The sequence below is a fragment of the Nostoc cycadae WK-1 genome (assembly GCF_002897135.1).
Lineage (GTDB): Bacteria > Cyanobacteriota > Cyanobacteriia > Cyanobacteriales > Nostocaceae > Nostoc_B.
In genome coordinates, this window is the sequence record NZ_DF978450.1 from 1 (window position 1) to 54,627 (window position 54,627).

Sequence of the window (54,627 nt, forward strand, 5' to 3'; positions counted from 1 at the left end):
TTTTTATCATTTTTTTAGTGAAATGGTATGAGCTAAAAAAAAGTCCGCCTAGGCGGACTTTTTTAGTTTCAAACTTCTAAATTGATGGCTAATTTATTTAGGTTTGGATGTGTAATAGACTTTACCACCAGTATCAGGAACAAAATGACAGCTAACACAAGAACGCCATAAAGATTGCCAAATTGGTTCCTCAGACTTGCGATAATACTCACCCATTACAGGTTTGATGGCTTCAGTTGCCTTCAACAAATTGTAGTGAGGGATATTGAGGAAGATGTGATGAGCAACGTGAGTACCAATATCATGATGGATGTGATTGAACAAACCATAATTGCGATCGATACTAGAAATTGCACCTTTAAGAAAAGTCCAATCTTCACCACGATACCAAGGAATATCAGACTCGGTGTGATGCAGAAATGTCACCAAATCCAACCAAATGACAAACACAATATAGGGCATAGCGTAGTATTTCAATAACCACATCCAACCCCATTGATAGGTGAGGAAACCTAACAAACCTACCATACCAATCCAGAGTACAGTACTAGTAATTACGTCCCATTTCTCTGATGGTTTAAACAGTGGGCTATTAGGTGAAAAGTGCGAACCTTCTTTATTGGGAGAACGCTTAAACAAATACACTGGATAAGCCAATAAAAATAAATAATATCGACCTATCTTTTGTGCCAAAGGCATTTCTTTATACTGCGATTCCGTCACAGGATACCAGCTTTCATCGTTATCGATGTTGCCAGTGTTTTTATGATGTGTCCTATGGCTGATGCGCCAACCATGATAAGGAACTAATATTGCTGTATGAGACAGATGCCCAATTAAATCATTGAGCCATTTATGCTTAGAAAATGACTGATGTCCGCAGTCATGCCCAACGACAAATAAAGCCCAAAACATTGTTCCTTGCATTAACCAGAAAATAGGCCAAAAGTACCAAGAATCAAGGTAATGAGCCACTGCATAGAGCGAACCAATAATCAGAACATCACGAAAGAAATACAACAGTGATTTGCTGACATTTGGTTGAAAACATTCTTCTGGGATAGCAGCTTTTAAATCCTGAAGAGTAAAAGGCAGCTTAGTTGTATTCTCAGAAGTTTCACTAGCAGGAGAACTGTCAAAAGGGATGGTAGTTGATTGCACTTGATTCTTTGATGAAATATAAAATCAAAATTTGTTTGAGGTTTGAATTCACCTCTAAGATACCTGCAATGTTTTTAGACACGCAAGGCAAAAATTTCTGGCAATTCACTTAGCAATAATTCATCGAGAATTGCCAGAACCTATTTAATTGGCAGACGAATTATCTAATAGCTCTGTAATTAATATAAGAGCATAGATTTAATCAGAGCAATTTTAGCCTGAACTTAGCTTACTTGTCTGCGTAATATTCGTTAAAAGTTTGATAACCAACATCAGTTATATACAGTTGACATTGGTCTGTAATGTGTTTCATTAAAGGCCAAGAAAACCGCAATTCATCATGCAAATAGTTTCCCCAATTATCTTTAATGCTGCTGTAAGCTAACCGTAAATTATAAGAGGGAATAGCAGTAGAAAGGTGATGAGGTACGTGGACATTAATATCGTGGCAAAGTATCTCTACCCAACGAGGATAATCGCAATGAATAGTGCCAAATAGCTGTGCCATTGCTTCGTTCCACTTGCTGGCTTCCTTAAAAGGAACATCTGGAAATGTGTGATGAACAATGGTGAATGTACTCATCCAGAAATGATATACCAACCAAGGCACAAACCAGAATTTGACAAATCCCCAAATACCAGTTGTAGCGATGAGGGTAGGAAATACAACTGCTGCAAAAATTGCAACTACAGCAACTGAAAGTTTAATACTTCCTTGGTCTTTAACTTTAAAATTGCGCCAGTCGAAATGCACAACAGCCCAATGTCCAATAGAACCTACCCACCAAAGACGCTTTTTCATGAACAATTCAAAAGCAGATTGACGAGTCTTATCCCAACTTACAAAAACTTCTGGTCGGATGGGATGCCAAGCATTATCCTCATCTAACTTGTTGGTATGTTGATGATGATGATTATGCTTAATCCGCCAACTATGAAAAGGGTAGATTAACGGCATCATAAATATATGCCCTACTAAATCATTAACCCACCGTCTTTTGGCAAATGAGCGATGACCGCAGTCATGACCAATAACAAAAAAACCTGTTAAAGCTGTACCTGTAAAAATCCAGGCAATAGGCAATAAAAACCAGGGAGAAATCGTCAAACTATAGTAGCCTAAACCTACCATTAAAACACTGATGAAAACTTGTGTCCAAGCTTTGCGACGATTCTGCTGAAAACATTCTTTTGGCAGAGTTTTGATAATATCTTTGAGCCTCAGTTGGGAATTACTAAGGTCTTGGTTTATTTCTTGCGTCTTGATTATTGATGTAGTCATGAAAACCCGAAAAACGACAAACTCCTCCACCAAGTTGCCCAAAGGTAACTTGCAGCAAAATTTCTTTACATTAACGCTTTGGATTATAGCAACTTTAGCTACCTAAGCATACCCGAAAGTATCTTTTGGGAGTTATTTCTAGAACTGACGAATGGATATTTTGATTACTCAGAAATTCCTCTGTCATTAATCATTGGTAGACCAATGACTAATGACAAATGATAAACGACTTACTGTTTTTTGTCTGCAAGTTTTACATTTGTAGCCAAACCTAAGAATTGCAAAAATTGAATTGTCATCCAAGTTAAGTCGATTTCCCACCATTCCAAACCGTGACGGGCTGAGTATTGAAAAGCATGGTGATTATTGTGCCAGCCTTCACCAAATACTAGTAAAGCTACCCACCAACAGTTAGTTGAGTTATCACCGGATTCATGGCTGCGATAGCCAAATTTATGGGTAGCACTGTTTACTAACCAGGTGCAGTGGTAAACCCAGACAATGCGAACAAAAATTCCCCAAACAACAAACGGCCAGCCACCCAGAAATAACAATAATAAACCCAGTGCAACTTGGATGAGAATGAAATATTTTTCTAAAAACTGATAAACTGGGTCTTCGGCAATATCTTTGGTAAAGCGAGGAACATCAGCATGAGCGGGACATTTGTGAATTAGCCAACCCATGTGGCTCCACCAGAAGCCTTTATTAGAATCATGGGGATCTGGGTCAGTATCGGAATGTAAATGATGAATGCGGTGTGTCCCCACCCACTCGATTGGCCCTCCTTGGCAAGATAGTGTCCCGAACAACACTAAGATATATTCCAACCACTTGGGAGCTTGGAAACTGCGGTGAGTCACAAGGCGATGAAAACCTAAAGTAACGCCTAAACCACCAGTTATCCAGTAAAGTAAGAAACCCACACCAACTGCCGTCCAGCTAAAGTTGCTAGGAACAAGGGCAAATAAAGCGCCGATGTGTAGACCAACGAAAAAGAGGGTATTTACCCAATTGATCTGCGGTTTAGTTGAAGTAGCAATTGTCATGTCAGTAACCTGTATTGAAATTGTTCAGCCTAATCTGCGCGATCGCAAAATCCGCACATTTATAATTTTTTATTAATGAGGAAGTAATGAACAGCTTGGAACAGCTGCGGCAAGCAGAACAGGCACTGATAGAGATTTTTTCTGGAATTGACGCTCAGGTCAAGCATAATCTAAAACGAGTGCTGGATGCCTTTCGCAATCAGCGCGTAGGAGCGCACCACTTTGCTGGTGTGAGTGGCTATGGTCATGATGATTTAGGACGAGAAACTTTAGACAAAGTTTTTGCAGAAGTAATGGGTGCGGAAGCGGCGGCCGTGCGAGTGCAGTTTGTATCGGGAACTCACGCGATCGCTTGCGCCCTATATGGTGTACTTCGTCCTGGTGATGAGATGTTAGCAGTGGTCGGCTCTCCCTACGATACGCTCGAAGAAGTGATTGGTTTGCGGGGTCAAGGACAAGGCTCCCTTATTGAGTTTGGCATAAAATACCGTCAATTGGAGTTAACTGCTGAAGGATCTATCGATTGGGAAGCTTTAAGCCATGCAGTAGATGACAAAACGCGCTTAGTCTTAATTCAGCGTTCCTGCGGCTATTCTTGGCGGCCTAGCTTATCCATTGCTGATATTGAAAAGATTGTGCATCTAGTCAAACAGCAAAATCCCGATACCGTTTGCTTCGTTGATAACTGCTACGGGGAATTTATCGAAACTCAGGAACCCACCCACGTTGGTGCTGATTTAATGGCGGGTTCCTTAATTAAAAACCCTGGGGGTACTATCGTCACGGCTGGCGGTTACGTAGCTGGCCGTGCTGACTTGGTAGAAGCCGCCGCTTGTCGCCTAACAGCACCCGGTATAGGTAGTTATGGTGGTGCTACTTTTGACCAAAATCGCTTGTTATTCCAAGGCTTATTTTTATCGCCGCAGATGGTAGGAGAGGCGATGAAGGGAACTTTTTTGACTGGTTATGTCTTTGACAAGCTTGGTTATCCGGTGAATCCTGCGCCGCTTGCACCGCGTGGTGATGTGATTCAGGCGATTAAGCTGGGTTCTGCGAAAAAGTTAATTGCTTTCTGTAAAGCTGTACAACAGAATTCTCCGGTGGGTTCTTATCTAGACCCTGTGCCTGATGCTATGCCGGGGTATGAGAGTCAAGTTGTGATGGCTGGGGGAACGTTTATTGAGGGGAGTACGTTGGAATTTTCGGCGGATGGGCCTTTGCGTGAGCCTTATATAGTTTATTGCCAAGGGGGGACTCATTGGACTCATGTGGCGATCGCCCTAGAGACGGCAATTGAAGCAGTTGGGAGTGCTTGAAGTTACATGAGTTAGGATTGTCTCACGCAGAGACGCAAAGATCCCAATCATTCCTTTGCGTCTTTGCGCCTTTGCGTGAGACTTTAATCCGGTAATTTATACTGCCCAACAATCCGTTTAGCATACTCCGGCACGTGCGCCTCTAACTTCTCCCCATGATTCCGCTTCACATACAAATAATTGCGTGTAAAGTGCGAATCAATCGAGAACCGCGCATACTCCAAACCTTTAGGGCCGATTTTGTCAATCACCACGCCCATCATTTTCGCCACCCACATCGGTAAGGTTACGCCTTTGTCATAAGCCGGAATCCCTTGCTGCACAGCTTCTTTCCGATTCCCTTGAGAAGTTACAGGTTGCGTGTCTATCTGGTCTTTCACCAAATCCAGCATTTCTTTACCTGTCTCATTTCTGACTACAATCCACTGCCAGCCGAAGGGCGCGCCCATGTAGCCCACAACTAAATCAGCTAGGGAGTTGACGTAATCAAAGCAACTCATGCAGGAGGGGGCGAAGACATCTTTAAGTTGGTTGGTTTTTAAGCCAAAGAATGGTACTTTCTCAATTGAGCCGTCTTCATGCCTGAAGTGGATGCGGAAGTCTTGCATGAATTCGTAGTGTACTACTGTGTCAGGCGATCGGCTGGTGGTTTCTAGGAATTTTTGCAGTCCGGCGCGGGTAACGTTATCTACACAGGGTGTGCCTAAAACGTATAACTTTTCTAAACCTAGTTGCTTTTCTACTGCCCTAAGTGCTTGAATTTGGCAACCAACACCAATTACTAGTAGTCGCTTCATCCCTGATTTTTCTACCTGTTCCAAGATAGAAAGGTTGGGTGAAAGTGTTGGTTTATTGACCCGTGCTGCCAGTATTTCTTCTGGGGTACGAGCAATCACAGGCATGGGTTGAAAGCGGTCTTCTTTGGTATTTTGGACACAGACAACGCCTTCCACTAAGCCGCGATTGAGCATTTCTATGGCAATACTGCTGACTATGCCTGTCCATTGTGCGCCTTCGATGGGCTGCTGTTTCTTTGCTGCCATCATTTCTTGATGGACACCAAAGTAGAGTTCATTGGGGTTGTCGAGATTGCGAGAACGGCTATGGCTTTGGGTTTCGAGGGTGTCTATCTGCTGGTTGATAAACGCGCAGGCTTCCTTGACATAGTGAATATAGTATGTGTCACATAGTCCGCATTCACTGCACAGTTCTTTGGCAGGGCGACGGCTACCGGGTTTTAAGGCTTTGGCTTTTGTATGCTTGCTAGAATCAACAGAGGTCATATAAATATTTGTTTTATCCAGGAATCCTTTTACTACAATACCTTTACAGCTTATGAACTTAAACTATATAAGTTGAAAAATCTGATGACTACGCCTCAATCAAAAGTTTTTACCAACTCGCGTCTTTACGACCAAGATTTTTATTTGTGGATAGAGACAACTGCTAAACAACTAAAAGAAGGCAGATTTTCTGAGGTAGATTTAGAAAATCTTATCGAAGAAATTGAAAGCATGGGGAGAAGTGAAAAACACGCACTTGAGAGTAATTTAGTTGTTTTATTAATGCACCTATTAAAATACAAATATCAGCCAGAAAAACGCTCTAATAGTTGGAAAGGGACTATTAGAGAACATCGCCGCAGGTTAACAAGGACTTTTAAGGATAGTCCTAGTTTAAAACCTTATTTTCAGGAAGTTTTTACTGATTGTTATCAAGATGCCAGAAAGCAAGCCAGTGATGAAACTGGTTTATCTGTTGATGCTTTTCCCGTAGACTCTCCATTTACTACGGATGAATGTTTAAATGAAGATTTTTTACCTGATTAGTTGAGTCTTGATATTTTCACAACAGTACAATTTATAACTTAACTCTTAAATGGCGATGCCATAATGTGAAATCTATTTACTACTACTTTTTTCCTCTGTATATCTGTGTTTTTCTGTTCAAATCTCTACAATTACTGGGAAAACTTAGAAATACAATCAGCAATTTCTAAGTTAATAACTCAAAACCAATGATACAAAACTCTAAAACAGGTGCAGCATTCATCGCTGGAGGAAGCCTAGCAGGCGCAGGTGTGTCTGCAACAGTTGGCGGAATGGGGTTAGCTGGCGGATTTGGTGCTGTCGGGATGGAACTGCGCCTGTTGTTGGTGCTGGTGCTGTGGCTGGTGCGGCTGTTTATGGTGCTTTCAAGGCTGTAGCTGTAGGGGATGCTGCGGCTTTTGGTGCAATGGGAATTGGTGCTGTTGGTGGTGCTGGCTTTTCTAGTGTTGTTGGTGGTATGGGAATAGTTGCACCTAAAATCGGTTTAGCGTTTGGTATTGGAACTGTACCTATGGCTAGTGTGGGTGCAGTAATAGGACTGGCGGCTTATGGTTTTGCTAAGTTATTAGATGAATCTGAGGTTAAAGAAACTTCTGCACAGCTTTTTGAACGGATGGAAGAAAAAGTTTTGCAGATGGATTACTATAACGCTGCTGTCATAGAGTTAGGTTTATTTTTATCTGGTGAGGATCTCAACCAAAAATTTGCGGCTTTAGAAGTTGAGGAAGAGTTACAAGCACTGAAGGCTGAATTTGCTACTACGAAAACTGAACAAGAAACTGTAACTTCCAACCTTCAGCTTTCTGAAACTTGGAAATGTGTCAAAACCCTTAAGGGACATACTGCAAAAGTTAATGCGATCACAATCACTCCTGATAGTAATACTTTAGTTAGTGGTAGTGATGACAGACAAATTAATCTGTGGAATCTAAAAACTGGAAAGTGGCTTAATACTTTCTCTGGTCAAGCAGAGGCGGTTCTATCTCTTGCTATCAGTCCTGATGGAAAACAGATTGCTAGTGGTTGTGTTGACCGCAAAATTAGCACTTGGCAATTGGAGAAAAAACAATTTTTGCGGACATTTTTTTATTCCAACTCTCCCTACAGTCATAATGGTTTTGTAAATTCAGTTGCATTTAGTCCTGATCGTAGATTTCTTGCTAGTGCTAGTTCTGATAAAACTATCAAAATTTGGGGAGGCTATACAGGCAATTTAAAACTTGCTTTGAGTGGGCATACAGATGCAGTTTTATCTGTTGCCATTAGTCCTGATAGTAAAATTTTGGCTAGTGGAAGTGTTGATAAAACTATCAGGCTGTGGGACTGCACAACTTGGAAGCCACTTGATATTTTCACTCAACATTTAGCTGCAATCAATACAGTTGTTATTAGTCCTGATGGTAATACTCTGATTAGCGGTAGTACAGACACTACCATCAAGTTGTGGAATCTCTATACAAAAGAATTAGTTTGCACTTTGACTGGACACTCAGAAGCAGTTTCATCTGTTGCTGTCAGTCCTGATGGAACAATCTTAGTTAGTAGCAGTCACAGCATCATCAAACTTTGGCATATTCCAACTGGGAATCTATTACATACTCTCGCTGGTTGTAGCCCTGTCGCCTTCACTCCTGATGGCAAGATATTGGTAAGTGGTGGTAATGGCGGTACTATTAAAATCTGGAGTCTGCAAGGTCTGAATGAATTGAATCTTGATTGTTTACTGCATCAGGAATGGTGGGAAGTTTTAGGTGTAGATCCAACTACTCAACCTCAAGATGTCAAGCTTGCCTACTTGGGATTAGCTAGACAATATCATCCTGATATTAATAGGTCTGCAAACGCTAAAGCGTCAATGCAACTAGTTAACAAAGCTTATCAACAATTCCAAGCGCAACTGAAGTTTTGATGAGTGCGCGATCGCCCTTCTTCTTGTAAAAAATTAATTATTATTTACAATACTTAAAATTATGCTAAAAAAGTTACTGTAATCCTTAAAAAAATTTGAGTATATATGATTAACGTTAGCGAAGCCCTAGAACCTCTTGCGGCTTGGTTCCGTTCTTTGGGAATACCTCAGCCGATTGTGGAATGGGGTCATCCGGTAATGATGGGAATCGTTGTGGTTGTGATGGGTAGTTATGTGGGATGGACTGGTTGGCGATACAGGTTAGCGAAGGATAAAGATGAGTCATTTAAAAACCGGATGAATCATCGCCTACTTGCACCGTGGATGTTTTTCTTTTTAGCGGCTGGTTATCCTGGTGGAGTTTTGTCTTTGGTGATGCAGCGTCACGCAATTTTTGAAAGTCCTCATTTCTGGACTGGCTCTCTTGTACTCATATTGCTATTGATTAATAGTGTAATTTCGTTTACTGGCTTTGCTGGTGGTAAACCTGCTTTACGCACTACTCATGCTTATTTAGGCAGCGGAATCTTGGGACTTTTAGTTGTCCACGCTGTATTAGGGCTTATTTAACTTAAGTATATCTTTGTAGTTTTGCTGTAATTTTTAACGAGCCATATTTAGTTTCATCAAGAAAGCCTGCATTTGCGGGCTTTGTTTGTATGAATCTAAATAAACTATACTTCACCAACAAGCATCAATTTTTCTTGAGTGCTGCCCAGTTGAGAGTTTGAATTGTCTTATGTTTCAGACGAGTGGTGTGATTATTTGCCTTGGTTATATTTTCGGGTTGTTGTTTACTGCTGTTCCTTGGGGTGGGGTGTGGATTTTAATTGTGGCGATACTGGGAGCAGTTTTTTTGAGAAAACGCACCACTCCACCTCAGCCACAAGAAAGCAATGGCAACAAAGGTAAAGCTACAGCAAATATTTGGCAATCATTTCCTCATCCGCGAGTCTGGCTGATTGCTGGTTTGGTAGGATTACTGGCGACTGTGTATTTGCAATGGCGATCGCCACAACCAAGTATAAAAGATATTAGTCAATTTGTGCCGACAGATAATGTTGCAAATCAAGAGCAATTAGTGATTGTACGCGGCCAAGTAGAAAGTAGTCCCCGCTTAACTCGCAGTCAACGGGGACAGTTTTGGTTAGCAGCGACTCAGTTGGATGAAGTTAAAAATGGAAATGGCCCCGCCAGTGTACCAAAAGGGGTTACAGGTAAGTTGTATGTAACTTTACCTCTACTGCAAGCAACTGGGCTGCATCCTGGGGAAGAAATTGCTGTTACGGGGATTTTATATAAACCAAAAGCTGCTTCTAATCCTGGCGCTTTCGATTTTCAAAAGTATCTCAAGCAGGAAGGATCATTTGCTGGTTTGATAGGAAGACAGATAAATATTGTCAATGATGATGATAAATGGGGATGGTGGCAAATTCGGGAGCGAATTTTGAAATCGCAAGTTCAAAGTTTAGGAATTCCCGCAGGGCCACTTGTAAGTGCAATGGTTTTGGGTAGCAAAGCTGTCGATTTACCATACGATATTCGTGATTTATTTGTCAAAGCTGGAATGGCTCATGCTTTGGCTGCATCTGGGTTTCAAACTTCGTTAATTTTGGGTGTGATATTACAGTTAACTAAACGGACAAATAAAGCCACTCAATTTATTTGCGGTTTTTTAGGTTTAATTATTTTCCTCAGTTTGTCAGGATTCCAACCTGCGGTACTGCGAGCCGTAATTATGGGTAGTGCAGCTTTAGTTGGTTTGTTATTAGATAGAAAAGTCAAACAGTTCGGTTCGCTATTATTAGCAGCAACATTACTATTGTTATTTAACCCGTTATGGATTTGGGATTTAGGTTTTCAACTGAGTTTTTTAGCAACATTAGGATTAATTGTTACTGTACCAGCGATAACTGAAAAACTGAATTGGCTACCACCTGCGATCGCTTCTTTAATTGCTGTACCTTTAGCGGCGACAATTTGGACTTTACCTATCCAACTTTCGGTGTTTGGCGTGGTTCCCGCTTACAGTTTGTTGCTGAATATGATTACTACACCGTTCATTTCAGTGATTAGTATTGGGGGAATTATTAGTGCGATCGCGGCATTAGCATCTTCTAGGGTGGGCAGTGCGATCGCAAGTATACTCAACTATCCTAGTGATTGGCTAATTCAATTAGTAGAATTTTTTAGTAGTTTACCAGGTAACTCCTTAGTAGTCGGAAGTATTTCAACTTGGCAAATGTTAGCTGTTTATGCTTTGATTCTGTTAACGTGCCTAGTTAAATGGTGGCAGAAACGCTGGTGGTTTGCTGGTTTAATGATATTTGGTTTAGTACTTGTTCCAGCTTGGCATTCAGCAAATACATTATTTCGGGTAACAGTTTTAGAAGCTGGCGCAGAACCAGTGGTAGTGATTCAAGATAAAGGCAATATCACCTTAATTAACAGTGGCGAAGAAGGTACAGGACGTTACACAATTGTCCCGTTTTTACAGCAGCAAGGTGTGAATAAAATTGAATGGGCGATCGCCAGTGATTTTGATAACAATGATAATAATGCTTGGTTGGAAGTAATTCAAAGCCTGCCAATCAAAAATTTTTATAAATATTCTCTCAAACCAGAAACTAACCTGGCGAGTCAAGAAATTCAACAGGAAGTTCAAAAGCATCAAGGTATTTACCAAACTGTAATACCAGGACAACAAGTAGTTACAGGTTTAACAGTTGCTCAATTAATTAAAGAGCAATTACCTATTTTATACTTGCAAATTCAAAATCAAACTTGGTTATTAGTTGGTGATGTTGAACCTCAAGAAATTGAAAGATTAGCTAAGGGGGGCGGTTTACCTCGTCCCCAAGTATTATGGTGTAGTCCAGAATCATTAAAAGATTTGATCAAATTGTTTCAACCAAAAGTAGCGATCGCCACATCTACTAACCTTGATCCTAAAATAATTACTGAACTTAAACAAAATCCAACACAAGTTTTTTTCACAGGGCGAGATGGCGCTATTCAATGGACACCTAATGGTCAATTTGAATCATTTATTCAAGAAACTGAAAATAAATCCTCTGTCTTGTAAAATTAGCAAAAAAATTTATTATTTATGAGCCTAAATTCTCTATGAAGTCTGGAAATACCAGATTTTTAAAGAGACTGGGTATCAAAATGTTTGAATTTTTACCAATTAATTAAGACAAATATTTTCAGGACATGATCAGTATTTATGATGAGGCTCAGACAATGCAACAAAGTTATAAGAAAATAGTAGCGATGCAAAATGCATCTTAAAATAGTTAAAAAAATATAAAGACTATGCAAAAATATAACTTAGGCAAAGTCGTGGTATTCTTTGGCAACTTTCCCTTAACGATTCGAGTACCAGCAGCACCACGAGATGAGCAGTTAATTTTTTTGCGCGATCGCCTAATTTTTCATGGTAATAATCTTGTAGAGCATGGATTATGGGAAGAACCACTGAGTGATGGAGAACTAGAAAGAATACTGTTAGATGTAGAAATTGAGCCAGTATTTTTTCCTGGCTTTTGTCATATTTTTTCCTTATTAGGAAACCCTTTGACAATGGTGAGAAAATTATTTAGAGATTAATGCTGATTCCGCCAAAGCCACAGCGCCCCACAGTGGTGCATCATCTCCCAACGCAGCAGAAACAATTTCAAAATCTATTTCTGGTAATGCTGTTTCACGGGCTGTTTTTTGTACAGTATTCCACCAAATTTCTCCAGCTTTAGTGACACTACCACCTAAAATAAATCGTTGTGGGTTAATTAAATTCGCCACATTACCAATACCCACACCTAAAGCCCAAGCACCACTTTGCAAAATCTTGATTGCTAACTCATCTCCTTGAGTAGCTGCTTGACTGATAATTTGCCCAGTGATTAAATCTAAATTGTCATTCACTAAGCTGCGTAATTGTTGACCTTGTAATTGATTTGCTGGTTTGAATAAATACTCTTTAGCATCTTGAGCCATGTAAGGGCCTGATGCTAACCTTTCCACACATCCTTGCTTACCACATAAACACACTGGCCCCGCAGGATTGACAACTATGTGTCCAATTTCACCAGCCATACCTGCGTTACCACGCCAAGGTTGACCATTGATTATCCAACCACCGCCAACGCCAGTGCTGATAGTAATGTAAAACAAGCTATCATATCCTTCACCAGCGCCAAAACGGTGTTCACCTAAAGCTGCAACATTAGCATCGTTATCTACAATGGCAGATATAGCAAATTCTTTTTCTAGCAAGTCTTTGAGAGGAAGATTTTCCCAGCCAGGAACGTGATGAGAAAGTCGCACAGTTCCGGTAGTAAAGTCCACAGGGCCGCCAAAACTCACCCCAATTGCATCGGGAGTTGCATCTTGCAGCAAACTATAAATGAGCGATCGCATAATTGCTAAATCAGTGGTAGCATTACCATCTATGGGTGAGAGACGACGTTCATAACGCAACCATTCACGGGAACCAAGTTGAGTTACTGCGGCGGCTAACTTAGTACCACCAAAATCTAAGGCTAGGATAAGTGTCATTGGTCTTAAGAAGCTAAATGCGATCGCTTATTCAGCTTACTAGCGATTCATCTTGAAGTTAACAATCATTAACTCAGATCTTGCACCTAGCTGGGTAAACACGTAAAAAATGAATAAACAGCGCAAAAGATTACAGTAACGGAAGAAGTATGAGGAAAATAAGTTTGTAGCTAAATAGACTGCTTAACTTGGCATTCCTAAGTATTCAACCGCAGGAATGACAAAATGCGGAGATGATGCTTTGAGCGTCATGAGCAAGGAAATGACTAATATGAAATCGTCAGGCTTGCTTTTAAAGCTGAAAACATGAGAAAAAAGGCGTGAAATGTAGATCGATAAAAAGCACTAAGAAGATGCTTTCCCACGCCCAAAATCTAGTTTACACCCTTAAAGAACTGATGCCGACGCAGTATCAGAAAGATAATTTAGAAGCCATGCTGACTTTATTTTTAGAGGCACAAGGACACCCGTTACCAGAACACAGTCAGACAAAATCTTCAAGCGCAATCAGCAGATTCTTAAACATAAACCCTTGGTCAACAAGGAAGATGATTAGGGTAATTCGTAACCACGCATTAGAAGCAATTTTAAAGATATTATCGTCATCTAATCCAGGACGAAAACCATTTTTACAAGTCATTATTGATTTAACAACTTTAGAGAAGCGGGGCAAGTTCTCAGAATTTGGTGACTTAATTAGAGTTTACAACGGCAAGCGCGGTCTACATATAGTTGTCGTTTATTTAGTTATAGGAAGATGGCGTATTCCTTGGAATTTTCGTGTTTGGAGGGGTAAGGGAACTCCATCCCCTTCCCAGCTTGGACTAAAATTAGTCAAACGTTTACCTCAATCTTTAACTCAACATTTCCAAACTATTATTTTAGCTGATACAGCTTTTGGTAGTGTCGAATTTCTTGAAGGTGTACGCCAAGTTAAATATCATGCTGTTACAGGTGTATCTATCAGTCGTAAGTTAGCCGATGGTAGACTTTTAAGACGTTTACATCAGCAAGGTCAACAGGTTTATCTGTTTGGTTTAAGCTTTCCTGTTACTGTTTCTTGGTATTACTTAAAGCGTGATAATGGCAAGTTAGAAAAGCGTTTTGTTTTGTCTACTCGACCTATCAAAGCTTCTACTCTCAAGTGGTGGGGTAAACGTCGGTGGCAGATTGAAGGTTGGTTTAAAACTGCCAAACACCGCTTTGGTTTGCATCGTTTTGGACAAGGGACTCTGCTGGGTATGTATCGCTGGCTTATCCTTTCGCTGACTGCTTACCTCATCGCCCATTGGACTTATCTCCATATAAAGTCTGCATCACCGCCTGATTGGGGTCAAGCGGCACAAACAGCAAGAGAATCTATTTTTCCTCACATAGTTGTGTATCTTCTTTTACTTAATATTGAACGCCTTGCTCACCTTACACTTAGTCAAGGATTTAACATTCACATTTCAAGGTGCAAGAAGTGAGTTAAGCAATATTTTTACTAGAGACGTGAATCATCACGCCTCTATTTTCTAGTGTTTATTTACCGATTTCTTGTTTCTAAATCTCTCAGATGTACTTGATTTTCTCGCTTACCAGTTTTAAGAGAATCATCGTAATTTTTAGCGGCTTGTGACTTTTGACGTTCTTTAGTGGTGTAATAAGGTTTGCTAGGTTCACTTCTGGCTATTCTCCGGTCTTTAGCAGTGTAATAAGGTGGTACTGTTTCTATACTGTGATTTTTATCAGAATAATAACCATCAGCCAGTACAGAATTATTAGGTAAGCTCATCATTATAACTAAACCAGCTAAGATGAACACAGCAATTTTGCGAATTAATTGATCAAGGACGCTTTGAATATTTAGCATAGGAAAAATTTCTCCTAGGTCTGAAACAAATGCCTAAATAGTAAAAAATACTTATTAGGCTAACGTCTTCCTGTAGGCTAATTGTGCATATATAAAAAGGAAGGTGAATATTGATCACCTTCCTGAATTTATTATCTAATTATGTAACTTTAAGCGATAGTTACATCCGGTGATAAATAAACATCTTGAATGGTGTGAAATAGTTTTACTCCTTCTTCAAACGGACGCTGAAAAGCTTTCCGCCCAGAAATTAATCCTGTACCACCAGCCCGTTTATTAATAACAGCAGTGCGTACTGCTTCAGCAAAATCACTTTTACCAGATGCACCACCAGAATTAATTAATCCGGCTCTCCCAGCGTAGCAATTTAGCACTTGATAACGAGCTAAATCTATGGGGTGATCAGTGGTTAATTCTGTATAAACTCGCTCATCTGTCTTGCCATAACTTTTACCTGTGGCTTTAACAACTGCACCATAACCATTGTTACATTCAGGTAATTTCTGTTTAATGATGTCGGCTTCAATGGTCACACCTAAATGATTCGCTTGTCCAGTTAAGTCAGCAGCCAGATGATAATCTTTATCTTGTTTGAAAGCGTTATTACGTAGATAGCACCAAAGAATTGTCACCATTCCTAATTCATGGGCGCGTGCAAAAGCATGACTAATTTCTTGAATTTGTCTGGTTGATTGGTCGGAACCAAAGTAAATTGTTGCGCCTACTGCTACTGCACCTAAATTCCAAGCTTGCTCAACACTAGCAAATAATACTTGATCAAATTGATTGGGAAAGGTTAAGAGTTCGTTATGATTGATTTTGGCAATAAACGGGATTTTGTGAGCATATTTGCGTGAGACAATACCTAATACTCCCAGAGTTGTCGCAACGGCATTACATTCACCTGCGATCGCTAATTTAATGATATTTTCTGGATCAAAGTATATGGGATTTGGCGCAAAAGATGCACCAGCTGAGTGTTCGATACCTTGGTCAACAGGCAGAATCGAGAGATAGCCTGTATTTGCCAGACGACCAGTAGAATAAAGTTGTTGAAGATTACGCAAAACTTGAGGATTGCGATCGCTATTAAGCCAGACTCGATCTACAAAGTCTGGCCCTGGTAAATGCAATAAATCTTGAGAAACTTTGGCTTTGTAATTCAGCAGGTCTTCTGCTTCTTTTCCTAACAATGACTCGATAGAATTAGCCTCTACCAATGTAGTAGTCATAGCACTTTCCTCAAACTTGAGAAAATAAGTTTGCCTTTACGATAGCATTCTGACATTTTATCTCTTAGATGATTGACTATCTCAGCAAAAACTTATTTTGGATACTTAATATATTGTTTATATTTATTTGAAGAAAAATCTTAATAAAAAGGCAGATAAACACTGATAATGTATCTGTGCTTATCCGTAGATAATAGTAAGTTAAGTAGGATTCTAGCCGATTATTTAATATTATATTTACTTTTGCTAACTAGCTATATACCAAAAGAGACAAATACTGATACCTATAAACTTCCTCAATTCAGAAAGCAATATTATTAGCATCTATCAAAAGTTATATTTACTCGTACAACATCAGCGACAAAAATCAAAATAAAGATTAATTAGGTAGATTTAAATGCTGTGCTTAAATCTGGCAAATTAGTTTTATCAGAGTAATTATATATTTAGTTATGTTACCTAAACCGAAGGAATATTGGACACCCCAGCACTGGGCAAGTTGGAAGCCTTTTGGCATTGGCGAACAGTATCCCAACAACTATTGGGAGGTATTTCGGGCGATTTGGCTATCACGCCACAAACTACCATACACCTGGAAGATTCTTAATCGAGGTGTGTGTGATGGCTGTGCTTTAGGCACCACTGGTATGAAAGATTGGACACTCGATGGCATTCATCTCTGCAATGTTCGGTTGCGGTTATTGCAGATGAATACTATGCCAGCGTTTGACCCGCATCTACTGCAAGATGTATCACAATTACAAACCCTAAAAAGTTCTCAATTACGTAACTTGGGGCGGCTTCCCTATCCCATGATGCGCCAACATGGCGAAAAAGGTTTTCGTCGAGTTAGCTGGGATGAAGCTTTAGATCTCATTGCCAGTCGTATCCGCGCCACTACTCCCGATAGGCTCAGTTTTTACATTACCAGTCGCGGGACTGTCAACGAAACTTATTACACCACCCAAAAAGCAGTACGCGCAATGGGTTGTAATAATATTGATAATGCCGCCCGTATTTGTCATTCTCCGAGTACCGCTGGGCTGAAAAGCTCACTGGGTGCAGGGGCGACGACTTGTTCTTATAAAGATTGGATTGGTACGGATTTATTAGTGTTTATTGGTTCTAATGTTGCCAATAATCAACCAGTGACGGTGAAATATCTCCACTACGCCAAAAAAGCTGGTACGAAAATTGTCGTGATTAATACCTATCGTGAACCAGGAATGGAAAGGTATTGGGTGCCTTCCATTATCGAAAGTGCTTTGTTTGGCACTAAGTTTGCTGAAGATTTCTTTTTGGTAAACACTGGTGGTGATATGGCATTTTTGAATGGGACAATCAAACATTTAATTGCCTATGGATGGGTAGACCAATCATTTATAGATAGTTACACCACAGGCTTTGCCGAACTGAAAGCATCTTTAGAACAACAATCTTGGGAAGAATTAGAAAGACTTTCTGGTGCATCTCGTTATGATATGCACGCCTTTGCCCAAATGGTTGCAGCCGCTAATAAAGCTGTGTTTGTGTGGAGTATGGGCATTACGCAACATGAATGTGGTGAAGATAATGTCCGCAGTATTATCAATTTAGCGCTGACTAAAGGTTTTGTTGGGCGAGAAGGCTGTGGTTTGATGCCTATTCGCGGCCATTCTGGGGTGCAAGGCGGTGCAGAGATGGGATGTTACGCCACGGTGTTTCCTGGTGGTAAACCGATTAACCCAGAAAATGCTGCCCATTTGAGTCAACAGTGGGGTTTTGAAGTACCTAGCACCACAGGGTTAATCGCACCACAAATGATTGATGCGGCTTACGACAAGCAGTTAGATGTATTGTTCTCGGTGGGAGGAAATTTTTTAGAAGTTTTACCAGAACCAGATTATGTGGAAGGCGCTTTGCAAAATTTACCGCTGCGGGTGCATCTGGATATTGTGCTTTCTAGCCAAATGTTAGTCGAACCAGCAGACACAGTGGTGTTGTTACCAGCCACAACGCGCTATGAAGTACCAGGAGGAGTGACGGAAACCACCACCGAACGGCGGATAATTTTCAGCCCAGAAATACCTGGCCCCCGTATTGGCGAGGCGCAGCCGGAGTGGGAGGTGTTTATAGAATTAGCCAAGCGGGTGCGGCCAGATTTGGCTGAGAAGATTGATTTTCAGAATACTGCGGCTATTCGCCAGGAAATTGCCCAAGTTGTGCCGTTATATGCAGGTATTCAACACTTACAGCAAGCAGGCGATCAATTTCAATATGGTGGTTCACATCTGTGCTTTGGCTGGAATTTCGCTACACCAGATGGTAAAGCTCATTTTACGCCTTTATCTCCCGCAGTCAAAAAAATACCAGAAGGCTGTTTTTTGGTGTCTACACGTCGCGGTAAGCAGTTTAATAGTATGGTGCAAGAACGCAAAGATGCCATTACTGGTGCATTCCGTGAGGCGGTGTTAATCAATGGGGCTGATGCAGCTAAGTTGAATTTACAAGATGGGGATGAGGTAATTTTGCAGAATGAATTGGGTGAGTTACCGGGAAAAATTTATATTGCACCAATTCAGAGAGGAAATTTACAGGTTCATTGGCCAGAGGGAAATGTATTGCTTGATAAAAGTAAGCGATCGCTAGAAGGAGTACCAGATTACAATGCTGTCGTAAGGCTGGAAAAACGCAATTAAATCATATTCCAGAATATCAATATGCTAGGAGCGATCGCAGGTGACATCATTGGTTCGGTATATGAAGTTAACAATATCAAAACCAAGGATTTTCCCCTATTCGACAGGCAATGTCGTTTTACCGATGATACTGTGCTAACAGTGGCAGTGGCAGAAATAATTCTGGATGGCGGTAATTTACTAGATAGCAATCAATACATTGAGCAATTTAAGTCTTATTTCCGTCGCTATCCTTACGCTGGTTATGGCAGTACTTTTAGAACTTGGGCAAACTCTAGTAGTAGTGAGCCATACAATAGTTGGGGTAATGGTTCGGCTATGCGCGTCAGTCCCATTGCATTTGCCTTGAATGACTTAGCTACTGTACTGCAAGCCGCTAAAAGTTGTGCCGAAGTTACTCATAATCATCCTGAAGGTATCAAAGGCGCTCAAGCCACAGCCGCCGCTATATTTCTGGCTCGCACAGGCTACGATAAACCTGCAATCAAAGCTTATATTCAAACTAATTTTGGCTACGATTTAGAAATTACCCTTGATCAAATTAGACCGACTTACAAATTTGATGTTTCTTGTCAAGGTTCCGTCCCCCCAGCAATTATCGCCTTTTTAGAATCTAACGATTACGAAGATGCAATTCGCAATGCAATTTCTGTTGGTGGTGACAGTGACACTATTGCTTGTATTACAGGTGGGATTGCCCAAGCATATTATCATGGCTTACCAAAAGCGATCACTGAACAAACACTATCTCATTTAAATGAACATTTATACACAATTACTGAGAAGTTTATGTTGCAATACTGTGCCTAGGATTTATGAATTCAGAATTGCTCAGTCTGCCGCACTTTAGCTATCACTACTCCCTAATATCAAACATCTTGCTTCCGTGTTAAATTTATCGGATAATTTATATCGATTTGTTGCATTTTTTAGTTCAATGCACACATTAACTCATTATCAAACATATATCTCACGAGCTTTTACAGCCTGTTCACTATTTTCTGCCATCAATTTCTAATTCTTACCCCTTAGTTATGACCATTAGTTAGGTGTCTTAACCTTTGAGTTAAATAGTTCAAATATTGCCATAAATAAGTTATGCACTTATTTGACTAGAAAATGATAGGATAATGGCGTTAAAACTTGTTTCATATTTTAATTAAAACCAGAGTCAATCGCAGACAAATCCACCTATATTCCTATTGAAAATTTTATTTTATTTAATTAGACCACATCAAAATTTTATAAGTTTTTGTTATGCCTCATTCCCCTCTGGGCTGAACTAACAAATATGGACTTCATCGGCGAACTACTAGATAAACGCTACAAAATTGTCAAAAAATTAGGTGAAGGAAACTTTGGTGAAACCTATTTAGCAAGGGATCTCAAACGTCCTAGTAAACCTATATGTGTAGTGAAGCGACTGAAGCCAAAGCATACCCATCCGAGAGTTATGGAATTGTTTGAGCAAGAAGCCGTAATCTTGGAAAAACTAGGCGAACATCCCCAAATTCCCCGCCTACTGGCTCATTTTGCGATTAATAATGACTTATTTATTATCCAAGACTATGTGGAAGGACATAACCTGAGAAAAGAAATTGTCCCAAAAAGGCAAATGACAGAAACTGATGTCATAAATTTGCTGCATGACATTTTAGAAGTTTTGGTCTTTGTGCATCAAAATAACGTCATTCACCGAGATATTAAACCCGAAAATATCATGCGGCGCAAACATGATCATCAGATTATGTTGATTGACTTTGGTTCTGTGAGAGAACTTGGCACCATCTCAATTGATGTATATAAAATGATTCGTACTAGTGTGGTGGTTGGTACTCCAGGCTACATTCCCACAGAACAAGCCAAAGGTAAACCACGGTTATGCAGCGACATCTATGCTTTAGGGATGATGGCTATTGAAGCTTTAACCGGGATTTCTCCCCATCTGCTACAAGAAGATCCTGACACAGGAAAAACGATCTGGCGAGACTATGTAAAAGTCAGTGATTCCTTCGCTGATATTATCGAAACCATGATATGCGATCGCTACACTTCGCGCTATCCATCCGCAACTGAAGCATTGCAAGCACTGACCGCAACTCAAGAATTACCATTCTCTGCTGTATTATCTCCACCACTCAACTTTAATCCCCCAGTAGAATCACAATTAAGTTTAGAACCAGAACTAGAGACAATTTTCTTACCTCTAGAACAATTTGAGTTTGAAATAGCGAACATTTCTGAGAAAAGATGGGTTGGTTCTAAACCAACTTATGAAGTTAACCGTTATTCTGACTCGGCGCAATGTTATATCGAAGATTTAAGCAATGACATTTCCTTGGCAATGGTATCTATTCCGGGGGGACAATTTTTGATGGGTTCTCCAGATGATGAAACAGAAAGATTTGATACCGAGAGTCCCCAGCATCTTGTCAAAATTTCCCCCTTCTTTATGAGTAAATTTCCTATCACCCAAGCACAATGGCAAGCCGTTGCTGCACTTTCACCCATTAACCGCCACCTCGATTCCACACCAGCTAATGTTAAAGGCGCAAATCGTCCTGTCGAGCAAGTTTCTTGGGAAGATGCAGTAGAATTTTGTGCTAGGCTTTGTCAAAAAACGGGGAGAAAATATCGCCTACCCAGCGAAGCTGAGTGGGAATACGCCTGTCGCGCCAAAACCACTACACCTTTTTATTTTGGTGAAACACTCCTACCTAGCTTGGCTAACTATAACAACAGTTCTCTTTATAGTGCTGACCCAGGAAATCATTGGCAAACAACTATAGTTGGCAGTTTTCCCGCAAATACTTTTGGATTGTATGATATGCACGGTAATGTCTGGGAGTGGTGCGGGGATCATTGGCACGAAAATTATCAAGGCGCACCTGTGGATGGTAGTGTGTGGCTATCTAACAATGATTTTAAATCGCGCGTGATTCGCGGCGGCTCTTGGAAAAGCTCTCCGCGTTTATGTCGCTCTGCTTATCGTAGCTGGAATCCTCAAGATGGTCGAGGCAACCTTTTAGGTTTTCGGGTTGCTGTTTCTTTATCAGGTTTTTCATATCAGTAATTAAAAAAGTACAATTTTAGCAAGAATTCGTAATTTATTATTAAGTAAATTGCTTGACCAAACTGAATAAATTTGGCTCAAATCTTGAAAATTTCAGCAAAATTATACATTGACAAAAGTAGTATTATCTCAATTCTCCGTAAGCTTGATGTCTCAATAAGAGTCGGTTCTTTATACCTGCCACTTTATGGCCAATGTATATGGCAGATCCCGTCAATTTAGGAAAAATTTGCTCAATGAATCAGCATTCTACCAAGAAATTGAATAGTAATCTTGCTACTACTGAAGTTGAACCATCCCTAAGCCAAGCCAGTCATGTCAGGGTAAACAGCAGCAATTCTTTCCGCCGTCTCCAGTCAATTTTGCCGTGGAGCTTAAAATCGAAAGTTACTGGTTGGGCGATCGCTATCAGCATCCTACCAGTGTTGGGTATAGGTGCCGTTAGTTATTTTGGCAGTCAGTCGCTCACTCAGCAAATTAACCAAGCCAAGTCAGCCAACCCCGCAGATTTGCAAACAGCAGAAATTACCCTCAAGCAATACCAAACATCTTTATTATGGGGGACGGGAATCATTGCTGTGATATCAGGTGCGATCGCATCTCTAATCTCCCATCGTCTCACACGACCAGTACTGTCAGCGGCTGAAATTTCTACTGTCTTAGTTAATAGATTAAGTCGTCGAGAAGAAATAGAAACGCAAACTGATATTGCAGAACAAGATGAATTAGTTGCACTCAAAGCCAACATTAACCAGCTACAACTTCAATTACCAGTCTTACTCTCCAAACAAGAAACCGAAACTGAACGTTCTCAGTTGTTAATTAACCTAACTCGCCGGATGCAGGCAGCACTTTCGCAAGAAAATCTGTTAAGAACCACAGTTGAAGAAGTTCGTCAAGCTCTGCGATTCGACCGTGTAGTCATCTTTCACTTTGACTCTCATGGGAATGGCTCGTTTTTAGAAGAATCAGCAGCACCTGGTTTACCCAAAATCTTATGGGCGACAGTTGCTGATCCCTGTTTTCAGGAAAGATACATCGAACAGTACCGTCAAGGACGTGTCAGAGCTATCAATAATATTTATCAAGCTAACCTGACAGATTGTCACATTGGATTGTTAGAAAGATTTGGTATTAAAGCTAATTTAGTTGCACCTATCCTCAAAAATAATCAGTTATTTGGCTTGTTAATCGGTCATCAATGTTCCGCACCCCGTTTTTGGCAACAAGCTGAAATCGATTTATTTGCTCAAGTCGCTACCCAACTAGGATTTGCCCTAGACCATACCAGACTAGTAGAACAAATAGACAAAAGAGCCGACCAAGCTCATGTAGTGATTAATATTACGCGCAAAATCAGAGAATCGTTGAATGAAGAAGATGTTCTGAAAACTACTGTAGAGGAAATTCGCAAAGCCCTCAGTACAGACCGAGTGATGGTTTATGGTTTTGATGCTGACTGGTACGGCACAGTTATTGCAGAAGCTGTAGTTCCCGGTTTTCCGAAAGCATTGCGTGCCAAAATTAAAGACCCTTGCTTTGCTGAAGGTTATGTAGATCAATACAGAACAGGTCGAGTTCAAGCAACTAATGACATTTACACAGCAGGTTTGAGTGCTTGTCACATTAGTCAACTTGAACCTTTCGCCGTTAAAGCAAATTTAGTCACACCAATTCTCAAAGATGACCAGTTATTCGGCTTATTAATTGCCCATCAATGTGCTGCACCACGAGATTGGCAACAACTAGAAATTGATTTAGTGGCTCAGTTAGCGATGCAGGTAGGATTTGCCCTCGACCATGCCAGATTACTCCAGCGGATTGATGCTGAAGGAGTACGTACTCAGCTACTTGTAGACATTACGCGCAAAATCAGAGAATCGTTGAATGAAGAAGATGTTCTGAAAACTACTGTAGAGGAAATTCGCAAAGCCCTCAGTACAGACCGAGTGATGGTTTATGGTTTTGATGCCGACTGGTACGGCACAGTCATCGCCGAAGCTGTAGTTCCCGGTTTTCCGAAAGCATTGCGTGCCAAAATTAAAGACCCTTGCTTTGCTGAAGGTTATGTAGATCAATACAGAACAGGTCGAGTTCAAGCAACTAATGATATTTACACAGCAGGTTTGAGTGCTTGTCACATCAGTCAACTTGAACCTTTCGCCGTTAAAGCAAATTTAGTCGCACCAATTCTCAAAGATGACCAGTTATTCGGCTTATTAATTGCCCATCAATGTGCTGCACCACGAGATTGGCAACAACCGGAAATTGATTTGTTTGCTCAGTTAGCCATGCAAGTAGGATTTGCCCTCGACCATGCGCGACTGTTAGACCAAGTAGAGCAAGCATATCAATCTGTAGAATCTGCCTTGCAACAACAACATCTGCACAAAGAAGCCTGGCAATCTCAAGTATCTAAATTGTTGAAAGATCATCAAACTATTGTGGAAATTCTTTCAAGTCAAGCAATTAGCCAGATGGATATGATCACAGATGCCCATAATCAAATTCAAGCATTAGCTAATGGGAATCAAGCAATTTTTCGGCGTTTGCAAGAACTAGACAACCAAGCCCAACAAATCTACACACAAGTAGAAACTGGTCAGCAAGGTATGAATGGAATTTTAGATGGGATTTCGGCAGTTAGTAATACAGTTGTGGAAGCTGCTACAAAGCTGAAACATTTTGAGCAGCCATCTCAAACACTATTATCAAAAGTTAACTTGATTGCTCAGGTAGCATCTCAAATGAAGCGCCAAGCGATGAAGGTTGTGTTTGAAGCAGTACGGACTGGAGAATCTGGGCAAGAATTTGTAACTACGGCGGAAGAAGTACTGTCTTTGGCGCAGCAGTTGGATGATGACATCACAAAAATCTCATCTTTAGTTGGCGAACTTTACGTAGCTCACACCGAAGTAACGGAGTTAATGCAGGGAGGAGAGCAACAAGCGATCGCCAGCACTCAAGAAATTGAAGCAACTCAGCAAGCACTAGACCGCATTACCGCCATGAACCACTATGTGAATGTGCTACTGACAGAACTGATGCAGGCGGCTAACAACCAAGTCGAAATTTCTACCGCAGCCAGCCAATCTCTGCTTGAAGTTGCTAGTACCTCACAACAGACAACGGCAAACACTGTTAACTTAGCTAAAAATTTCACTAAGTTAGCAGCGATCGCCCAAGATTGGACTGAAAACAATGTATAAGGAGTAAGGTGGAAAGGTGTAGCTTTATACACCCTTACACCCTTATACCCAGTCTGTCTTAACAGACTACATTTGTGCATCAGTCCTGGAGAAATAAACTACAAGCTAGGCGGCAAAATTACATTGTCGATCGCATGAATCACACCGTTGCTGCCTTGAATATCTGCCTGAGTGACTTTACCATCATTCACTACTACCCCATTGCCATCAACTTTCACAGAAATTGGATCTCCTTGCAAGCTGGTTACTTGACCAGATTTTAAATCGGAGGACAATACTTTGCCCGGTACGACATGATAAGTTAATATCTTCACCAGAACTTCCTTATTTTCTGGCTTTAACAAGTCGTTTAAAGCATCTGGGGGAAGTTTGGCAAAGGCTGCATCAGTCGGGGCAAAAATTGTGAAAGGCCCTGCACCTTGTAAAGTTTCAATTAATCCTGCGGCTTTTAAAGCTGCGGTGAGGGTTTTAAAGGAACTGTTCGATTCAGCTAATGCTACAACAGTTTTGTTTTTATTGCTGGTACCGCTAGTTGGCGGTTTAGCTGGGGGTTTCTCTGATGCTGGTGGTTTCTCTGGTGTCGTTGGTGGAGTTATGGGAGTCGGTGCAGTTTCGCTAGGCGCAGACTGACTACCACGGTTATAGGGAGGCTCATCAAAAATGCTAGGGCGAGGATTTAACCCTCTGTTTGGGCTTTTTTGAGCTACTATATTTGCATTACGAGCGTTGTTTTTATCTGTGGCGATCGCTGGCGTAACAGGTGTATAACTAGCATTGGACTGCACCCGTTGACTCCGGTTGTAAGGAGCTTCGCTAAAAATGCTAGGACTAGGATTCAGAACTTCTTTGGCTTGTGATGGTAAAGTAACAAGGAGACTCACCCCTAATACTCCCGCCATACTTGCTAAATTAGTCAATAACTTGCTGTTATGCCCCTTCATAAATTTTGTTTGTTTTGATTTAACACAGTTTACATAAAGACTTATATCACTTTGCTACACAAAAAATCTAATCTGAAAAGTAAGATATTTAATATAAATTTCCATTTTTTTTGTGTTTAAATAACTATTCAATCAATATATTAATAGCAAAATTGCTGACAATAAAAGTATAAAAATTATCTAGAAAAATCTAGTATAAAACAACTTTAAATTCAAGAAATAGATCTGAATCTCGTAATTCTCATTGATACAGTGACAAAAACTAACATTGAAATTGTGCTTAACCTCAATAGTCAGCTAATTTTTCAGATTTTATCTGGCGAAAGCAAATTTTTAGCAGCACATAATTATCCCTTACAGAAAATACCAATTATTTTTCTCAAGATTTTGACGAACCCATAGCAGAACCTTGGGGAAGATGATCAGAATGATTTGGTTTTGTATTGCTTAGTCTAGAGTTGCAAAAAATTTCTCTGAGTAATTAGAAATTTGATCAATATCAAATCCAGGTAAAATAACTAGTTAGAGCAATATTTGTCTGATAGATTTTATTTTAACTTGGCAAATTTTTGGGAAGTAAAGATAAAATTAGAGAGTTATTTTATAACTCAGTATCCAGGGATACAACATGCTAGAATTATACCAATGGGAACTCTCTCAATACTCAGAAAAAGTGCGGCTAATTCTAGATTACAAAGGTTTAGAGTACCGCAAAATTGAAGTTACTCCTGGCATAGGACAGATAGAACTATTTCGTCTCACTGGTCAAAGACAAGTGCCAGTATTAAAAGATGGTAATCGCTACATTGTAGATTCTACAGAAATAGCTAAGTATTTAGACTTAAAATATCCTGAGCGCCCATTAATACCGCAAAATCCCAAGCAAAAAGCTTTAACCTTATTAATCGAAGAATGGGCAGATGAATCGATTGGAATTAAAGGCAGAAAAGCACTTTTTGCCGCTATTAGTCAAGATCAAAATTTTCGCAAATCTTTATTACCCACATCAACACCAGACATTTTTCGTAGTTTAGTCGAAGGCGTACCCAGCGATATTTTGACAGTTGTAGGTTTGGGTGTAGGATATAGCCCAGATGTGATTAAATCAGCGATCGCCGATTTAAAGCAAGACCTAGAAGCATTAACCTTATTATTGACAGACAGTCCCTATCTCACAGGCGATGAACCAACCTTAGCCGATTTAGCCGTGGCTGGTTTATCAATATTATTGAAGTTCCCTGAAGGCGCTTATTTAGATTTACCCGCCAGTCTCAGAGGTCAAGGTGTGCCAAGCATCGCCCATAATCCCGATTATCAATTATTCTTTGAATGGCGCGATCGCCTTTACACTCAATTTCGCAAACCATTAATCAGTGCATCGCCATCTGGTACAGCACCAACCTCGATTCAGATTGATTAGTAATTCGTCAATAGTCCAAAGTCCAAAGTCCAGAGTAAAAACCATTGACTATTGACCATTAACCATTGACTTTTGACTCTTGACCAATGACCATTAACCAATGACAAATGACAAATTGGTAAAACCATTAGGTTCGGTAATCCAAGGCTCACTAACTGGCGGATTAGAAGTAAGACTACACCCGGATATTTCTGTAGAAGATATGCGGGTGGGTAAGTTTTTAGTTGTCCAAGGGATGCGATCGCGGTTTTTCTGTATGCTGACAGATGTATCCCTGGGAACTGCAAACGCTCGGATTATTGCTAATCCGCCGAGTTGGGAAGACACTTTTTTGCGAGATGTTTTAGCCGGAAGTGGTACTTATGGAACCATCGCCTTAGCGCCGATGTTGATGTTTACCCCTGAATCTAATGAGTCTTTTTCTCCAACTAACGGTAAATCTGTAAATCCATTTGTCCCATCAAATACGAGTTTGGCATCATTGCAGCCCCAAACAAGTACCACGATGGAATTACTACCAGTCAAAACTATTCCCAGTCATTTTAGTCAGGTTTTCGACGCAAGTGAAGAAGACTTTCGCCGCGTCTTTGGTTGGGAAGATGACATCCACAGAAAGAATTTTGCCATTGGTAAACCATTAGATATGGATGTACCTGTGTGCATCGATTTAAATCGGTTTGTGGAACGCAGCAACGGCGTTTTTGGGAAATCTGGTACAGGTAAATCTTTTCTTACCCGCTTACTTTTGGCTGGTGTCATTCGCAAAAATGCCGCAGTCAACTTGATTTTTGATATGCACTCAGAATACGGTTGGGAAGCTGTAGCCGAAGGGAAGAATGTTAACACAGTCAAAGGCTTAAAGCAGTTATTTCCAGGGAAAGTTGAAGTCTACACCCTCGACCCCGAATCAACCAAGCGTCGGGGTGTGCGCGATTCTCAAGAACTATATCTGAGTTACGAACAAATAGAAGTTGAAGATATTAAATTATGTAGCCGCGATTTAGGACTGTCAGAAGCAGCATTAGATAACGCTAATATTCTCTACAGCGAATTCAACAAAGCTTGGATTGTGCAACTGCTGAACATGACCAACGAAGAAATCGAGATGTTCTGCGAAGAAAAGCGGGGACACAAAGGCTCGATTATGGCCTTACAGCGGAAACTCTTGCGCCTAGACGGTTTGAAGTATATGCGGGCAGTTTGCCCCCAAAACTACATTAATAAAATCTTACAATCTCTGGAAGCCGGCAAGAATGTAGTGGTAGAATTTGGTTCCCAGTCAAATATGCTCTCTTATATGTTGGTGACTAATATGATCACCAGACGTATCCATGAGCATTATGTCCGCAAAGCTGATAAGTTCTTGCAAAGCAAAAACCCCAACGATCGCCCCACCCCCTTAATGATTACCATTGAAGAGGCGCATCGTTTTCTCGACCCGGCTATAGTCCAAAGTACGATCTTTGGGACGATCGCGCGGGAACTGCGGAAATATTTCGTAACGTTGCTAGTAGTTGATCAACGACCGTCGGGAATAGATAATGAAGTTATGTCCCAGATTGGTACTCGGATCACAGCTTTACTCAACGACGAAAAAGACATCGATGCAATTTTCACGGGTGTATCTGGTGCAGGTGGACTGCGATCGGTATTGTCCAAATTAGACTCCAAACAACAAGCCTTGATTTTAGGCCACGCTGTTCCTATGCCAGTCGTTGTGCGTACTCGTCCTTATGATGCTACTTTCTACGCCGAAATCGGTGATCCAGCTTGGGAAGAAAAGCCAGACGCAGAAGTATTCGCCGCTGCGGAACTCGCTAAAGCCGACTTGGGATTTTAATTTTGTCAATAGTCAAAAGTCCATTGCATTTACTATTGACTCTTGACTTATAACCATTGACCAATTCGTAACATCCCTCCAAAAATATGCCCAGAGAGTTCGGTTTTCTCCCTACCGATAGGCAACATAAGAGGGGGATTTGCCGTCACTATAGATATAGTAAGCACTCTAAGGAAATTAATTTCTGTTTGTAAATATACACTTTTGGAGTATAATCTTCTCTTTCTCTAGACTACTTTACTATCCATCTGATTTGCCCTAAGATAAAAGCAAATAAAACTCATACCGACTTCGGATTTGTCAGTTGCCGATACCAACTGAAGATAAAGAAGAATTCTTGAAAACAACCCAGTGTGCTTTTGCAAGACCTAAAAATTACGTAAGGGTAGGGGGAACCTATCAGAGAGACTCGTCTTCTGGAATCTCATGTATATGAACTGATTATTCTTATATAGCCGTCATGAACTGTTGAAGCCAGAACGAAAGAGAAACAAGTCGAGGAGTAGGGGGAATAAATTTCTCAATACGCAATCCCCAGGAACCACCTGAGTTCGGTGTTTTTATAGATAGTTTTTCCTAATTGTTGTTAGTTATTAAAGATTCATTGTGTTTACGGAGTAGAGGACAACGCACCAATGCCTACTGTTAACACCCAAACTGAAAACCTGAACACCAAATTCACGGCTGATATGGTGCGAACCTATCTGCGGGAAATTGGTCGTGTACCACTGCTAACCCGTGAGCAAGAAATTGTCTTTGGGAAGCAGGTGCAACAAATGATGAAACTTGTCGAAGCGAAAGAAGCTTTGACAAAGAAATTGCACCGCGAACCGAGTTTACCAGAGTGGGCAAACCATGTTAAACAATCAGAAACCGATGTCAAGCAAACGGTAGCTCAAGGTAAACGGGCGAAGCAAAAAATGATTGAAGCGAATTTACGCTTAGTCGTAGCGATCGCCAAGAAATACCAGAAACGCAACATGGAATTTCTCGATTTAATTCAAGAAGGAACACTTGGGTTAGAAAGAGGTGTAGAGAAATTTGACCCCACACGCGGCTATAAATTCTCAACCTACGCTTACTGGTGGATTCGCCAAGCGATTACCCGCGCGATCGCTCAACAAGGGCGCACCATTCGTTTACCGATTCACATTACCGAAAAACTCAATAAAATCAAAAAAGTTCAGCGCGAACTAGCCCAAACATTAGGGCGTTCTCCTACACCCGCTGAAATCGCCAAAGAACTGGAATTAGAACCAGTCCAAATTCGAGAATATCTGAATATGGCGCGTCAGCCAGTTTCTTTAGATGTGCGTGTTGGTGATAACCAAGACACCGAACTGCAAGAAATGTTGGAAGATGATGGGCCATCACCAGAGTATTACACCACCCAAGAGTTCTTGCGCCAAGACCTCAACACCTTGTTAGCCGAACTCACACCCCAACAGCGGGAAGTGTTGGCTCTGCGCTTTGGTTTAGAGGATGGTAACGAATTGTCCTTGGCGAAAGTTGGTGAAAGATTGAATCTTAGCCGCGAACGTGTTCGTCAACTCGAACACCAAGCACTGGCTCATTTGCGTCGCCGCCGCGCCAACGTTAAAGAATACGTTGCTAGTTAATTGCAGAATCAATAACTCGATAACGGTGATGCGCCTCCTGAATTCAGGGGGCGTTTTTTTAGTAAGTATAGTGCGATCGCTTGCAATATCGAAACATTCTATAGATTAAAATTCAGTGATAACGTTCACGATGTTATTTGTTGCATCATACCCAAAATAAGTAGGATAAGTACCATCACCCCAACCAGAATGAAATGCAATTACATTGGCTTGAGTTGAGCTATTTACACAAATATTTGCCCAAGCCCATGTATCGCTATAGTTTTTTTGTAACTCGCATTCAATTTGGTAAGTTAAATCTTCTGCTCTTGTTTTTGTAGAATAAGCAGAATACATTGATTCATTAATAATTTCAGCAGCATCAGCATCCATAAAGCAACCTGTTCCAGAGTCAACACCATATCCAAAAATCTCTCCTTCAGCAAGCAAACTTAAGTTTTCATATTCATCACAAGTCGTAGCCATTTCCCACCTTACAGGAGTTTGTTGGCTAATACAGAGCATGGCATAAGCCACTCTTCGGTCATTATTCTTTTGAAGATGAGCAACACTTAAAATCACTGGATAACGACCTGGTGTTAAAGTAACTTTAAAGGGTTCTCTATCTGGATTAACCAGAGGATCGCAAGCTACTAATCTCCCTGAAGTTAAAACTAATTCTCCAATATTATAAGTATTAAAAATAATTTCATTAGGCTCAGAACTAGCAACTTGCTGATTTTGAAAAGCTTGTACGAATTTGATATAATCCATCTGTCAAATATTCTATATTTCTAAGTTTTTTCAAATATTATCATATGCAATATTATTAAACTTAATGGACACGCAGTAAAATCTACATATATTTTCCACATATATTTATTTTTATCCTACCAAAGTGAGACAAGCAGGTTAGATTCATTATTTTCAATTTCTAGGAATTTTAGTGTGGAGGCTAACTCGATAATTTCTCCACAAAACTCTGATGTTCTGGTGTAGATAATCCTTCCTGTAAAGTGGCTAAAACGTGAGCTAAGTCCCCTGATAATAATGCTGACTTTGCTAACCACAACCCTGGAAATACTTGAGAGCAAACTACATCATCTGAATTTGGTTCAAGTTGAATATACTCGCCTGCATTTAACCTAAACCAATCGAATTGGTTGTCGTAAACTCGCCAAACTAAATATTCTTGTACTTGATTACGACGATAGACTTTGAGTTTTTCATGCAAATCATAAGAAGCACTAGAAGCAGCAATCTCTACAATTAATTCTGGCGCACCTTCAACATAATCATCTTGGGTAATTCTTGACTGTCCACCTTGTTCTATTCTCAGAAGTGCGTCTGGTTGTGGTTCGTTATCAGCATCTAATAAAACAGTGGTATTATCCAGGGTTTCCACTCCTGGGGTAGCAGCTTCATAAGCGACTAACCAGCCCATAATGCGGCTATGGGGTTTACCGTGTTTTTTTGCGCGTACAGGAGAAGCCACGTAAACAACTCCTTCAATTAATTCTGCTTTTTTGAGATTTGGCATAGCGTGGTAGCGACGCTCAAATTCCGCACGGGTGAGCCTGTCACCATTTTCTAAAGGTGGAGTTATCAACAGTTCAGAAGTCTTGTCAGCAGATATCATATAAATAATTTCCTGAGCCTCTTGTCTCTGCTTTTCCGTTACTCTACACCCAACAGATGAAATTTTCATCTTTTGCGGAATGCAGAGCTTGGCTGTTGTAGCTGATTATAGTTAACTCAATCGACAACGAGAATATCAATATTTGTAAAGAATGAGCTATCAAAAGTTATCAAAATATTTCATTTAAAAAATACATCACCCGATAGGGTGATTCTATTGGGTGAAGAGTAAATTCTATAAGTGATGATAGTGTGAGTTTATCGTCAAATATTCCACAAAGCTTCTTTTTTTGACGAATTTTTATTTTGAAAAAACTAAATCAAACTATCGACGGAACCTTGAACGATACACAGTTGGTTATGGTTTAAGTGAGTCGCAGAGGAGACAGTTAATTTCGTAACAGGAGTGGTCGGGTGCTTAACAATATTTCTAAATTCTTATCCCCTCGCCAGCTAACAATTTCTGTTGTTGGCTTAGTTTTAACCGCTGGTGTTGTCAGTGAGCAGACTAAACCTGTACTTAGCAAACAATTACAAACAGCCACAACTTCAGCATCTGTGGATGGTAATTTTTCCAGATTGACAAGTCATCAATATATTAGTTCTGAGAATTCGTTGTTGTCGCGGCTGAGAGAAATTCAAGAACAGCGATCGCCACAACAAACAGTAGCTTTTGAGAGTGAAATTATAGATTCTGAATCTAGAGATATATCTCCTAGACACTATCAAAAAGCAGGTAAAGAAACCGGAGTGATGCCTAAGAGAAATATTCCCACAAAAGATGGAGTTTATCTCTATGGACAATCACCAACACCAAACCAAATTGGTCAAGGCTATATCGTATTTCAGAAGCAGCAAGGTAAAGTAACTGGTGCGTTATATATGCCTAGCTCTGAATTTAGTTGTTTTCAAGGCACAATTGATAAATCTGGTGAGTTGGCAATGACTGTCAATGGCTCACAAGATGAAGTAAGTAGCTCAGATGTAGCTACAACCAGTACAATCCCATCTATTTCTGATGATGAGTTCAACAATTATGCTTACTCAGTAGCATTACAAGACTATCATCCGATTCAATCGCTTAGTCCTAGCGATCGCCGCATTTTACAGATGTGTCAAGCTGAATTATAAAGTATGAAGTATGAAATTTATTATGTACTAAACATTTCAGACTTCACACTTAATTAAAATTCAATTCCTGGTTGAGCTTTCACACCTTGGTCACGGAAAGGATGTTTGATTAAGGTCATTTCGGTTACTAAGTCAGCACGCTCAATTAAAGCTGCGGGTGCGCCTCTACCTGTGAGAATTATGTGTTTTGATGGTGGTTTTTCTGCCAAGCCTGCTAAAACTTCTTCTATTTGTAAATAAGCCATTTTTAAGGCGATATTAATTTCATCCAACAGTACCAACTGAAAATCTGGGTTGCGGATGTATTCTAAAGATTTTTCCCAAGCTGCTTGCGCTTTTTCGAGGTCGCGATCGCGATCTTGAGTTTCCCAGGTAAAGCCTTCACCCATCGCGTGAAATTCAAGTTGGTCTTCCCAATAGCTGAAAACCTGTTTTTCCGAGGGTTCCCACGCGCCTTTGATGAACTGGACGATCGCCACTTTATAGCCATGACCAAGCGATCGCAACACCATTCCCAGCGCCGCAGTAGTTTTGCCTTTACCGTTACCAGTATTAACAATCACTAACCCCTTCTCTGGGACAGCTTGTGCTATGCGCCGATCTTGGATTTCTTTACGGCGCTGCATTTTTTGGCGATACTGCTCGTCATTCAGCTTAGAATCATTATTTAGGGATGAGGACATTACTTCATCAATCAAGCGTTCGATTTCTCTATCTGATTCTAATTCTTCTGGTGTATCTTTGCTCATCAACATTTTATGAAAATAACTACTAGAGGAAATAGGACTGTAGCGAACAAAAGAGACAAGGGAGAAAAGGAGGACACGGAAGACAAGGACGAGAGATTTTTATAAATTATTTACGATAGCTATACAATAATTTACTGATAGAAGCGGACGCAGAGATTTTATCTAAAATGACAGTAAACTTCTAATTTATTTGATAATGATGCTTTAAAAATTACTATAAACATTAGTCATAGAAGTATAATTTTACGGCTCTTATCAATAATTCAATATTTTTATTAAAGCATTTTTTATATAAAGTTTTGTAGTAACTTTGACGAGATTTAATAACACCAACTTTTTAAAGAAGTCGGTGTTGTTTTTATTAACAGACAAACCGATAGGTGATATCAGCCGAAACAATGGGTTCTTTAAATGTCTTAAATGTCAATTGATGTAAAAATAAATTCCTTAAGTATCTTAACTGTCCTTGTTCAAGAATTGAAGATTTGATATGTTTAGTCAACGAGTAAAGAACATCAAAATATGTTTACTGTTCTAATGACTACTCTCCCAACCATAACACACGAAAATAGGTGCTAAAAATATGCCTACTGCTAATATTGTAGTTAATAATCAAGTTGCTGAAGTTTATTTTCCGACTGATAGCAATGTTAGTGCTACAGTAACAAGTCACTCGCAATTGACACAGAGAGTAACTTTCTTTACTGATAGTCAAGAACTGTATAAATTTGAAGGAAGTGGAGAGAAACAGCTTCTAGGTTCAGTTCAAAATAGATTTGATTCACCTTTTAAAATAAAAGTTGAATCTCAAGGAGACGGAAATTGGGTTAGTTCCGATTTAAGAACTGGCGGCCCATATCAAATAGGTTCTACTAATTTTCTGATAGTAGTTGCTGAAAATGGAGATGATACCGATTATAACGACACCGTAATTCAATTTAGTTGGAAAACAAGTTATTAGTGTAGGTATAGCATTGATAATCTTGGCATTTCAGTTAATCTCTTAATTCTCAGCTTATTGATAAGCCTGCGTAAGCAGGTTTATTGCATTTTCATACTGAAATGATATAAGAATTTGAAAAAATGAATACAAACTTCAATATATGACTCATCATTTTTGATTTGGGTAAAAAATCAGTACACTCATTCCAGTAGGGGTGCGTTACGGCTTACGCCTAACACATTAAAAGCCTTGTAGTAGATGTGTATTTCAAAAGTAAAATATGAGTCTTATAGAAATCAATCAAGGTGATATTACTCAATTATCAGTGGATGCAATTGTTAACGCAGCTAATAGTTCTTTATTAGGTGGTGGTGGTGTTGATGGTGCAATTCATCGCGCCGCAGGGCCAGAATTACTGGCAGAATGTCGAGAGTTAAGGGGTTGTGCAACTGGTGAGGCGAAGATTACAAAAGGTTATAACTTGCCAGCAAAATGGGTAATTCATACAGTTGGGCCAGTGTGGAAAGGCGGAAATTATGGAGAGGATGAGTTGTTAGCTAGTTGTTACCGTCACAGTTTGGCTTTAGCGGAACAATACCAAGTTAAAACTATTGCTTTTCCAGCTATTAGTACAGGTGTTTATAATTTCCCGATGGAACGCGCTTGTAAAATTGCGATCACCGAAGTTAAAAAGTTTTTACTCCAAACAAGCTCCCTAGAACAAGTGATTTTCGTCTGTTTTGGTCAAACTGCATTCGATTTATACAGCAAGACGATGCAAGAAGTTACTGAAACATAGTTAACATTAGATTCGGCGCGTTTACTGTTCGGGAGTGCAAAATGTCAAAACAGCGTGGTCAAAAAATCGCACCTACACCCATACCAACCAATATTGGGGTAGTAGATTTAATTAATAATTATTTCACAGCCTACAATTCAGCACGTTTGCGGGAAGTCTGCCAACTCCTGAGTCAAGATGTCCTGCAAGATGGCGTGACGGTGGGCGTTAGTCTTTCTGGTGCGATGACACCAGCAGGATTTGGAGTTTCAGCATTAGCACCTTTAATTCGCAACGGTTTCATCGACTGGATGATTAGCACTGGGGCGAATCTTTACCATGATATGCACTATGGGTTAGGCTTTGAACTATTTGCGGGGAATCCATTTTTGGATGATGTGAAACTGCGGGAAGAAGGTACTATCCGCATTTATGACATTATCTTTGGCTACGATGTTTTGTTAGAAACCGATGCTTTCATTCGCAAGATTTTGCAAGCTGAACCTTTCCAAAAGCGAATGGGAACAGCAGAGTTTCATTATCTTTTAGGTAAGTATGTCCGAGAAGTCGAAAAGCAATTGGGAGTGCAGCATTCTTGCTTGCTGGCGACAGCTTATGAATATGGCGTACCAATTTACACTTCCTCGCCTGGGGATAGTTCCATTGGGATGAACGTTGCAGCTTTGGCGTTAGAAGGTTCGCAATTAATTTTAGATCCCGCCATTGATGTGAATGAGACAGCTGCGATCGCCTACAATGCCAGAGAGGGAAACGGTAGAAGCGCGGCAGTAATTCTTGGCGGCGGTAGTCCCAAAAACTTCTTACTCCAAACTCAACCGCAAATTCATGAGGTACTAGGATTAGAAGAACGCGGACATGATTTCTTTGTCCAGTTTACTGATGCGCGTCCTGATACTGGCGGTTTGTCTGGGGCGACTCCATCCGAGGCGGTCAGCTGGGGTAAAATTGACCCAGAAGAGTTACCCAGCACAATTGTTTGTTATACCGATAGCACGATCGCCTTACCCTTAGTTACAGCTTATGTAATGAATCAATGTGCGCCTCGTCCCTTAAAGCGGTTGTACGATCAGCGGGAAGCAATGTTAAGCACCCTACAAAAAGATTATCTCGCAGCTAAAACGCAACCATCGGATAAAGTACCTACAGCAATGGCTGAAGATGCAGCCAAAGGTGTTACAACTTATCCTTGCGGTAGATTAATTCCGAATAATCAATAATCGAAAAGGTAAAAGGTAAAAGTTAAAACAATAAATCTTTTGACTTTTACCTTTTTACTTTTTACTTTTTCCCAGTAGCAGATAAGTTGTCATTTGCTGCTGATGGGGAATTTCTATTTCATCCTGTGGTTCTAGAATAAATTCATCACGTATATATTCGTAAGCAGTAGCGCTAACTTGAATAGTGTCGGCTAAACTTTGAGACTCGATAGATTTAGCAATATTGATTGTGTCTATTAAACCAAGTGCAGCTGCTGTGACGACTCCTGTATGGATACCGACGCAAATTTTCAGGTTTTGCTGATTTTCTATATTAAATGTGGCGATCGCATTTTGCATATCTAACGCCATTTGCGCTATAGCTTGGGCATGATCTGAGCGTTTTGTAGGTAATCCCCCAATCACTATATACGCTTCATTGATGGTTTTGATTTTTTCTAAACCGTAGCGATTACAAAGACGATCGAAATTGGCAAAAATTGGACAGAGTAAATTAACTAATTGCATCGCACTTTCCAAAGCTGAAATTTCGTTTAAACCGACAATATCTGCACATAAAACAGTCACATTAATCACATCTGCGGCTGTACCCTCTATTGGTGTTTGGAGATTATTAGATGTCAATGCTGGTATTCTTGCTTGCCAGAGTTGTTCTGTTTGTGCTTCCTGTTGCTGCAATGCTGCTTCTAATGCTACTCGCCTTGTAATATTACGAAAAATCCCACGAGTTGCTACTGGTATGCCATGAGCAAATTTACAATTTATATTACCTTCTAAAAAAACTGTTTGACCATTTTTAGCAATGAAAGCCGCCTTAACTTGGTCTAACTGTTCTCCTGACATTAAACGATAAAACATTTGTCGACAATGTTCTTGAGAATCAGGATGTATAATGTCAAATACATTCATTTGCTCCACTTCTGCGGCGCTGTATCCTAATGTTTGACACCATGTTCGATTAACATATAAAAATCGTCCATACGCATTAACAGACTGAATTAAATCATTAGCATTTTCACAAATATCACGGTATCGAGATTCACTTTCTAACAAATCATCTTCTGCTTGTTTGCGTTTCATAAAATGAGCGATTTGACTACTGACAGAAACCATCATTTGTAACAAGTCTGCATCTTTGGGTTGGACATCGCGGCTAAAAAAAGTCATCACTCCTAAAATTTTATTGTCGTCTAGGATGGGGAACCCAAATGCTGAACGTAATCCCGCTGTGACAGCAGTGGGCGATCGCTGTAAATCTCCATAGTCTAAAATATTTTTAATCCATAAAGCAGAACGTCTTTCCCAAATTTGTCCAGGTAGTCCCACACTCGGAAGATATGTAGTTTGCCATGTCACAGCTTTAAATTCACGCACTGCTACGAGTCGGCTTGACCAAATTTCTACGCATCTTAATACTGCATCATCACTTTCTTCTGGCACATTTGTACTAATATATTCACTTGTTGTCCATAATTCCCCTACATCCCACTCTAAATTTTGACAAATTGCCTGTAAAATTTCTGGTATTGCCTGTTGAATATTGTGTGATTCTGAGAGAATTCGGGTAATAGCATATTGGGCAACATGACGTTGTTCTCGACGCTGGCGACTCGTAATATCTCGACCAAGATAAATAATATCTTCTAAAACTTCATTTTTTTTCTGCATCACTGTACAAGAAAAAGCTACTAGCACTTTTTCTCGCGTTTTTTTGCGGCAAACAACTTCAAAATGCTGTAAATCTCGGTTGATTTTGCTGTAATGATTAATAATCCTGAGTAATAAAAAATTGTCATCAAATATCAAAGATATTGGTTTATTGATTAATTCTTCTTCGGAAAAATCAAACAACTTTTGCGCTGCCGGATTAACTTGCTTAATTTTGCCTGTATTGGTAGTTATCAATAAGGCATCTGCCATTGAATTGATAACTGTATCCATATAATTTTTATATGTTACCAGTGTCATTGACAGCAGACTAGTAGCGTTAGTTAATTTTGATAAATCTTGTTTTGATTGAAATTTTTCTGTAACATCTTCAATAAAAATTATCAATCTTATTTCCGATAGCTTTTCGCTAGATTCACCAATAATATATATGTTGATATAAATATCCGGTTGATTCTCACAAGTTCTTCTAATTGCTACTAATTCAAAACTTGCTTGTTGACCTTGGATGATAGATTTTAATATCTCTTCTTTGCCAATAAATTCAGGAAACCCTAAACGAATATCTGTGCCTAAAATCACCGCTTCTGGTTGCAGGGCAAAGCGCTGTACTTGCTCAGATTTATCTACAATACAGAAATGAACATCTAGTTCTAAATATTCAAATTTACGTAAAGTCGAATATTTATTAAAAATCTGCTCGACTACTTCGTGTTTCATTATGTTCTTGAGTAAGTAATGCAATTATTTAATATTTCATTCCCTCAAGACTCAAGACTAAAGCCTCTAGTCCTAGTATTTACATTTCAGTACCAGTTATAATTCTATAGTTTATTCATCAAAGATTTAACAATTTAAGATACTGTGTGATAGCGATCGCGTAACCAACTGAGGCGAACTTCTAACCGTTCCAGACTCTCAGGATGTTGTTGCCCAATAATGAAATTCCACATTACGCCTTGAAAAGTCCGCGCTTCAATAAACAAATCTAATATTTCCTGATCTATCACTAGATCATAACCATTCAATGCCGCCGTGGCACGTTCTATGTCCGTACCAAAGACATAGCTAGAAGCAATAAAACAGGCAATATCCCAAGCAATGTGACCAATAAACGTATCTTCCCAATCTGTCCATAGTACTCCGCGTGTGGTGTTAAGCACATTAGAAAAATTGGAGTCTCCATGAAGCGGTTGCATCGGTAACTGAAGTTGCTGAAATCGACTTTTGAGATGATGATTTACTGCTTGCAACATTTGGGCATCACTGAGGCTGAATGCTGCTTGAGATATGAGAGTAGACAGCAAACTCTCAGACTCATTTAAAGGATCTAAAACTGTCAATTCACCTGCAAAGTCTACTAAAGCTTCATGACAATCTCGTAAAGTCTGTCCAACAATAGTTGCGTCTGGTAGTTCATCTATTTCTTCGACAAATTCCCAAAAACTTAGAACTAATCCATTATGCTGATGCGGCCCTGGTTGAATGAGGTTGGTTGGACTCACCACAGGTGCGCCTGCTGCGGCTAAATAACTAGCTACGGCGACTTCTTTGGCAAACCAAGCATCACCAAAGCGCACTGTACCCGTTGTAGTTGCTATACGTGCAACTACAGGGACAGGCTGTAAATGAATCACCAAATTGCTTCTGTCTTGCAGAATCACAGCCTCATCAAAATTCAGCCCTTGTTGTTTGGCGACTGCACAAGCGGCCTTGATAGCATTTTCGAGACGAGACTTTTCCGATGGACTAGTCATGATGGCGAAAGCAGAAAACTTCAGTTAGCTGGATGCTATTTTAGGATTTCGTCTAGCAAGTTTCTTGCTGGTTGGGCTTTTGTTAATGCGGCTTGATGGTCACTGTAAGCCTTAACTAGACGTACTAGACCACTTACCCCAGCCTTGAGTGATTCCAACTCCTCACCAGCCAATAGTTCACCATCTAGCATTCTTTGGACTAAAGGTTTAATATCGCCGACTTCCTGACGAACTTTTTGCAGTTTTTCAACGCTACTGAGTAAAGCTTTCAGCGAGTTCAGGATATTATCAATATCTTGGACATCCTCTACTGGTTCGGGCGCATCTTGAACCGTGACTGTATCTTCGGTATTTGAAGCTACAGCAGGTTCTTGAGTAGAAGTTTCTCCTTTCGCCCCGTTGGATTTTGCCATGAATATTTCCTCAAGAATTTTTCCCAGTCTATCGTTAAACCCATCATCTAGTGTGTGAACTCAGTTGGCGAATAATTTTTCCGCATGAGGAAGGATGACCGAGATCGCAGCACAAAATGGCTTGTCCTGATTGGCATTTTTTCTGAGGCTATTTGATTTATACTTTTAGATTCGTCTGAAATTATCGAAAAGAGCAGTTTGAAAGTTGTATGTCCAGCCTAAGTCCTGACATGGTACGCGTTTATTTACGAGAGATTGGCCAGTTCCCTTTACTCACCTCAGACCAAGAAATAACTTATGGCAGGCAAGTACAGCAAATGATTGCCGTTGAGGAGCAGAAAAAGCAACTTAGTCAACAATTGCATCGGGAACCGAAGTTAGCAGAATTAGCAGATTTTGTCAACAAAAGTGAAGCTGAAGTTACTCAAATACTTCAGCTTGGTCAGAGAGCTAAACAAAAAATGGTGACAGCAAACCTCCGACTGGTGGTTTCTATCGCCAAAAAATACCAGCGTCGCAATCTGGAGTTATTGGATTTGATTCAAGAAGGTGCGATCGGGTTACAACGAGGTATAGAAAAGTTTGATCCCAACCGTGGCTATAAGTTATCAACTTACGCCTACTGGTGGATTAGTCAAGCTATCACCAGAGCGATCGCCGAAAAATCCCGTACTGTTAGACTACCAATTCACGTTAACGAAAAACTCAATCAAATTAAAAAAGTCCAGCGAGAATTGTTTCAAACCCTTGGTCGCCGCGCTACTGTTACAGAGATTGCTCAAAAATTGGATATACAAGCAAGCCAAATTCGAGAATATCTCAGTGCTGCTAGTTCAACAATTTCTTTAGATTTAAAAGTGGGGGATAACCAAGACACAGAACTCAGTGAACTTTTAAGTGATGATGGCATCTCACCCAATGAACAAATTACTCAAGAAATGCTACGCCAGGACTTGGATAATTTGTTAGCTTCACTCAAACCCGTACAACGTGAAGTCTTAATTTTGCGCTTTGGACTTTTAGACAATCAAGAACGCAGTTTGGCTCAGATTGGCGAAAAGCTCAATGTTAGCCGAGAACGAGTTCGTCAAATTCAGCAGCAAGCTATGAATATTTTGCGTCGTCAACAACCAGAAATGGGACAATATTTATCTTCCTAATATTTAGTGCTAAGTTACCGAACTTTGCTCAACGCGGGGAACCCGCGCACGCAAGTTCTCTCCGCACGCAAGTTCTCGCTGATTGCTGAGTCAGAAAAAGAGTTCATGTACAGACGTTGTATACAACGTCTGTACATGATTTATAGGGTTCAGCTTCATACTCCTTGCAGAGATAGCGCACCCAAAATTGCGATCGCATACTCTAACCACTTAGGCACACGCAAGCTGCGATGGCTCAACAGTCGGTGATAGCCTAGACAAACTCCAATACTGCCAAATAGCCAGTGTAGAAACAACGCTACAGCTAATGCAGACCATGAAAAACACCACGGTGCTAATAATGCCAGGGCATGAATTATCCCAAAAAATACTACAGTTAGCCAATCCAGACGCAACGCCTGGGGATTATCTGAGTAAGCCCTGATTGTATTAAATTTCACAAACACTCCTCATCCCAATTTAAAATTCAAAAAGTAAAACTTTGACTTTTTACTTTTGCCTTTTTACCTTTGCCTTCCTTACACCCAATCTCTAGGCTGGAGAAAAACTTCTGTCAGTTCTGCTTCCGGGCTTCCTGCTTCTGGTTCATAGCAATATTCCCAACGAGCTAAAGGTGGTAAAGACATGAGAATCGATTCAGTCCTTCCCTTTGTTTGCAGCCCGAAAACTGTACCTCTGTCGTAGACTAAATTAAACTCAACGTAACGACCCCGACGGTAAAGTTGAAAATGACGCTGGCGATCGCCATACTCTGTTTGTTGTCGTCGTTCTACAATGGGTACGTAAGCAGGTAAAAAAGCTTGACCGCAAGACTGCACAAAAGCAAAAATATCTTCCCAGTTACGCTCTACATTGCCCACTTTTTGGCTGTAAATTGCCGCTGGAGTATCTACTTGACAGCCAACATAAAGCTGACTACTAGCATCTTGATAATCGAAGAAAATTCCGCCAATACCTCGCTGTTCTTGGCGATGCTGTAAATAAAAGTATTCATCACACCAACGTTTAAAGGTTGGATAATATTCTGCATGATGAACATCACAAGCATTTTTTAGTGTCTGATGAAAGTGAACAGCATCCTCTTTAAAGGTATAATATGGTGTTAAATCAGCCCCACCACCAAACCACCAAATCGGGCCAGCCTCAAAGTAGCGATAGTTGAGATGTACGGTGGGTACATAAGGATTACGAGGATGCAGCACCATTGAAGTTCCTGTGGCAAAAAAGTCATGTCCAGCAGCTTCTGGACGTTGCGCCAAAATAGCAGGCGGTAAGCTTTTCCCCCACACTGCGGAAAAGTTTACGCCACCCTGCTCAAACACCCGCCCTTCTCGAATCACGCGAGTACGTCCTACTCCCCCTTCTTCTCGCTCCCAATAATCTTGTTGAAAGCGTGCTTCCCCGTCCAGTTGCTCTAACCCTGTGCAAATCTCATCCTGTATGTTCTGCATGAATTGTTGCACTCGTTGTCGTGAATCCTTGGGTATGGTGTTGGTAGGTGATGCCAGGAATGTTGTGTGATTTGGAGATACTTGCAGAGAACGATCAGAATGACGGCGCATGGTAAAACCTCTAAAACTTCGAGTAAGTGTAATTGCTACCACTTAATAACTCTATAGTTATGAACGAGATTTAGTTCGGGGAAGTTGCAAAAGTTAATAAATTGTCTAAAATCCTGCCATCTCAAGCTTTTAGATTGTCAGATATTGCATCTAGACCCTAGTAATTTCCGACTTTACTAAAGGATTGTAAAGAGGTCTAGTCAAAAAATGCTACCTATTATAACTTGATAGCTATAAAGTTATTTACTGAATTACCGCATTACTTATGGTTAATACTCTACCCAAACCAGGAATTAAAACCCCCAGCAAAGAAACTGTACTCACGCCTCGGTTTTATACAACAGATTTTGAAAAAGCTGCCAACCTAGATTTATCTGCTCAAGATACAGAATTGCAGGCGATGTTAGCCGAGATGCGAGCAGACTACAACCGTCACCACTTTGTCCGAGATGAAGCATTTGAGCAATCATGGGAACACATTGACGGCGAAGCGAGACAAGCGTTTATTGAGTATTTAGAGCGCTCTTGCATTTCTGAATTTTCTGGCTTTTTGCTGTTCAAGGAATTATCCCGCAAGTTGAAAAATTGCAGTCCCCTATTAGCAGAGATGTTTCAATTAATGGCGCGGGATGAAGCTCGCCACGCCGGCTTTCTCAACAAAGCAATGGGGGATTTTAAACTTTCCCTAGATTTAGCCACGGTGACTAAAACCCGCACCTATACGTTTTTCCCAATAGAGTGGGTACTGTATACCGTTTACCTATCAGAAAAAATCGGCTATTGGCGTTACATCATTATTTACAGACATCTAGAACAGCACCCAGAAAACCAGTTTTACCCCATATTCCGCTACTTTGAGAGTTGGTGTCAGGACGAAAACCGCCACGGGGATATATTTAAGGCGCTGTTACGTTCTCAACCGCAACTATGGAACAACTGGAAAGCTAAACTGTGGAGTCGCTTTTTTTTGCTATCGGTATTTGCTACCCACACAATGACAGTTCATGAACGGTCTGGTTTTTACAAATCATTAGGACTTGATGCGACAGAATTTGACCGCCAGGTTGTGCAGAACACAAATGAAACAGCCGGACGGGCTTTTCCGGTGATGTTAAATACCGAACATCCCCAGTTCTTCACTCGATTACAACGCTGTGCGGGTTACAACTTAAAAATTGCCAACATTGAGCGCAGTTCTCAGTCAAAATTTATCAAGCTGATGCGTAAACTACCATTAATTGCCGCTATTGTTGGGAATCTATTGTTGCTTTACCTGATCAAACCCATTGATACTGAGAATTTGCGAGCAACCGTGCGTTAGTTTTGGGAAAAGTTTCCCAATTAGGATAACAACCTCCCAATATTTTTTAAAGGAGGTTGTTGCCGTATTTTATTGACAACTTAATTTGTGTAGCGATCGCTCATAATTCAATCATGAACGCTACCATCAGGCATGATGGCTCCTTGAAAATCAGCATTTGTGAGAATCGCCCCTGTTAAGTCTGCGCCTTGCAGATTTGCTTTTCGCAGAACTGCACTATCGAGATTGGCATAACTCAAGTCTGCATTTTTTAAACTAGCTCCACTTAAATCTGCGGCTAAGTTACCCCACTGAATTGTCTTACTCAAATTAGCACGGCACAATTTGGCTTGATCTAAATTAGCGTGATGCAAAGACACGGCTCTGAGGTCAGCGTAACTTAAATCTGCTCCACTCAAAACCGCATATCCTAAATCTGTGCGCTGGTTAGAACTAGGGCGTAAATCTACCTGAAATAGCAACGCACGAGATAAGTTTGCCCCATGCAAATTCGCGCCACACATACTAGATTTAATTAAGTTAGTTTCTTCTAACCGAGTATTGACTAATTTCGCACCTGTTAAATCAGCTTCTCGCAGCACAGCACGATATAAGTCTGCTTCACTTAAATCTATACCCCAAAGAATAGATTCACTCAAGTCCGCTTCTCGTAAACAAGCTTGGCTGAGATTCGTTTTACCCAATCTTGTTTGACGCAAGTCAGCATAGCTAAAATCTGCACCTGTAAGATTGGCATTAGTTAATTCGGCTTCTTTTAAATTGAGTTTTTGGAAGTTTCTTTTGCCAGCAATATATGATTTGAGAATTTCATTTATATTCATAAATTAATGTTAAAAATTCTAGGTTGAAGAAATTACTTTATGGGTTCTGGAAAATCTTAGACGCGCAAGTAGTTTCCCGCAAGGTACCACAGAGGCACAGAGTCAGAAGAGTTGGAGAGGTTTTTTCGTTAGTCCTAAAAATTTTATTGTAGTTAATTAAGCATGATGTTCTGGGAAAAACAGCCTAGATGCAGCAGCCTTAGCCACAATGCAGATTTAGCGCTCAATTCACCACACTGTTGCTACTAGACCTTAGCCGTCAAATCTGCCATCAATTCTGCAACAGACATGATACGCTCAGGATGACTAACATTAGCACCTGAAAAAATTAAACCATGTTCTACATCACCACGGGCGGCTTGAGCTAAAGCATTCAACAAGCAATAGGTTTTGCCTTTATCTCGAAATAAACAAGTTTCTAAACAGTTGGCAATACACCGCCGTTCCTGTAATGAATCTGTTATGATTTGCTCGGCAAAAGAATTGCGTAAAGCCCGACTAGGTTTGCCAACGGGGCTGGGTACTGTGACGATATCTGCTAAATTTGCTTGCAAATGACGTTCTTTATAACGTTGATTGGCATCACATTCAATTGTCGTAATAAAGCGAGTACCAATTTGCACGCCATCCGCCCCAATTGCTAACATTTGATTAATATCGTGGCGATCGCTAATTCCCCCTGTCACAATCAAAGGTATCCTCGCACCCATCGTCTCTATTAAATAATCTCGAATTTGCGAAATCACCCACCCAATGGAAAACCCCGGAACATTTATCTGTTCACATTGGGTAAAATGTCCGCCCACCTTCTGGCAATTTTCTACAATTAAAGCATCGGGTAAACGATTATATCGACTTTTCCAAGTCTGACAAAGAAACTGAGCCGCCTCGACATTGGCTATAGTCGGTACAAGGGCAACATCAGGAAAATCAACAGTATATTCTGGTAAAGTTAAAGGCATTCCTGCCCCAGTCACAATTAAATTTGCGCCCTCGGCTGCGGCGGTTGTTGCTAATTTTGAGTAATCTTTCGTCCCTACAAGAATATTTACCCCAATTACTCCATCTGGGCTGATACTCCTGGCTTGAGACAATTCATCGATGAGTGCGAGTCGATTGGCGGCGAAAAAACTACTACGTTTGCGTTGATTAAAGTAAGGAGAATCTAAACCTAGCCCCAGCGAAGCAATTATCCCTACACCGCCAGCATTGGCAACTGCGCCAGCTAATTGTGCGCCAGATACCCGTACTGCCATTGCTGCTTGCATGATAGGATAACGGGCAATATGTTTACCAATCTGCAAGGGATGAAGCATCGGGGACATTTGATAATTACTCATTCTTAACTAAATAACTGAAGAGTAATTTTATCATCTCCGTGTGACTTTGATTGAGCCGTTATCTGTGTGTATGTTTCCGGTTCTTTCCCCACCCTGGAAAAAATTAGAGACGCGAAATTTCGCGTCTCTACAAAAATTACAACCTAGCTAAAACTGGTTGACTATCTACCGCACTCATAGAATTTGAGTCTGTATCTGTGCAGTAGATTTCGCAGGAGTTATTGGGACTTTCTATTAGTTTGATTTTGTAAAGCTGCGCTCCTAGGTTTTGGATGGGCGATCGCAGTAAATTACTAATATACAGGGCGATATTTTCCGCAGTCGGCACAACCTCCGCAAAATAAGGCACATCTTTATTCAAAAAGGTGTGATCAAATGGTTCTACCACATAATCGGCGATCGCTTGATGCAATGCACCTAAATCAACAATCATCCCGGTGCGCTGATCAATTTCGCCTTTCACAGTCACTTCTAAATGATAGTTGTGTCCGTGGCCGTTAGTCCGAGCGCATTTACCATAAATCTCAGTGTTATCTTCTAAGCTAAGATCAGGATGTGCCAACCGATGGGCAGCGCTGAAGTGAGTACTGATACTGAGGTAAGCTTCCATTGAGTTTCCCATATAATCTGCCCAAAGTTCAGGATGTTCAAATAACTGTACGCGGACTACAGGCAAGTGGGGTGCTAACCGCCGCCAGATAACCCGTGCAATATTTTCAGTGGTGGGGAGAGTTTCTTGAAATTCTGCCCAGATATCATTGAGATAAGAAAAATCTAGAACGCTGGTAACTTCGCGTTTAATTACTTGTTTAACATCAGACAAATTCAGCACCATACCATACTTATCTAGTTCCCCAGCTAGGGAAATAAATAAAACATAGTTATGTCCATGTCCAGGAAATTTTGAGCCAGCACCAAATTTCTCAAAATTCTCAGCTTCACTCAGTTCGGGTAGCCAATAGCGATGACTAGCCGAAAATTGAGCGCGGCGATTTACGATACATTGCATGAGTACACTGGGAAAAAATTTTAAACTTTCTTAATCTTTCACTTTTTCCAGCATAAACTAATTTCTTGGTCTGTGGTGAGAGGAAGAATATATTGCTCGTATAATATCTCTCAATACAACTTCATCCAAAAAGCGGGAAGAACTGCTGCTCTTAAACTTTTGACTATGGCTTCTGTCTTAAAATGATAGCAGGAGCCTAATAAATTTAAATTTATACATTACTCTTATGCCTTACCCCAAACTCAGTGGTGAAGAAATTACCCAACGTGGTAAAGAACTCTATGACAACAGTATTCGTTCGCAAGTGGAGACAGCACAGAACATTGGCAAGATAATTTCTATTAATGTGGAAACGGGTGAATATGAAATTGGTGATGATTTAATCATTACAAGTCGCAAATTACAAGCTAAACAAGCTGATGCACCAATTTGGGCAGGAAGAATTGGTTTTAACGCGGTCTATGCGGTTGGTGGTACATTAATTAGGACGACATCGTGATACATGGAACTGTCGTTGGTCTACAAGCTCGAATTAATTTGATTTTTTGTCTGTCTCAAAGTTCAAGTATAGAAATTGAATTTGTTGTTGATACAGGTTTTGAAGGCTATTTGACTCTACCATCCGCAGTAATTACTGAGCTTGTTTTGCCTTACTTAGCTCGAATTGATGCTAATCTTGCTGATAATTCCAATGTTCCTGTTAACGTTCATCTAGCAACTATTCTTTGGAAAGGTACAGAGCAGAATGTTGCTGTGCTGGCAATGGGTAGTCGTCCTCTCATTGGTACTGCGCTGTTGGAAGATAGCCATCTCAGTATAGATTTTTATGATGGCGGTACAGTTATAGTTGATGAGATTTTGTGATGTTGAGCAAGTTTTGCAATGGTTCAGCTAAAAGTTGTGTTAGAAGCGATCGCAGTATTCATCCTTTTCTCCTTTAGCTATAAATATAAAATTTACTGATTCACTGCCACTTGGGCTTCGTAGTGTAATCTTGTTGCTATGCGAAACATTTCTTGCCCTGTGTGCAGATAGCGATCGTCATAACTTAGGGGAAAGTAGGCAAATTCTTCTATGCCATCTGCTACTTGATTGAGGCTGTAGTAGAGATGTGCCGCAGTTCTCGCTAAACTAGGAGGGTTAGGCAAAGACCGAAAGATAACTTGAGCTTGTTTAATCTCGTCTCGACAAGTATCTAAATATTCTTGAAATGCTTCTAATAATTGATCATCAAAAGGATCAGCAGCTAATTGCTCAATTTGCTCTTCTAGAGAATCAAGAATTTCTTCCAGTATGCGGTTAACTGGTTGATAAATTAAACGTAGCCATTCTTCAATTTGTTCATCAACATTTTTACCAGATTTTCGATTGGCTTGGTAATGTTTTTGTGCTGATGCTGCCCGTTGTTGGCGATTTTGAGAGTCAAGCTGCAATTTTTGGTCATAGTCAAGGCGATTTTGAGAGTCACCCAAGACTTCATAAGCAGCGTTGATGCGGATAATTTTATCCTTATCGGCGGTTTTTTGGTTGCTGTCAGGATGAAATAGTTTTACCAAGCGGCGATAAGCTTGTTTAATCTCCGCTTGGCTGGCATCACGATTAATTTTGAGCGTTTCGTAGTGGTTATCAGTGTGCTTGGAGTCAACCATTGTTCTAATTGATTGTTAGCTGACGCTGGTGGGTATTTTTGCTTCCAGGTCTTGGAACAACGGTGTACTCAAATACCTTTCTCCAAAACTGGGCTGAATCATCACAATTAAGCGTCCCGCATTTTCTGGACGTTGGGCAACTTTAATTGCAGCACATAAAGCCGCACCGCTGGAAATTCCCGATAATAGCCCTTCTTCTCTGGCTAAACGCCGTCCATACTCGATCGCATCTTCGTCACTGACGGTAATTACTTCATCAATGAACTTGATTTTCAGCACTTGTGGAATAAACCCCGCACCAATCCCTTGGATTTTGTGCGCTCCTGGTTGTCCACCTGATAAGATTGGGCTATTGGCTGGTTCAACTGCGATCGCCTGAAAACTTGGTTTACGTGCTTTGAGAACTTCTGCTACACCAGTAATCGTACCACCTGTACCCACTCCAGCAACAATCATATCTACTTGACCATCGGTATCTTCCCAGATTTCCTCAGCGGTAGTTTCTCGATGAATTTTGGCATTCGCTGGATTGCGAAACTGCTGCAACATATATGAGTATGGTGTAGTATTAACTATCTCTTGAGCGCGGCGAATTGCGCCACCCATACCTTCAATTCCGGGAGTGAGTTCTAATTCTGCTCCATAAGCTCGTAACATTGCCCGTCGTTCACCACTCATGGTATCAGGCATGGTCAAAATTAATCGATAACCCTTAGCTGCTGCTACCATTGCCAAGGCAATGCCTGTATTCCCCGATGTTGGTTCTACTAATACTGTCTTTCCCGGAGCAATCAATCCCTCCGCTTCAGCAGCATTAATCATACTAATCCCAATTCGGTCTTTCACTGATGCCGATGGGTTCATACTTTCCAACTTCACTAATATTTGCGCTACACAGCCATCGGCTTGGGGAATACGGTTTAATTGTACTAAGGGTGTACGACCAATAATTTCTGTTATGTTACGAGCAATTCGCATAATATTCCTTTGTAATTAGTCAAGAGTCAAAAGTCCACAGTCAAGAGTAAAAACTATTGACCATTGACTATTGACTATTAACTAATAACTAAATGTAATACATGATGTCTAGTTGCTTGCGGGAGTCTCTTTTTTCGCAAAGATGCTGAAGTGTGTAGTTTTGCAAAACAGCATTGGCAGCCAGACAAGCTTCTTGCCATATTTCATCAACAACAGCACTATCTACACTTTTGATACTGGACGTTTCTTCTGAGACTTTTACGTCTAAGCCTTCTAAGCATTCTAAAACTTCATATATTGTAATTTTCCACGGTTCTCTCGACAATAAATAGCCACCTTTGGAACCGCGTTGACTCTTAATGATACCCCCGCGTCTCAAAGTTGCTAGTAGTTGTTCTAAATAGCGATCTGGTATGTTTTGTTGAGCTGCGATTTGCCGAATTTGCATCGGTTCGCCGTTTTCGTAATGAGTTGCCATTTCTATTAGGGCTAGAATTGCGTACTCTGATTTACACGATAGTTCCACAGGCGGTAAGTAAGGCTGAAGTATGTAGACACCCTTTGGGTGGCTTCCCGAAGGGTAGTATGAAGTGTGAAGTCTGAAATTGAAATCTAAATACTTCACACTTTTCTAGTATACTCCGGTTCATTGCTGGGGTTTTTGGATTTACGATGATGATATGAGAGATGCGATCGCAATGCTGAATAATTAAAATACCTACCCAAACTCGCAACATAGACAATGCTGCACAAGTCTAAATTATTAGCTACAAGCTCCGCAACTAAGTATCTGGGAATGTGAGGAATGTCAAATCTTGTAAAGCGCAAATCACGCCAACTCAAACGCCAATCTTTTGGTTTAGTGTTGGTAATTGTGGCTTGGAGTCTGGTTATGGGTTGGCTATTTACTTCTGCTACTAGCGTTTACAGTGCTACTCCAACCTCAGAAGTAAAAACAGTTGATGTTATCCCGGCGCAGTACGAGCTAGGACAAGAACTATATATAGAAAATTGTGCTAAGTGTCATATTCCCATCCCACCACAAGTTTTACCCACCCAAACCTGGAAAAATCTTTTAGAAGACTCCCAACACTACGGTGTACAACTCCAGCCTTTAGTAGATCCAGCACGGATTCTTGTGTGGCGGTATCTTTCTACTTTCTCTCGCACCCAACTCAAAGATGAAGAAACACCTTATCGCGTAAATAAATCACGTTTCTTCAAAGCTTTGCATCCTAAAGTCGATTTACCACGTCCAGTGCAAATTAGTGGCTGTGTGAGTTGTCATCCTGGTGCAGAACAATATAATTTTCGCCGCCTTTCCCCAGAAGCGGAAAATACTAATTGAAGCTAAATAACGCGAGGTGCGACTTATTTTTGAAACCCCTCTCCAAACCTCTCCCCGCAACGGAGAGAGGCTTTGATTCTTGCTCCCCTTCCCTTGTAGGGGAGCCAGTGCGTTGCGGTGAGCAGTCCGTTGGGCGGCTTTGCCGACTTGAAGGAACTGCGAACCCGAAGGGGGGTTCCCCCCGTTGTAGCAACTGGCGTAAGGGGTTGGGGGTTAGGTTTGAGATAAAGTTGCACACGGAGTTGGGGAGATCTAAACCACACTAGTTTCTCGCCTACTTGTCACGCAAAGGAGTCCAATTACCAGAAGGAACAAACGCTGCCCAATATTGTGGATGCTGATACTCCTCTGTATTAAGCATTTCCAACTGTGCGGCACGTAAAGCTTCATGTCTCCCTTTACCCGCTTTCAAATTTTGATAATACTTCACCATTAATTCCTTTGTTGCTTCATCATTAACTTGCCACAAACTTAAAACTTGAGATTGGGAACCAGCAATTACCAAAGCACGACGCAAACCATAAACACCATCGCCAACTTTAATATCACCCTTACCAGTATCACAAGCCGACAGCACAACTAATTGATTAGAACGTAAATCTAAACCAGCAATTTCTAACGCCGTCAACACACCATCATCATCATTATTTGTGGCTTGTTTGCGTTTATTAAACCCAGCCAATGCTAAACCAGAACGTAACAAAGGATTTTCCACTTCTAAAATCTTCGGTTGGCGTGGTGTTAATTCTAAATCTAGTGATGCGTTGAGATTTTGTTCAATATCAGCGATGAAGAAACCGTGAGTAGCTAAGTGTAGAATGCTAGGGCTTTGTAGTTGTTTAACTGCGGTTTCCGTCGCATCTTTACCTAACAGTAACTTGGCATTGGGTAAAACCTTTTTAATCGCTGCGGCTTCATCTTTAGTATTAGCTAACGGGTCAAATATCAAGTTTGCCAAATCACCAGAACGCCGATTTTGCAGACCGCGTGAACCAGATGTTTTTGCAGAAGCAACAGTTTGTTTTTGGTTATCGTAGTCAATATCTGCCAATACCACAGGCGCAGAAGCATTATTATTATTTGAGCCAAAGCGTAATAAATCCCGCCCACTGGTGAGATACGAAAAAGCGTAACGCCGAATCAGGAATTTATCTTGCTCATCTTTTAATGCTTCAAAGGGAATTAATGTTAATTGCCCATCGGGTGACATTAAAATATGACTGGCATCACCCAATAATGGACGGATGGGTGCGATTAATTTTTCATCTAAAGTGCGAGCGAGTTTGTTGAATGTTCTTCCGGTGGCTAATGCTGCACGAAAATCAATGGCTAATTTATCAATTTCTGCGGCTTCGCCTAAATCAACCCACTTCGGTTCACCAGAGGAACGTAACACCGCCGCCGCATAACGCGGTTTACCGAATCGTTGATCGTCTGTTTTGGCTTTGGCGTTGTATGGTTGATACTGGACAATTTCTACCAAAGCTGCATCTTTGGGTATCTTGGCTTGAATAGCTGCTAACTCTAGTGGCTGGGTTTGCTGACGAAATTCAGCACTTTTAACACTGATAGCTGCTTCTAATTTTTCTCTCTCGGCTTCTAGTTGTTCTAGTTGAGTTTTCAGGTTAGCCGTTTGTTTACTTGGCTGAGAGTAGATTAATGCTGAGAGTTGCTGTTGTACTTGCAGCCATTGAGCGAATAATTTTTGAGTTTCGGGGTTTTTATCGAGTTGAGCGCGTAATATTTGTATACTGTCGGCTACGGCATCTAACACTAGCCCTTTGCGACGGAGTACAGTAGTTAGGGCGAGAGATGCAGCTGTTGGATTATTGCGAGCTTCTTGTAGGGATAGGGAAACAGTAGCGTCAGTTGTCCCTGAAAAAGTCCTAATGTAACTTTGTTTGCTTTTTTCCGAGCCAGTAGCAAAAATTAGATTGAGATTTTGTGCTTGAATATCTAATCCACGGCGTAAAAAATCGGTAGCATGGGTAATATCACCCTTTGTTTGATACAGGAAAGCAAAATTATTCAAGCTAGTGGCGACAAGGGGATGTTCCTTACCCAGCACCTTCTCATTAATAGTCAGTGCGCGGAGATACAGCGGCTCGGCTTGTTCATATTTCCCCTGTGTTTGATACAGTTCAGCCAAATTATTCAAGCTTTGGGCGACAT

At 40.6% G+C, this 54,627-nt stretch carries 45 protein-coding genes and 2 pseudogenes; 24 read left to right on the forward strand and 23 right to left on the reverse strand.

Annotated features, from left to right (window positions below; translation table 11 throughout):
* Positions 1-93 precede the first annotated feature (93 nt).
* The 3 genes from NCWK1_RS27540 to NCWK1_RS27550 form a co-directional block, all read right to left on the reverse strand.
* Positions 94-1,161: a fatty acid desaturase gene (locus NCWK1_RS27540; RefSeq protein ID WP_096583683.1), complete on the reverse strand. Its 1,068-nt coding sequence runs from the start codon at positions 1,159-1,161 to the stop codon at positions 94-96.
* Positions 1,162-1,390: 229 nt separating this feature from the next.
* Positions 1,391-2,443 carry a fatty acid desaturase gene (locus tag NCWK1_RS27545; RefSeq protein WP_103126885.1) on the reverse strand — a complete coding sequence of 351 codons (1,053 nt, stop codon included), beginning with the start codon at positions 2,441-2,443 and terminating at the stop codon, positions 1,391-1,393.
* Between the two features lie 230 nt (positions 2,444-2,673).
* Positions 2,674-3,492: an acyl-CoA desaturase gene (locus NCWK1_RS27550; RefSeq protein ID WP_103126886.1), complete on the reverse strand. Its 819-nt coding sequence runs from the start codon at positions 3,490-3,492 to the stop codon at positions 2,674-2,676.
* Between the two features lie 86 nt (positions 3,493-3,578).
* On the opposite strand from NCWK1_RS27550, the gene NCWK1_RS27555 reads away from it, so the two are divergent.
* Positions 3,579-4,808, forward strand: coding sequence for a methionine gamma-lyase family protein (locus NCWK1_RS27555; protein WP_103126887.1), 1,230 nt, complete (start codon positions 3,579-3,581; stop codon positions 4,806-4,808).
* An 83-nt stretch (positions 4,809-4,891) separates the two neighbouring features.
* Here the strand turns inward: NCWK1_RS27555 and NCWK1_RS27560 are convergent, their stop codons facing one another.
* Positions 4,892-6,091 (reverse strand): Coenzyme F420 hydrogenase/dehydrogenase, beta subunit C-terminal domain, encoded by a 1,200-nt coding sequence (locus NCWK1_RS27560; protein ID WP_103126888.1) that lies wholly within the window; start codon positions 6,089-6,091, stop codon positions 4,892-4,894.
* 84 nt (positions 6,092-6,175) lie between these two features.
* Here NCWK1_RS27560 and NCWK1_RS27565 point away from each other — a divergent pair, with 84 nt between their 5' ends.
* The 6 genes from NCWK1_RS27565 (at position 6,176) to NCWK1_RS27585 (ending at position 12,158) form a co-directional block, all read left to right on the forward strand.
* Complete coding sequence (locus NCWK1_RS27565) at positions 6,176-6,637, forward strand: DUF29 domain-containing protein (protein ID WP_103126889.1); 462 nt, start codon at positions 6,176-6,178, stop codon at positions 6,635-6,637.
* Between the two features lie 188 nt (positions 6,638-6,825).
* Positions 6,826-7,014 carry a hypothetical protein gene (locus NCWK1_RS30315; RefSeq protein WP_245895005.1) on the forward strand — a complete coding sequence of 63 codons (189 nt, stop codon included), beginning with the start codon at positions 6,826-6,828 and terminating at the stop codon, positions 7,012-7,014.
* On the forward strand, positions 6,975-8,546 hold the full coding sequence (locus NCWK1_RS27570; protein WP_245895006.1) for a DnaJ domain-containing protein: 1,572 nt from the start codon (positions 6,975-6,977) through the stop codon (positions 8,544-8,546). The genes NCWK1_RS30315 and NCWK1_RS27570 overlap by 40 nt, the downstream gene beginning before the upstream one ends.
* Before the next feature lie 105 nt (positions 8,547-8,651).
* On the forward strand, positions 8,652-9,116 hold the full coding sequence (locus NCWK1_RS27575; RefSeq protein ID WP_096583667.1) for a DUF4079 domain-containing protein: 465 nt from the start codon (positions 8,652-8,654) through the stop codon (positions 9,114-9,116).
* Positions 9,117-9,285: 169 nt separating this feature from the next.
* Positions 9,286-11,631: a ComEC/Rec2 family competence protein gene (locus NCWK1_RS27580; protein WP_103126890.1), complete on the forward strand. Its 2,346-nt coding sequence runs from the start codon at positions 9,286-9,288 to the stop codon at positions 11,629-11,631.
* 233 nt (positions 11,632-11,864) lie between these two features.
* A complete protein-coding gene (locus NCWK1_RS27585) occupies positions 11,865-12,158 on the forward strand; it encodes a hypothetical protein (protein WP_103126891.1) in 294 nt (97 codons plus the stop codon).
* On the opposite strand, the gene NCWK1_RS27590 is transcribed toward NCWK1_RS27585, so the two are convergent.
* A complete protein-coding gene (locus tag NCWK1_RS27590; protein WP_103126892.1) occupies positions 12,144-13,106 on the reverse strand; it encodes an ROK family protein in 963 nt (320 codons plus the stop codon). The two genes, NCWK1_RS27585 and NCWK1_RS27590, sit on opposite strands and share 15 nt — an antisense overlap.
* A 353-nt stretch (positions 13,107-13,459) precedes the next feature.
* Here NCWK1_RS27590 and NCWK1_RS27595 point away from each other — a divergent pair.
* Positions 13,460-14,530: pseudogene (locus tag NCWK1_RS27595) on the forward strand (transposase); the annotation flags it as partial.
* A gap of 104 nt (positions 14,531-14,634) precedes the next feature.
* Here the strand turns inward: NCWK1_RS27595 and NCWK1_RS27600 are convergent.
* Positions 14,635-14,961, reverse strand: a complete 327-nt coding sequence (locus NCWK1_RS27600; RefSeq protein ID WP_103126893.1) for a hypothetical protein — start codon at positions 14,959-14,961, stop codon at positions 14,635-14,637.
* A gap of 149 nt (positions 14,962-15,110) precedes the next feature.
* Positions 15,111-16,193, reverse strand: a complete 1,083-nt coding sequence (locus tag NCWK1_RS27605; RefSeq protein WP_103126894.1) for a class I fructose-bisphosphate aldolase — start codon at positions 16,191-16,193, stop codon at positions 15,111-15,113.
* Positions 16,194-16,645: 452 nt separating this feature from the next.
* Between NCWK1_RS27605 and NCWK1_RS27610 the strand changes: the two genes are divergently transcribed.
* The 4 genes from NCWK1_RS27610 to NCWK1_RS27625 all read left to right on the forward strand — a co-directional run bounded on the left by NCWK1_RS27610 (position 16,646) and on the right by NCWK1_RS27625 (position 25,153).
* Positions 16,646-18,871, forward strand: a complete 2,226-nt coding sequence (locus NCWK1_RS27610) for an FdhF/YdeP family oxidoreductase (RefSeq protein ID WP_103126895.1) — start codon at positions 16,646-16,648, stop codon at positions 18,869-18,871.
* Positions 18,872-18,892: 21 nt separating this feature from the next.
* The gene (locus NCWK1_RS27615) at positions 18,893-19,681 is read left to right on the forward strand and encodes an ADP-ribosylglycohydrolase family protein (protein ID WP_103126896.1); all 789 of its coding nucleotides are present in this window, start codon (positions 18,893-18,895) and stop codon (positions 19,679-19,681) included.
* A gap of 481 nt (positions 19,682-20,162) precedes the next feature.
* The gene (locus tag NCWK1_RS27620; protein ID WP_103126897.1) at positions 20,163-21,944 is read left to right on the forward strand and encodes a bifunctional serine/threonine-protein kinase/formylglycine-generating enzyme family protein; all 1,782 of its coding nucleotides are present in this window, start codon (positions 20,163-20,165) and stop codon (positions 21,942-21,944) included.
* Between the two features lie 236 nt (positions 21,945-22,180).
* A complete protein-coding gene (locus tag NCWK1_RS27625) occupies positions 22,181-25,153 on the forward strand; it encodes a methyl-accepting chemotaxis protein (protein WP_103126916.1) in 2,973 nt (990 codons plus the stop codon).
* A 98-nt stretch (positions 25,154-25,251) separates the two neighbouring features.
* Here the strand turns inward: NCWK1_RS27625 and NCWK1_RS27630 are convergent, their stop codons facing one another.
* On the reverse strand, positions 25,252-26,094 hold the full coding sequence (locus NCWK1_RS27630; RefSeq protein WP_103126898.1) for a fasciclin domain-containing protein: 843 nt from the start codon (positions 26,092-26,094) through the stop codon (positions 25,252-25,254).
* A 628-nt stretch (positions 26,095-26,722) separates the two neighbouring features.
* On the opposite strand from NCWK1_RS27630, the gene NCWK1_RS27635 reads away from it, so the two are divergent.
* The 3 genes from NCWK1_RS27635 (at position 26,723) to NCWK1_RS27645 (ending at position 30,973) form a co-directional block, all read left to right on the forward strand.
* On the forward strand, positions 26,723-27,514 hold the full coding sequence (locus NCWK1_RS27635) for a glutathione S-transferase (RefSeq protein WP_096583645.1): 792 nt from the start codon (positions 26,723-26,725) through the stop codon (positions 27,512-27,514).
* A 100-nt stretch (positions 27,515-27,614) separates the two neighbouring features.
* Positions 27,615-29,354, forward strand: a complete 1,740-nt coding sequence (locus NCWK1_RS27640) for a helicase HerA domain-containing protein (RefSeq protein WP_103126899.1) — start codon at positions 27,615-27,617, stop codon at positions 29,352-29,354.
* A gap of 635 nt (positions 29,355-29,989) precedes the next feature.
* The gene (locus NCWK1_RS27645; RefSeq protein ID WP_096583641.1) at positions 29,990-30,973 is read left to right on the forward strand and encodes an RNA polymerase sigma factor, RpoD/SigA family; all 984 of its coding nucleotides are present in this window, start codon (positions 29,990-29,992) and stop codon (positions 30,971-30,973) included.
* Positions 30,974-31,078: 105 nt separating this feature from the next.
* On the opposite strand, the gene NCWK1_RS27650 is transcribed toward NCWK1_RS27645, so the two are convergent.
* Together NCWK1_RS27650 and NCWK1_RS27655 are read right to left on the reverse strand one after the other, a co-directional pair.
* On the reverse strand, positions 31,079-31,726 hold the full coding sequence (locus tag NCWK1_RS27650) for a DUF4241 domain-containing protein (protein ID WP_103126900.1): 648 nt from the start codon (positions 31,724-31,726) through the stop codon (positions 31,079-31,081).
* A gap of 181 nt (positions 31,727-31,907) precedes the next feature.
* Positions 31,908-32,591: a Uma2 family endonuclease gene (locus NCWK1_RS27655; RefSeq protein WP_103126917.1), complete on the reverse strand. Its 684-nt coding sequence runs from the start codon at positions 32,589-32,591 to the stop codon at positions 31,908-31,910.
* Between the two features lie 413 nt (positions 32,592-33,004).
* Between NCWK1_RS27655 and NCWK1_RS27660 the strand changes: the two genes are divergently transcribed.
* Entirely contained in the window at positions 33,005-33,721 is a 717-nt protein-coding gene (locus NCWK1_RS27660) for a hypothetical protein (RefSeq protein ID WP_103126901.1), read from the forward strand.
* Positions 33,722-33,774: 53 nt separating this feature from the next.
* Here the strand turns inward: NCWK1_RS27660 and cobO are convergent, their stop codons facing one another.
* Entirely contained in the window at positions 33,775-34,470 is a 696-nt protein-coding gene (cobO, locus tag NCWK1_RS27665; protein WP_096585679.1) for a cob(I)yrinic acid a,c-diamide adenosyltransferase, read from the reverse strand.
* A 583-nt stretch (positions 34,471-35,053) separates the two neighbouring features.
* Here cobO and NCWK1_RS27670 point away from each other — a divergent pair.
* The 3 genes from NCWK1_RS27670 (at position 35,054) to NCWK1_RS27680 (ending at position 37,429) form a co-directional block, all read left to right on the forward strand.
* The gene (locus NCWK1_RS27670) at positions 35,054-35,431 is read left to right on the forward strand and encodes a fucose-binding lectin II (protein ID WP_096583637.1); all 378 of its coding nucleotides are present in this window, start codon (positions 35,054-35,056) and stop codon (positions 35,429-35,431) included.
* Between the two features lie 262 nt (positions 35,432-35,693).
* Entirely contained in the window at positions 35,694-36,212 is a 519-nt protein-coding gene (locus tag NCWK1_RS27675) for an O-acetyl-ADP-ribose deacetylase (protein ID WP_103126902.1), read from the forward strand.
* A gap of 41 nt (positions 36,213-36,253) precedes the next feature.
* Positions 36,254-37,429, forward strand: a complete 1,176-nt coding sequence (locus tag NCWK1_RS27680; protein ID WP_103126903.1) for a homospermidine biosynthesis protein — start codon at positions 36,254-36,256, stop codon at positions 37,427-37,429.
* A gap of 54 nt (positions 37,430-37,483) precedes the next feature.
* Here the strand turns inward: NCWK1_RS27680 and NCWK1_RS27685 are convergent, their stop codons facing one another.
* From NCWK1_RS27685 to NCWK1_RS27695, 3 genes are all read right to left on the reverse strand, one after another.
* A complete protein-coding gene (locus NCWK1_RS27685) occupies positions 37,484-39,817 on the reverse strand; it encodes an adenylate/guanylate cyclase domain-containing protein (protein ID WP_103126904.1) in 2,334 nt (777 codons plus the stop codon).
* A 134-nt stretch (positions 39,818-39,951) separates the two neighbouring features.
* Positions 39,952-40,854, reverse strand: a complete 903-nt coding sequence (locus tag NCWK1_RS27690; RefSeq protein ID WP_103126905.1) for a phosphotransferase — start codon at positions 40,852-40,854, stop codon at positions 39,952-39,954.
* A 35-nt stretch (positions 40,855-40,889) separates the two neighbouring features.
* Positions 40,890-41,267 (reverse strand): hypothetical protein, encoded by a 378-nt coding sequence (locus tag NCWK1_RS27695; RefSeq protein WP_096583628.1) that lies wholly within the window; start codon positions 41,265-41,267, stop codon positions 40,890-40,892.
* Positions 41,268-41,476: 209 nt separating this feature from the next.
* On the opposite strand from NCWK1_RS27695, the gene NCWK1_RS27700 reads away from it, so the two are divergent.
* Positions 41,477-42,427 (forward strand): RpoD/SigA family RNA polymerase sigma factor, encoded by a 951-nt coding sequence (locus NCWK1_RS27700; protein WP_096583626.1) that lies wholly within the window; start codon positions 41,477-41,479, stop codon positions 42,425-42,427.
* 161 nt (positions 42,428-42,588) lie between these two features.
* On the opposite strand, the pseudogene NCWK1_RS27705 reads toward NCWK1_RS27700, so the two are convergent.
* Positions 42,589-42,852 (reverse strand): annotated as a pseudogene (locus NCWK1_RS27705) (acyl-CoA desaturase); the annotation flags it as partial.
* A gap of 93 nt (positions 42,853-42,945) precedes the next feature.
* Entirely contained in the window at positions 42,946-43,989 is a 1,044-nt protein-coding gene (gene hemF, locus NCWK1_RS27710) for an oxygen-dependent coproporphyrinogen oxidase (protein WP_103126906.1), read from the reverse strand.
* A gap of 265 nt (positions 43,990-44,254) precedes the next feature.
* Here hemF and acsF point away from each other — a divergent pair, with 265 nt between their 5' ends.
* A complete protein-coding gene (acsF, locus tag NCWK1_RS27715) occupies positions 44,255-45,310 on the forward strand; it encodes a magnesium-protoporphyrin IX monomethyl ester (oxidative) cyclase (protein ID WP_103126907.1) in 1,056 nt (351 codons plus the stop codon).
* 107 nt (positions 45,311-45,417) lie between these two features.
* On the opposite strand, the gene hetL is transcribed toward acsF, so the two are convergent.
* The 3 genes from hetL to NCWK1_RS27730 form a co-directional block, all read right to left on the reverse strand.
* Positions 45,418-46,131 (reverse strand): heterocyst differentiation pentapeptide repeat protein HetL, encoded by a 714-nt coding sequence (gene hetL, locus NCWK1_RS27720; RefSeq protein WP_103126908.1) that lies wholly within the window; start codon positions 46,129-46,131, stop codon positions 45,418-45,420.
* A gap of 245 nt (positions 46,132-46,376) precedes the next feature.
* Positions 46,377-47,456 carry an NAD(P)H-dependent flavin oxidoreductase gene (locus NCWK1_RS27725; RefSeq protein ID WP_103126918.1) on the reverse strand — a complete coding sequence of 360 codons (1,080 nt, stop codon included), beginning with the start codon at positions 47,454-47,456 and terminating at the stop codon, positions 46,377-46,379.
* 151 nt (positions 47,457-47,607) lie between these two features.
* Positions 47,608-48,480 (reverse strand): 6-carboxytetrahydropterin synthase, encoded by an 873-nt coding sequence (locus tag NCWK1_RS27730; protein WP_103126909.1) that lies wholly within the window; start codon positions 48,478-48,480, stop codon positions 47,608-47,610.
* Positions 48,481-48,706: 226 nt separating this feature from the next.
* On the opposite strand from NCWK1_RS27730, the gene NCWK1_RS27735 reads away from it, so the two are divergent.
* Positions 48,707-48,979, forward strand: a complete 273-nt coding sequence (locus NCWK1_RS27735) for a hypothetical protein (RefSeq protein ID WP_103126910.1) — start codon at positions 48,707-48,709, stop codon at positions 48,977-48,979.
* Positions 48,976-49,344, forward strand: coding sequence for a clan AA aspartic protease (locus NCWK1_RS27740; RefSeq protein ID WP_103126911.1), 369 nt, complete (start codon positions 48,976-48,978; stop codon positions 49,342-49,344). The genes NCWK1_RS27735 and NCWK1_RS27740 overlap by 4 nt, the downstream gene beginning before the upstream one ends.
* Before the next feature lie 92 nt (positions 49,345-49,436).
* Here the strand turns inward: NCWK1_RS27740 and NCWK1_RS27745 are convergent, their stop codons facing one another.
* The 3 genes from NCWK1_RS27745 to NCWK1_RS27755 all read right to left on the reverse strand — a co-directional run bounded on the left by NCWK1_RS27745 (position 49,437) and on the right by NCWK1_RS27755 (position 51,633).
* Positions 49,437-50,129 (reverse strand): J domain-containing protein, encoded by a 693-nt coding sequence (locus tag NCWK1_RS27745; RefSeq protein ID WP_103126912.1) that lies wholly within the window; start codon positions 50,127-50,129, stop codon positions 49,437-49,439.
* Between the two features lie 15 nt (positions 50,130-50,144).
* Positions 50,145-51,107 (reverse strand): cysteine synthase A, encoded by a 963-nt coding sequence (cysK, locus tag NCWK1_RS27750; RefSeq protein ID WP_096583613.1) that lies wholly within the window; start codon positions 51,105-51,107, stop codon positions 50,145-50,147.
* Between the two features lie 88 nt (positions 51,108-51,195).
* Positions 51,196-51,633: an RrF2 family transcriptional regulator gene (locus NCWK1_RS27755; protein ID WP_103126913.1), complete on the reverse strand. Its 438-nt coding sequence runs from the start codon at positions 51,631-51,633 to the stop codon at positions 51,196-51,198.
* Between the two features lie 279 nt (positions 51,634-51,912).
* On the opposite strand from NCWK1_RS27755, the gene NCWK1_RS27760 reads away from it, so the two are divergent.
* Positions 51,913-52,455: a cytochrome C gene (locus NCWK1_RS27760; protein ID WP_103126914.1), complete on the forward strand. Its 543-nt coding sequence runs from the start codon at positions 51,913-51,915 to the stop codon at positions 52,453-52,455.
* 274 nt (positions 52,456-52,729) lie between these two features.
* On the opposite strand, the gene NCWK1_RS27765 is transcribed toward NCWK1_RS27760, so the two are convergent.
* Positions 52,730-54,627, reverse strand: a 1,898-nt coding sequence (locus NCWK1_RS27765) for a CHAT domain-containing protein (RefSeq protein WP_103126915.1), incomplete at its 5' end; no start/stop codon positions are given.

Excerpts from the sequence above, each read along its gene's own strand:
- NCWK1_RS27545 (WP_103126885.1), bottom strand. The coding sequence starts at position 2,443 with ATGACTACATCAATAATCAAGACGCAAGAAATAAACCAAGACCTTAGT.
- NCWK1_RS27550 (WP_103126886.1), bottom strand. The coding sequence starts at position 3,492 with ATGACAATTGCTACTTCAACTAAACCGCAGATCAATTGGGTAAATACC.
- NCWK1_RS27555 (WP_103126887.1), top strand. The coding sequence starts at position 3,579 with ATGAACAGCTTGGAACAGCTGCGGCAAGCAGAACAGGCACTGATAGAG.
- NCWK1_RS27560 (WP_103126888.1), bottom strand. The coding sequence starts at position 6,091 with ATGACCTCTGTTGATTCTAGCAAGCATACAAAAGCCAAAGCCTTAAAA.
- NCWK1_RS27565 (WP_103126889.1), top strand. The coding sequence starts at position 6,176 with ATGACTACGCCTCAATCAAAAGTTTTTACCAACTCGCGTCTTTACGAC.
- NCWK1_RS30315 (WP_245895005.1), top strand. The coding sequence starts at position 6,826 with ATGATACAAAACTCTAAAACAGGTGCAGCATTCATCGCTGGAGGAAGC.
- NCWK1_RS27575 (WP_096583667.1), top strand. The coding sequence starts at position 8,652 with ATGATTAACGTTAGCGAAGCCCTAGAACCTCTTGCGGCTTGGTTCCGT.
- NCWK1_RS27580 (WP_103126890.1), top strand. The coding sequence starts at position 9,286 with ATGTTTCAGACGAGTGGTGTGATTATTTGCCTTGGTTATATTTTCGGG.
- NCWK1_RS27585 (WP_103126891.1), top strand. The coding sequence starts at position 11,865 with ATGCAAAAATATAACTTAGGCAAAGTCGTGGTATTCTTTGGCAACTTT.
- NCWK1_RS27590 (WP_103126892.1), bottom strand. The coding sequence starts at position 13,106 with ATGACACTTATCCTAGCCTTAGATTTTGGTGGTACTAAGTTAGCCGCC.
- NCWK1_RS27600 (WP_103126893.1), bottom strand. The coding sequence starts at position 14,961 with ATGCTAAATATTCAAAGCGTCCTTGATCAATTAATTCGCAAAATTGCT.
- NCWK1_RS27605 (WP_103126894.1), bottom strand. The coding sequence starts at position 16,193 with ATGACTACTACATTGGTAGAGGCTAATTCTATCGAGTCATTGTTAGGA.
- NCWK1_RS27610 (WP_103126895.1), top strand. The coding sequence starts at position 16,646 with ATGTTACCTAAACCGAAGGAATATTGGACACCCCAGCACTGGGCAAGT.
- NCWK1_RS27615 (WP_103126896.1), top strand. The coding sequence starts at position 18,893 with ATGCTAGGAGCGATCGCAGGTGACATCATTGGTTCGGTATATGAAGTT.
- NCWK1_RS27620 (WP_103126897.1), top strand. The coding sequence starts at position 20,163 with ATGGACTTCATCGGCGAACTACTAGATAAACGCTACAAAATTGTCAAA.
- NCWK1_RS27625 (WP_103126916.1), top strand. The coding sequence starts at position 22,181 with ATGAATCAGCATTCTACCAAGAAATTGAATAGTAATCTTGCTACTACT.
- NCWK1_RS27630 (WP_103126898.1), bottom strand. The coding sequence starts at position 26,094 with ATGAAGGGGCATAACAGCAAGTTATTGACTAATTTAGCAAGTATGGCG.
- NCWK1_RS27635 (WP_096583645.1), top strand. The coding sequence starts at position 26,723 with ATGCTAGAATTATACCAATGGGAACTCTCTCAATACTCAGAAAAAGTG.
- NCWK1_RS27640 (WP_103126899.1), top strand. The coding sequence starts at position 27,615 with ATGACAAATGACAAATTGGTAAAACCATTAGGTTCGGTAATCCAAGGC.
- NCWK1_RS27645 (WP_096583641.1), top strand. The coding sequence starts at position 29,990 with ATGCCTACTGTTAACACCCAAACTGAAAACCTGAACACCAAATTCACG.
- NCWK1_RS27650 (WP_103126900.1), bottom strand. The coding sequence starts at position 31,726 with ATGGATTATATCAAATTCGTACAAGCTTTTCAAAATCAGCAAGTTGCT.
- NCWK1_RS27655 (WP_103126917.1), bottom strand. The coding sequence starts at position 32,591 with ATGATATCTGCTGACAAGACTTCTGAACTGTTGATAACTCCACCTTTA.
- cobO (WP_096585679.1), bottom strand. The coding sequence starts at position 34,470 with ATGAGCAAAGATACACCAGAAGAATTAGAATCAGATAGAGAAATCGAA.
- NCWK1_RS27670 (WP_096583637.1), top strand. The coding sequence starts at position 35,054 with ATGCCTACTGCTAATATTGTAGTTAATAATCAAGTTGCTGAAGTTTAT.
- NCWK1_RS27675 (WP_103126902.1), top strand. The coding sequence starts at position 35,694 with ATGAGTCTTATAGAAATCAATCAAGGTGATATTACTCAATTATCAGTG.
- NCWK1_RS27680 (WP_103126903.1), top strand. The coding sequence starts at position 36,254 with ATGTCAAAACAGCGTGGTCAAAAAATCGCACCTACACCCATACCAACC.
- NCWK1_RS27685 (WP_103126904.1), bottom strand. The coding sequence starts at position 39,817 with ATGAAACACGAAGTAGTCGAGCAGATTTTTAATAAATATTCGACTTTA.
- NCWK1_RS27690 (WP_103126905.1), bottom strand. The coding sequence starts at position 40,854 with ATGACTAGTCCATCGGAAAAGTCTCGTCTCGAAAATGCTATCAAGGCC.
- NCWK1_RS27695 (WP_096583628.1), bottom strand. The coding sequence starts at position 41,267 with ATGGCAAAATCCAACGGGGCGAAAGGAGAAACTTCTACTCAAGAACCT.
- NCWK1_RS27700 (WP_096583626.1), top strand. The coding sequence starts at position 41,477 with ATGTCCAGCCTAAGTCCTGACATGGTACGCGTTTATTTACGAGAGATT.
- hemF (WP_103126906.1), bottom strand. The coding sequence starts at position 43,989 with ATGCGCCGTCATTCTGATCGTTCTCTGCAAGTATCTCCAAATCACACA.
- acsF (WP_103126907.1), top strand. The coding sequence starts at position 44,255 with ATGGTTAATACTCTACCCAAACCAGGAATTAAAACCCCCAGCAAAGAA.
- hetL (WP_103126908.1), bottom strand. The coding sequence starts at position 46,131 with ATGAATATAAATGAAATTCTCAAATCATATATTGCTGGCAAAAGAAAC.
- NCWK1_RS27725 (WP_103126918.1), bottom strand. The coding sequence starts at position 47,456 with ATGTCCCCGATGCTTCATCCCTTGCAGATTGGTAAACATATTGCCCGT.
- NCWK1_RS27730 (WP_103126909.1), bottom strand. The coding sequence starts at position 48,480 with ATGCAATGTATCGTAAATCGCCGCGCTCAATTTTCGGCTAGTCATCGC.
- NCWK1_RS27735 (WP_103126910.1), top strand. The coding sequence starts at position 48,707 with ATGCCTTACCCCAAACTCAGTGGTGAAGAAATTACCCAACGTGGTAAA.
- NCWK1_RS27745 (WP_103126912.1), bottom strand. The coding sequence starts at position 50,129 with ATGGTTGACTCCAAGCACACTGATAACCACTACGAAACGCTCAAAATT.
- cysK (WP_096583613.1), bottom strand. The coding sequence starts at position 51,107 with ATGCGAATTGCTCGTAACATAACAGAAATTATTGGTCGTACACCCTTA.
- NCWK1_RS27760 (WP_103126914.1), top strand. The coding sequence starts at position 51,913 with ATGTCAAATCTTGTAAAGCGCAAATCACGCCAACTCAAACGCCAATCT.